Raw genomic sequence first — 55,805 nt, forward strand, 5'->3', positions numbered from 1 at the left:
CGGGGGAGAGCTATCGGTTGAAGGACAAGCGGCGAGCTGGGGCCATCAAGGCACGGGGAGCCAACTGAAGTCCCGAGGTGGGTCAGTTTTCAATCGGCGACAACCACGCAAAGTGGGTCAGATTTCGATCGGCGTTGACAATTGGGACGTCGATTCCGTAGAAGTCACGCTCTGGTCGAGTGGTCAAGGCGACCGATGCCCGAAATCCATTCTTGGCAAGCGTTGCCGCATGCTGGTAAATGACCGAGATGCCGCCTGAAGGAAAAACGAAGGGCTCTGCAACGTACAGGATGCGGCGCTCTGACATGCGATAGGCGTAGGCGGAAGGCTGAGCTTAAAGCGTAGCCAAATCACCTGAATTGAGCGAATCAACGGAGCAGCTCCCCGCTCAGCAGTGCTCGCTGGGCTAGCCTCCGACATGGCATCCGCTCCTGCCGATGATCCCCTAGAGCGCCATCCGAAAGCGCCGGGCCCTCAACTTGCGCCAAGTCTGTGATGCTTCACTCCAAGGCCAAGGCCAAGGCCACATTCCAAAGCAGCACGATGATCTCGGCCCGAGGTTCGCGGTCGAATCGCGGTGATGGCTGCCGGATCGTCAGGCCCTTCGGATCTCGTTTTCGGCAAGGCGCCGGTGAAAGGTTTCGACCGCCGTGCAGAACGCTCCAGCGAAAGTTTCGGGTTTGGCGAACGCCGCGTCACTAAGGCGCTTGCGGAGGCTGCGGCGCAGCTTGCGCAGCTCGGCCGTCGAACTCGTGGCATCCACGGCCTTGGCCACGTAGGCCTCGAGGTCGGGGGCCAGCCAGTCGTCGAGGCCCAGGGCGCCGAGGATCATTGCGCCCTGCCTCGCCCACGTGCCCTCGCCGGCGAGGCTCAGCACGGGCACGCCCATCCAAAGGGCGTCGAGCGTGGACATGCCGCCGTTGAAGGGGAAGGGGTCAAGGGCGACGTCGACGCGGTGGAAGGCCGCGTAGTAGTCGGCGCGGCGCGTGTAGCCCTCCAGCATCAGGCGTTCGGCAGCAATACCCTGTTGGGTGAAGGCCGCGATAATCGCCTCGCGCGGCGCTGCGTGGTCGAACTGGCGGCCCTTCATCAGCAGGCGGCTCTCCGGTGCGGTGCGGAGGATGCGCGCCCAGGTGGCGATGACGCGCGGGTTGAGCTTGGCGATGGTGTTGAAGCAGCCGAAGGTGAAAGGCGCATCGCTCGCGTAAGGCAGGTCGGACACTGCGGGCGCGTCGGTCGGCGCGGTGAAGGGCAGTCGCGGAAAGGGCAGGCGCAGCAGCGATTCCACGTATTCGACTTCGACACCGGGCGGCGTCGAAACAGCGTCGCTGACCACTGCGTCGATGGTGGCGAGGCCTGTGCTGTCGCCGTAGCCAAGCCAGCTCAGTTGCGTCGGTGCCGGCTTGCGCGCGAACAAGCCGAGGCGCTGATGGCCGGTGTGGCCGGAGAGGTCGATCAGCACATCGATGCAGTCCTCGCGCACCCGTCGGGCGGCGGTGGTGTCATCGATCCCGCTGATGTCCACCCACTGGTCCACCTGAGCCTGAAGGCGCCCCGGGACGGGGTCGCCCGGCAGACCCGGTCGGCTGCTGTAGGCAGAGAGCCACCATCCGCGGGCGCGGAGGGCCGGCAAAAGGCCTTCCAGCAGCAATCCCACCGGATGATGGCGCAGGTCGCCGGAGACGAGGCCCACGCGTAGGGGGCCAGCCTCGCGGCCCGGCGCAGGCGCCATGGGCGGATGCGCAGCGGCGAGCGCCTCGCCATATCGCCGGTGCAGGGTGGCCAGCTCGTCGCGCGTCACCTCGGGCAGGTACTGCATGGCCATCAGCAGATTGCTGAAGATCTCGGGAGTGAGACCGGGGCGCTGAAGGCACTCGCGCAGCACGTCGACCGCGGGCGGGGCGAAGCCGAGGTCGAGCAGGGTTGTGCCCAGATTGTTCCGGGCATCAACCCAGTCGGGGTTCGCGCGCAAGGCGGCTTCGAAACAAGCGACTGCATCCTCGAGTCGCCCGACCGCGTAGTAGGCGATGCCGAGGTTGTAGCGCGCCAGCAACTCGTGCTGGGCGGCCTGCTCAAGGAAGGGCAGCGCTTGGTCGGCCCGACCGGTGTCGGTGAGGATGGCGCCGAGCATGCTGGCTGCGCGGAATTCCCCTGGGGTGTCGGCGAGCACCTGGCGGCACAAAGACTCCACGGTGGCCACGTCGCCGCGGCGAAGCGCGTCGAGGGCCTGTGCGAGTCTGGAGGGCAGGGGGCGGGTGGTTCGTTCCATCGGGGACGTCCGTGCGTTTTCGAAGCCCATAGTGTCCAATGCGGGGCCGGCTGAAGGCCACCATTGCGCGCGTGATGACCGATTCGAACCGAGGCGAACCCCTGCCCGCCCTCGATGGCCTGCGCGGCCTGGCCGTGGGCATCGTGCTGTTGTCCCACCTAGCCAACGCCGGCCTGCCGGTCCTGCCCGGCCTCAGCCTCTCCGGCATCGGCAAGAGCGGCGTTTACCTCTTCTTCGTGCTGAGTGCCTTTTTGCTGACGCGACTGCTGCTGCAGTGGCCTGCGGCGAACTGGCGGCGGGGCGCGAGTTGGGCGGATTACGCCTTGCGTCGGGTGTTGAGGATCTGGCCGCTCTACCTCGTGGTGCTGCTGGCCAGCGCGGTGATCAGCGCCACGGCAGTGGTGCCTTGGTGGCCGTACCCGATGGATGCCGTCGCGCTGCTGCGCCACCTCACGTTGCAGGAAGGCACCAGCGTGTTGTGGAGCATCCCGGTGGAGTTCCACTACTACCTCTGCTTGCCTCTGGTCGCATGGGCTTTGGCCGCAGCCCAGCGGGCCGGTGGCCTGCTTCTCGCTTCGGCACTGGCGACGTCGGCCGGCGTGGCGGCGATGATCCTCTGGCCCCCGGCAGCGTCACTCGTGAACGATGTGCGGCTCGGCCCCTACCTAGTGCTGTTCTTCGCCGGAGGGCTGGCCGCCCTGTTCTCGGTGCGTCAGGCGACGTCGACGCCGCGGGCCAAGAGGGCCTTTGGGTGGCTCGGCCTTCTGGCCCTACTGGCCTTCGTGGCCACGGTGCCGGCCGTGGCGGCCGTGATCAGCGGGGGTGCGTTCCAGGCCGATCTCAATCATCGCTGGTTCGCCTTTTTCGCCGTCGCGTGGTCGGCCCTGCTGCTGGCCGTCGTTCATGGGCCGGCGCGGCTGCGGAGGCCGTTCGAATGGCGGCCGTTGCGCTGGCTGGGCTGGGTGAGCTTCAGTGCCTACCTCTGGCACATGCCGGTGCTGGCGGCCGTCACGGGCCCGATGGGGCTGGCGGGCGCGCCGGCGTTGGCGGTGTTCGCCGTGCTGACGGTACTGGTTTCGTGGGCCTCCTGGCGGCTCGTGGAGCGCCCCTTGCAGCGTGTGCGCTGGCCTCGGCAACGGCCAGCCGCGCCCGAGGTCGCCGGCAAGGGCGCCTAGGCCGACTGTTACAATCCGCCACCCTTTCGACCGCGCCTTGCCATGCCCGTCCACCAGAGCGTCCTCGAACTCGTCGGCAAGACGCCCATCGTCAAGGCGCAGAAGCTCGACACCGGCCTCTGCGAGCTCTACCTGAAGCTCGAGTGCATGAACCCCGGCGGCTCGGTCAAGGACCGCATCGGCGTGACGATGATCGAGGCTGCCGAGAAAGCCGGAAAGATCAAGCCCGGCGCCACCCTCGTCGAAGGCACGGCCGGCAACACCGGCATCGGTCTGGCGCTCGCCGCGCAGCAGAAGGGCTACCGCCTTGTGCTGGTGGTGCCCGACAAGATGAGCCGCGAGAAGATCTTCAACCTCAAGGCCATGGGCGCGGAGGTGATCCTGACGCGCTCCGACGTGGCCAAGGGCCACCCTGATTACTATCAGGACCTCGCCGCGAAGATCGCCGCCGACACGCCGGGCGCGTACTTCATCAACCAGTTCGGCAACCCGGACAACCCGCTCACGCACGAGACGGTGACCGGCCCCGAGATCTGGGAACAGATGCAGGATGCCGGCGGGATGGACGCCATTGTCTTCGGCTGCGGCAGCTCCGGCACCATGACCGGCCTCTCGCGCTACTTCGCGAAGACCGCGCCGCACGTCGAGCTGGTGCTGGCCGATCCGGTGGGCTCGATCCTCACCAAGTACATCAACGAGGGCATCCTCGACACCAAGTCGGGCAGCTGGCTGGTGGAAGGCATCGGCGAGGATTTCCTGCCGGACATCTCCGACTTCACCCGCGTCAAGAAGGCCTACGCCGTCTCCGACAAGGACAGCATGCTCGCCGGCCGCGAGCTGCTGGCGAAGGAGGGCGTGCTGGGCGGGTCGTCGTCGGGCACGCTGCTGGCCGCGGCGCTGCGCTACTGCCGCGAGCAGACCACGCCGAAGAAGGTGGTCGTGTTCGTCTGCGACACGGGCAACAAGTACCTGTCGAAGATGTACAACGACTACTGGATGCTTGACCAGGGCTTCCTCGACCGCCCTCAGCACGGCGACCTGCGCGACCTGATCCTGCGCCCCTATGCGGCGCGCGACACCATCGTGGTCAGCCCGAACGACCTGCTCACCGTCGCCTACCAGCGCATGAAGCTGTACGACGTTTCGCAGCTGCCGGTGATCGAGAACGAGCGGATCGTCGGCATCCTCGACGAGAGCGACGTGCTGATGCACGTGCATGCCGACGAGGCGCGCTTCCGCGACCCGGTGTCCACCGCGATGGTCACCAAGTTGGAACTCGTCGACATGCGCTCGCCGATCAACAGCCTGATGGGCGTGTTCGAACGCGGGCACGTCGCCATCGTGATGGACGGGCCGAAGTTCCTCGGCCTGATCACCCGCATCGATTTCCTGAACTACCTGCGCCGCAAGGTGCAGTGAGGCCGCGCGACGCGCGCCCCACGCGAGGACTGCCATGAGTGACATGAATTACGGCTTCGGCACGAAAGCCATCCACGCCGGCCAGAGCCCCGACCCGAGCACGGGCGCGGTGATGGTGCCGATCTACGCCACCTCGACCTACGTGCAGGAAAGCCCCGGCGTGCACCAGGGCTACGAGTACTCGCGCAGCCACAACCCGACGCGCTTCGCCTACGAGCGCTGCGTCGCGGCTCTGGAAGGCGGCAAGAACGGCTACGCCTTCGCGTCGGGCCTCGCGGCCACCTCGACCATCCTCGAGTTGCTCGATTCCGGCAGCCACGTGGTGGCGATGGACGACGTCTATGGCGGCACCTACCGCCTGTTCGAGCGCGTGCGCCGGCGCAGCGCCGGCCTCGATTTCTCGTGGGTCGACCTGTCGGATCTCGACGCTTTCGAGGCGGCGATCCGCCCGAACACGCGGATGGTCTGGATCGAGACGCCGACCAACCCGACGCTGAAGCTGGTCGACATCGCCGCGGTGGCCGAGCGCGCGAAGAAGCGCGGCCTGATCGTCGTCGTGGACAACACCTTCTGTTCGCCGGCGCTGCAGCGCCCGATCGAGCTCGGCGCCGACATCGTCATGCACTCGGCCACGAAGTACATCAACGGCCACAGCGACATCGTCGGCGGCCTCGCCATCGTCGGCGAGCGCACCGACCTCGCCGAACAGATGACCTTCCTTCAGAACGCCGTCGGCGCCGTGCAGGGTCCGTTCGACAGCTTCCTGGCACTCCGCGGCCTCAAGACCCTGCACCTGCGCATGAAGGCGCACTGCGAGAACGCGCAGGCCATCGCGGAGTTCCTCGAGCACCACCCGGCCGTGGAGCGCGTGGCCTACCCGGGCCTGAAGGCGCACCCGCAGTACGCGCTGGCCCAGCGCCAGATGAAGGGTCCGGGCGGCATGGTCAGCGTGTGGCTGAAGGGTGGCTTCGAAGCCGCCAAACGCTTCATGGAGCGCACCGAGCTGTTCGCCTGCGCCGAGAGCCTTGGCGGCGTCGAGAGCCTCGCCAACCATCCGGCGGTGATGACCCACGCGAGCGTGCCGGCCGAGCGCCGCGCGGCGCTGGGCGTGACCGACAACCTGGTGCGGCTGTCGGTCGGCGTGGAAGATCTCGCGGACCTGCGGGCCGAGCTGGAGCGGGCGCTCGGGTGAGCAGGGCCGCGGCCTCGCTGTTGCCCCTCGGGGCGCGGGAGCGCTCCCTGGCGTGGGAGCTCAGCAAGCGCGAGATCGTGGGGCGCTATCGCGGGGCCTCGTTCGGCGTGCTGTGGGCGCTGCTCCAGCCTTTCCTGATGCTGGGGGTGCTGACGCTGGCGTTCGGCGAAGTCCTGGGCTCGCGCTGGCCCGGCGCCGAAGGCACGGCGGGCTTCGCCATCATCCTGTTCGTCGGACTGATGGTGCATGGCGTGCTCGCCGAGTGCCTCGGCAAGGCCTGCACGCTCATCACCGCGAACGCCAGTTACGTCAAGAAGGTGGTTTTCCCGGTCGAGCTGCTGGCCTGGCCGGTGCTGGCCTCGGCGGTGTTCCATTTCCTCGCCAACGCGCTGGTGTTGGCCGGCATGCTGCTGCTCGTGGGGCGCACACCGCCGCCCACCCTGCTGCTGCTGCCCGTCGTGCTGCTGCCCATGGTGCTGCTGTGCCTCGGCCTCGTCTGGGCGCTGGCGTCGTTGAGTGTCTACGTACGTGACGTGCAGTACGTGGTGCCGCCGCTGGTCACCGCGACGATGTTCCTCTCCTCGGTGATCGTCCCGCCCGACGCCGTGCCCGAGGCCTGGCGCTTCGTGTTCGAGGGCAATCCGCTGACACCGGTCGTTGATGCCGCACGCGCCGTGGCTCTCGCCGGCACGATGCCTGACTGGACGGCGTTGGCGGTGCAGGGCGCCGTCGGCCTTGTCGTGGCGATCGCTGGTGCCGGGCTGTTCCTGCGCTTGCGCCGGGGGTTCGCCGATGTCCTCTGAACCGGTGGTCCGCGTCCGCGGGCTGGGCAAGCGCTATGAGCGCTTCGCCAGTCCCTCGCGGCGCCTCCTCGCGTTGCTGGGCGGCCCGCGCCGTTCGCAGGCGCATTGGGCCCTGCGTGGCGTCGAACTCGAGGTGCGGCCCGGCGAGACCGTTGGCCTGCTCGGGCGCAACGGCTCGGGCAAGTCCACCCTCCTGCAGATGGTCTGCGGCACGCTGGAACCCACCGAGGGGAGCGTCGAGGTGCGGGGCCGCGTCGCCGCCCTGCTCGAGCTCGGGGCGGGCTTCAATCCGGAGTTCAGCGGGCGCGAGAACGTCTACCTCAACGCCTCGATGCTTGGCCTCAGCCGCGCCGAGACCGAGCGGCATTTCCAGGCCATCGTCGATTTCGCCGACATCGGCGACTACCTCGACGAGCCGGTGCGCACCTATTCCAGCGGCATGTTCGTTCGGCTCGCGTTCGCGGTGGCCGTTGCGGTGGAACCCGACCTGCTGGTGGTGGACGAAGCGCTGGCCGTCGGCGACGAGGCGTTCCAGCGCAAGTGCTTCGCCCGCATTGAGCAGTTGAAGGCGCGCGGTGCCGCGATCCTGTTCGTCTCGCATGCCACCGCGGCGGTGGTGCAGCTCTGCGATCGGGCCGTACTGCTCGATGCCGGCGAGGTCCTCGCCATCGGCGCGCCCAAGGCCGTCGTCGCCGCGTATCAGAAGGTGCTGTACGGCGCCCCGGAGCGCCGCGCCGCGCTGCTGGCGGAGCTGCGCGCCGGCCAATGGGAGACGGCGCCGGGCAGCGGCGTTGCCGCCCCGGCAAAGAGCGCGCGCTTCGATCCTGGGCTCGTGCCGGAAAGCACCGTGCATTACGAATCGCGCGGCGCCCGCATCGAATCCCCCGAACTGGTCGATGCCGAAGGCCGGCCGGTGAACGTGCTCGCCCCGGGCGAGTGCTACCGCTATCGTTTCCGCGTCCATTTCGACCAGGCCGCGCGCTTTGTGCATTTCGGCATGCTGATCAAGTCCACCAGCGGCGTCGAACTCTGCGGTGTCGATTCCCACCCCCACGGCGAAGGCGTCGATGCCGTGCCTGCAGGCAGCGTCGTCGACGTGGCCTTTCCGTTCCGTGCCTCGCTGCTGCCCGGCACTTACTTCCTCAATGCCGGCTGCGTGGGGTGGCTGGATGGCGAGGGCGAAACCTACCTCCATCGCATCGTCGATGCGCTGGCGTTCCGGATCGAAGCTGCCGGATCGCCCACGCGGCGCTCTGGCTTCTTCGACCTCGCGCTCGAGCCTGCCTGCGAGTACGCCATCGGAGCTGCACCATGAATACGACGGAACGTCCCACGGCCCTCGTGGTCCTTGGCATGCATCGCAGTGGCACATCGGCGGTGGCAGGGGGCCTTGTCGCGCGCGGCGCGAACGCCGGCAACGCCCTCTTGCCCTCGACCTCGGACAACGCGAATGGCTACTTCGAGGACGCGCGCCTGGTTGCGGCGAGCGACGCCCTGTTGGCCTCCGTCGGCTCCGCCTGGGACGAGCCCGGCCCGCTGTCGCGCCCGATCGTGGCTCCAGAAGCGCAGGCGGCGATGGTCGAGGTGTTCTGCGCGCTGCGCGGGCGTTCGACCCCAGCCGTCGTCAAGGACCCGCGCGCCTGCCGCCTGGTGCCGGAATGGTCGCAGGCCATGGCCGAGGCCGGCCTGCGTCCCGCCTACCTGATCGTGCTGCGTGATCCACGCGAGGTCGCGGCGTCCCTGCAGGCCCGCGACGGCATGTCGGCCTACCGCGCAGGCCGGCTTTGGCTTGAACATCTGTTGGAAGCTGAGCTCGCCACCCGCGGGGCGCCCCGCGTCTTCATCGATTTCGAGGACCTGGTGCAGGCGCCGGACGCCACGCTGGACACGGCGCTTGGCGTGCTGGGGCTCGGCGACGTGCTGCGCCCGGATCTCGCGCGCGGCACCGGTGTCGAGGCCCGGCTTCGCCGACAGCGTGCCGAAGGCGGGGAGGGTGAGGGCTTCGCCGAGCGCGTTTACGCGTTCGCCAAAGGCTGCTTGGGCACGGCGGGCGACGGCGCGGTGATCGCAGCGGCATTCGACGCCTTCCGGGTTCGCTGGCTCGAGGATGCGGAGAGCGCGCGCGCCGCGCTGCTCGATGCCCGGGCGCGCGAGGGCCGCGAGCGCGAGGACGCGTTGCGCCTGCTCCGCGAAGTCCGCAATGGACTGGCCTTGGCCGACGCCTGGGGCAAGGCGCCGTCACGGGCGCCGAATCCGCGCGTCTATTGGCGTGCCCTTGATGCGGCGCATTCCGAGGACCGTTCGTGCGCCGCCCGTGCGCAGGCCGACGGCGGCTTTGTCGCAACGGCCGGCGGCCCCGGGATTAGCGTGGATCGCCTGCGCCTCGACCCGGACGACCGCGCGGGCGTGTTCGAGATCACCGCGCTTGTCGTTGCCGGCGTCCCCGTGCCGGACCTGCCGGCGGCCGTCATCGCCTGCAACGGCGTCGTGCGCCCGACCGCTGGCGGACTCCTGCTTGTCGCCATCGACGATGACCCGTGGATCGAGATCGGGCTCGGGTCGACGGCGCCGGCTGGAACCAGCGTGTCCGTCCGATTTGACCTGCATGGCCGCGGACTGCCCGAGTTGCTCTGGTCCTTGGTCGAACAGGAAGCCACTGGTGCGACTCGCCTTCGCGAGCTCGAGGCGCGTGTCGAGGTGCTCGTCGGGGCGGTCGGCGCGCTCAGTGAGGACCTTGCCGAGCGGCGCGCTGCTGATGCTCAGGCGGCGCAAGCAGAGAGGGCCGTCGTCCTGGACGCTCTGGATCGCCTTGCGCAACAGTCCGCGGAAATCCTCGGTTGGACGCGGCGCCGGACGTTCCGGTACTGGTGGCGGCGCTGGCGCGGCGAGGTGGAGACGCCCGAGGGCACGCCGTGATGCCGATGCTGCAGCCGCTGGCCCATTTGAAGGCAGTGGAGGGGCATGACGGTCTGTGGGCGTCCGAAGGCGCCGACCCGCAGTTCCTCGTTGTTCGGAACGGCCACGCCTTCGCCTGTACCGGCGGCTGGTACCGGCTTCGGCTGCGCCTCGTCGCGCGCGAGGGCGCCATTCTGGCGCCCTGCCTTTATCCCGACTACGGCGGCGGAATGACCGAACTGGAGCGCATCCCGCTGGGATCGCCGGATGCCGACGGCTGGATCGACGTGCTGGTGCGCTTCAAGTACGCGGTCCGCGCGCTGCGGCTCGACCCGACCGCGGTCGAGGCGCACTTCGTGGCCACGGGCTTCAGCCTGCGCCGTCGCCATCGCCCCGCGGCTATGGTCGGCATGCTGCGCGACATCGCTCGCTCGCCCCGCGGCGGTCGCCGGATGGCAGTCCGACTCGCCATGGCGACCGTGCGCGACTTGGCAAGGGGCAGGGTGGGCGCCGCTGGCGAGCGCTTGTTGCGAGGTTACTCGGCGCTGCAGGTGGACGGGCGGGACGACTACACGGCCTGGTGCGGGCGCTTCGCTCCACCGTTGAGCAAGAGCGAGGCTGCGCAGCGCTGCGCGCGCCTTTCGGCGAGGCCGGTGATCGCGGTGCTGATGCCGGTTTACAACCCGCCGGAGTGCTGGTTGCGTCGGGCGATCGAGAGCGTGCGCACGCAGTCCTACCCGCACTGGCAGTTGTGCATCGCCGACGACGCGTCGCCGGCGCCACACGTGGCCCGGGTGCTTGCCGAAGTCGCCGCATCGGACCCGCGCATCCGCGTGGTCCGCCGTGCGGAGAACGGCCACATCTCCGAGGCCTCGAACAGTGCGCTCGCCCTCGTCGATGGCGAGTTCGTGGCCCTGCTGGATCACGACGACGAGCTCCACCCGGATGCCCTTCTGCACGTCGCCGAGGCGATCGCCCGCCATCCGTCGGCGGGCGTGCTGTATTCCGACGAAGACAAGATCGACGAGCAGGGCCGCCGCTACGAGCCCTACTTCAAGCCGCGCTTCGATCCCGACCTTCTGCTTGGGCAGAACTGCGTGTCCCACCTCGGCGTCTACCGCACCGAGCTGATGCGCGCGGTCGGTGGTTTCCGCAAGGGCTACGAGGGCTCGCAGGATTGGGACCTCGCTTTGCGCTGCATCGAGCGCTGTGGCGCGGCGAACGTCGTTCACCTGCCCCACGTGCTCTACCACTGGCGTTCGATCGAAGGCTCGACGGCGCTGGCCGTCTCGGAGAAGTCGTACGTGGTCGACGCCGGCCGCCGCGCGGTCGCCGACCACCTCGCGCGCACGGGCATCTCGGCCGAGGTGCAGGTGCTCGCCGGCGGCCACCTGGCGGTGCGCCGACCCCTGCCGTCGCCGGCGCCGCGGGTGAGCCTTGTCATTCCGACCCGCGACCGTGTCGACCTGCTGCGCCAGTGCGTGGACAGCGTGCTGCGGCGTTCGACCTATCCGGACTTCGAGATCCTCGTCGTCGACAACCTCAGCGTCGAGCCTGAGACGCTGGCGTACTTCGAGTCGCTGGCTTCAGAGCCCCGCGTGAAGGTGCTGCGCTACCCGCACCCGTTCAACTACTCGGCGATCAACAACTTCGCCGTGCGCCACGCGACGGGCGAGGTCCTGTGCCTGTTGAACAACGACATCGAAGTGATCACGCCCGGCTGGCTCGAGGAGATGGTGGCGCAGGCGCTGCGGCCCGGCATCGGTGCGGTGGGCGCGATGCTCTACTACCCCGACGACAGCATCCAGCACGCGGGGGTGCTGCTGGGGTTCTCCGGCGTGGCCGGCCACCTTTATGCCGGCTGGCCGCGCGGCACCGGCGGCCATATGGGGCGCGCTCGCCTCGTGCAGCGCCTGAGCGCCGTTACCGCTGCCTGCCTGGTCGTGCGCCGCGTGCTGTGGGACGAGGTGGGCGGGCTCGACGAGCAGCTCGCTGTCGCGTTCAACGACATCGATTTCTGCCCACGACTCGATGTGTCGGGGCACGCAAACCTATGGACACCGCATGCGGAGCTCTACCACCACGAGTCGGCGTCTCGTGGCAAGGAGGACACCCCGGAGAAACAGGCGCGCTTCAAGGCCGAGGTCGACTTCATGCTGCAGCGCTGGGGCGCGCGCCTCGCGGACGACCGCGCTTACAACGTCAACCTATGCCTCACCTCGACGCCCTTCGCGCTCGCGTCGCCCCCACGCACGGCGCCCTGAGTGGGCGGTGGGTCGGGCGCTAGCCCGAACGTCCAGTCCGCGGGCGCCCAAGCCACCGTGGCGCGCCGGTATCATTGGCGTCTCTGGTTCCACAGGCTGATGCCATGACGCCCCCGAATCCGGCGCAGACCCCGCGCCGAAGCAAGCTCTACAGTTCCGCTGCCGAGGCCTTGCAAGGCCTCGTCGCCGACGGCCAGACCCTCGCGGTCGGCGGCTTTGGCCTTTGCGGCATCCCCGAAGCCCTGATCGCCGCGCTGCGCGACTCGGGCGCGAAGAACCTCACCGCGATCTCGAACAACGCCGGCGTCGACGGCTTCGGCCTCGGCCAGCTGCTCGCCACGCGGCAGATCCGCAAGATGATTTCCAGCTACGTGGGCGAGAACAAGGAATTCGAACGCCAGTTCCTCGCCGGCGAACTCGAACTCGAGTTCAACCCGCAGGGCACGCTGGCCGAGCGCTTGCGCGCCGGCGGCGCCGGCATCCCCGCGTTCTACGTGCGCACCGGCTACGGCACGATCGTCGCCGAGGGCAAGGAGACGCGGCAGTTCGGCGAGCACTGGTACGTGATGGAGACGGCGCTGCACGCCGATGTCTCGCTGGTGAAGGCGTGGAAGGCCGATACGGCGGGCAACCTCGTGTTCCGCAAGACCTCGCGCAACTTCAACCCGGCCTGCGCGATGGCCGGCAAGGTCTGCGTGGTGGAAGTGGAAGAGTTCGTCGAGGTCGGCGCGATCGACCCGGACCACGTGCACCTGCCGGGCATCTACGTCGACCGCATCGTGGTCAACGCCACGCCCGAGAAGCGCATCGAGCAGCGCACGACCCGCGAAGGAGTGAAGTGACATGCCCTGGACCCGCGACGAGATGGCGCAGCGCGCCGCCCGGGAACTCACCGACGGCGCCTACGTGAACCTCGGCATCGGCCTGCCGACGCTGGTGGCCAACCACATTCCCGAGGGCATGGACGTGTGGCTGCAGAGCGAGAATGGCCTGCTCGGCATCGGCCCGTTTCCGACGGAAAGCGAAGTCGACGCCGACCTGATCAACGCCGGCAAGCAGACGGTAACGGCGCGCGCCGGCGCCAGCTTCTTCGGCAGCCACGACAGCTTCGCGATGATCCGCGGCGGCCACATCGACCTCGCCATCCTCGGCGCCATGCAGGTCACCGACAAAGGCGATCTCGCCAACTGGATGGTGCCCGGCAAGATGGTGAAGGGCATGGGCGGTGCGATGGACCTTGTCGCTGGCGTCAAGCGTGTGGTCGTGCTGATGGAGCACACAGCCAAGGGCGGCGAGCACAAGATCGTGCCCGCTTGCACGCTGCCGCTGACCGGCGTCGGCGTGGTCAATCGCGTCATCACCGAGCTTGGCGTGTTCGATGTCGGCCCGAGCGGCTGCCGCGTCGTCGAGCTGGCGCCGGGCGTTGGGCACGACGAGGTGCGGGTAAAAACCGGCGTACCCCTGCTGGCCTAGCGGCGCACCGGGCCCGGGCGACCCGTCGCGGTGAGCGGGTAGAATCCGCGGATGGAACGGATTTCTGCCCTTGCGGTCCGCTGGATCGCGCTTGCGCTTTGGGTGCTCGCCGCTGCGATGTCGGCACCTGGCGCGGCCAGGACGAGCCCCAGCAATCCGCCGCTCGCGGTCGACACCCTCGTCCACGATCCCGATCGCGGGGAGCTCCGAGGCGAGGGCTGGTTGGTTCCGGCAAATCCCGCTCGTCAGGCCGCGCGCGTCCAGGTGGATGGCGCCGGTGTTTCGGCACTCGTCGAGCTCGATCCCGTGCGTCGCCCCGATGTCGCACAGGCCATCGGTCGTGCCGATGCGCTCGAGGCGGGCTGGCGATTCCGCATAGCCCTCGAAGTGCCGGGGACCCCGGGCCCGCTGAGCCTGCGTTTCCTCGATGCCGACGGCGCTGTGCTGGCCGAAGTCGCCTCGGTTGCCGTAGCCCGGGTGGCCATCCAGCACGGCGCGCAGCGCCATTGGATCGTCGCATGGGCGATGCTGGTCTTGTTGGCCGCAGGCCTCGTGCTTCGGTATGTGCGACTGCGCCGTCCTGCCGCGCTCGCAACGGGCCGCTTGGATGGCGAAGGCGGACTTTCTACCGCCCTGATCCCGGCGGCGATCGTCCTCGCCTGCGCGGTGGTGGTGGGCGCGATCGCGCCGCCCTTCCAGTCTCCGGACGAGTTCGACCATGTCGAGCGCGCCTATTTCCTGTCCAAGGGGCAGTGGCTGCTGACGACCTCGTCGCGTCAGGTGTCCGGCGGATGGGTCGACGACGGCCTCGTCGACTACATGGGCCATTTCGAATCGCTGCCATTCAAGGCCGAGCAGCGGATCGACCGCGAACGGCTGCTGGCCTCCCAGGAGGTCGCGTGGCAGGGCACGCATCGGTTCGCCGAGGCGCCGGGCACCGGCTATTACCTGCCGCTGGTGTACCTGCCGCAGGCGGTGGCCCTCGCGCTCGGGGAGCGGGCCGGTGCAAGCGTGGATGCCAGCTACCGGTTTGCCCGGCTTGCCTCCGGCGTCGTCGCTGCGCTCCTCTTGTTCGCGGCTTTCCGGCGATGGCGGCCTTCCGCCTTCGCCATGGCCTTGCTGCTGATGCCGATGACCGTGTTCCAGTGGGCGGGCGCGGGCATCGACGCCCTGTCGATCGGCGCGTCTTGCCTCGCCATGTCGCTTTGGCTTGAGAGCGAGCGTTCGGGCACGGCGCCGAGTGCGCGCCGTATCGCCGGGGTCGCCCTGCTGGTGGTTGCCGTGGTGGGATGCCGGATCCACCTCGCCCCGCTGCTCCTGCTGCCGGTGCTGATGCTGCGCCCCTTCCGGCCCCACCGCATCGCCCTCGGCCTGCTGCCTGCCTTGGTGGTCGGCGTCTGGGTAATGATCGCCTTGGCTTCGACCCAGCACCCGCATCTGGCGGAGCTGTCGACCGTGGACAAGCTGCTGATCTATGCGCGCGATCCTGCGAGCATGCTCGAGCGGCTGTGGGCGACCGTCACCACCCCCAACCTGACCGCGTTCTACGGCCGGTCCTTCGTCGGCGTGTTGGGATGGCTCGACACGGCGCTGCCCGCGGCGACCTATGCGGCCTGGGGCATGCTGCTGGGGTCCGCCTTCGCTTGGTCCGTGGCCGTCGCCGACTGGCGCCGCGGCCTCATTGCGCCTGCGGTCGCGCTCGTGATGGCCGCGGCCTCGGCCCTGATGGTGCCACTGATGCTGCTGCTGATGTGGACGCCGATCGATGCACCCGTCATCGACGGCATCCAGGGGCGCTACTTCCTCCTGCCCGCGCTCGTGCTCGCGATGGCGATCCCGACCGGCCGCGACGATCCTGCGCGATCGATCGATTCGGTAGTCGTCCTGCTCTTCTCCTTCGCCACGGCGCTTTACACCCTCCTCGTGACGCTGCCCGTGCTCGTCGCCCGCTACTACGGTTGAATCAGTCCGATGGTCGTTTCCGCATCGCCGCGCGTCGCCGTTGTCATCCCGAGCTACCGGGTCACCCGCCATGTCCTCGGCGTGATCGAGCGCATCGGCCCCGAAGTCGAGCGGATCTACGTGGTCGACGATGCCTGCCCCGACGGCAGTGGCGAACACGTCGCGAAGCACGGCACCGACCCGCGCGTGCGGGTGATCCGCCATACGGAGAACGGTGGCGTCGGCGCCGCGGTCGTCAGCGGCTACCGGGCGGCCATCGAGGAAGGCATGGACATCGTCGTGAAGATCGACGGCGACGGCCAGATGGATCCCGCGCTGCTGCCATCCTTCATCGACCCGATCCTGCGCGGCGAAGCCGACTATGCGAAGGGCAACCGCTTCTGGGATCTGCGGCACATCCGGCGCATGCCCGGAGTGCGGCGCTGGGGCAACCTCGGCTTGAGCTTCATGGCGAAGGCCAGCACCGGCTACTGGGACATCTTCGACCCGACGAACGGCTACACGGCACTAAGCGTCCCAGTCGCGGCGTTGTTGCCCCTGGAGAGCCTGAGCCGGCGCTATTTCTTCGAGACCGACCTGCTGTTCCGACTCGGCACCCTGCGCGCGGCCGTGGTGGACGTGCCGATGGATGCCTTCTACGGCGACGAGACCAGCCACCTCGATGTGCGCCGGGCGGTGTTCGAGTTCGCTGCGAAGCACCTGCGCAACTTCGGCAAGCGGGTGTCCTACAACTATTTCCTCCGTGACCTGTCCATCGCCTCGCTGGAGCTGGTGGCGGCGGTCCTGCTGATCGCCTTCGCGCTCGCCTTCGGCGGTTACCACTGGCTGTTGTCGATCCAGTCCGGGACGCCGGCCACGGTCGGCACGGTGATGCTGCCTGCTCTGGCGATGGTGAGCGGCCTGCAGTTCCTTCTCGCCTTCCTCGCCTACGACATCGGGACCATGCCGCGGCGGGCGCTGCATCCACTGCTGTCCGCCTCGCGCCGACGTCTCGAAGCACGGCGATGAAGGGCACGATCGAGCGCTGCGCGCGCTGGCTCCAGTCGGGCGAAGGCGGGCGTCAGCTCTCGGGGTATGCCCTGGTCGGCGCGCTGCAGTTGCTGATCGATTGGGGCACCTACGTCGGGCTAACCGCGCTCGGCGTGCCGACGTTGGTCGCGAACCCCGGCGCACGCGCGATCGGCGCGATGTTCGGCTACGTCGGCAACGGCGCGTACACCTTCCGCCAAGCGGAGGGGTCGCATCGGCTCGGGCGCGGCAGCTTGGCGCGCTTCGTCCTGCTATGGCTGGTGCTCACCGCGGCGAGCACGGCCGCGCTGGCGGTGATCGACCTGGCCGGTGGCCTACGGTGGGCCTGGGTGCTGAAGCCGGTGGTCGACCTCGGCCTCGCGGGTTTGGCCTTCATCGCCTCGCGGCTATGGGTGTATCGCTGAGACCCCGCTGCCAGCGCCATGCATCCGCGCACATCGCGTCGATTCCTCGAGTGGCTTGCCAGCCGAGGCGCTGCAACGCGAGCGACGGATCCGCCCAGCACTCCGCCGAATCGCCCGGTCGGCGCGCCACGCGCTTGTGCGGAATGGGCCGACCGACCGTGCGGCCGAACGCCTCGATCACCTCCAGCACGGAGAAGCCGTTGCCGGTGCCGAGGTTGACCGTGATCTCGCGGGCCTCGCCATCGCGCAGCGCGCGCAGCGCGGCGACGTGCGCCTGCGCCAGATCGACCACGTGGATGTAGTCGCGCACACCGGTGCCGTCGCGGGTGGGGTAGTCGTCGCCGAAGACACTGATCTCGGCGCGAAGGCCAGCGGCCGTCTGGGCGACGAAGGGCACGAGGTTGTTCGGCACGCCGCGTGGCAGTTCGCCGATCAGCCCGCTTTCATGGGCGCCGGCCGGATTGAAGTAGCGCAGGATCGCCGCACGCAAGAGGCTGCCGGGCGCGGCCAGCAGGTCGCGGATCACGTGCTCCATGACCAGCTTGGTCTGGCCGTAGGGGTTCGTGGCGCCGAGTGGCGCGTCCTCGCGGATCGGGCAGCGCTCCGGGTTGCCGTACACCGTGGCCGAGCTGCTGAACACGAGATGGTGGCAGCCGTGGTCCTGCATGGCCTGCAGCAGGGCCAAGGTGCCGCCGACGTTGTTGCGGTGGTAGCGCAGCGGCTGCTGCACGCTCTCGCCCACGGACTTCAGCGCGGCGAAGTGGATCACCGCGTCGGGCTTCACCGCGGCGAAGCAGGCCTGCAGGGCGGGTTCATCGAGCAGATCGAGCTCGGTGTATGTGATCTCCCGCCCGCACAACGTGGCGAGGCGCTGGAGGATCCAGCGCTCGCTATTGCAGAAGTTGTCGACGACGTGCACGTCGAAGCCGGCCGCAGCCAGTTCGACGACGGTGTGCGAGCCGATATAGCCCGCGCCACCCGTCACCAACACCTTCATGCCTTCGCCCATCAGCCCAGCGCCTTCTCGAGCTCCGGCACGAGGGTGAACAGGTCGCCCACGAGGCCGATGTCGGCGATTTCGAAGATCGGCGCGTCGCCGTCCTTGTTGATCGCGACGATCGTGCCCGCGTCCTTGATGCCCGTCAGGTGCTGGATGGCGCCCGAGATGCCGATAGCGACGTACAGCTCCGGCGCGATGATCTTGCCGGTCTGGCCGACCTGCATGTCGTTCGGCACGTAGCCAGCATCGACCGCAGCGCGCGAGGCGCCGACGCCGGCGCCCATCTTGTCGGCGAGCGAGTAGATGATCGAGAAGGCTTCCGCCGAGCCCAGGGCGCGGCCACCGGAGACGACCTTGGAAGCGCTCTGCAGATCCGGGCGGTCGCTCTTGCCGGCCGCGAGACCCTTGAAGCGCGTGTGCGTCGGCAGGGCGACATCGACCGTCGCGGCTTCGATGGTGGCGCTGCCGCCATTACCGGTCGCTGGCCACGAGGCCGGACGCACGGTGGCGACGACGGTGCGGTCGCTCGGGGCGGTGACCGAGATGATGGCGTTGCCGGCGTAGATTGGGCGCTTGAAGGCGTGCGGGCCATCGACGGCCATCAGGTCGGAAACCTGGGCCACGCCGAGCAGGGCGGCGACGCAGGGCGCGACGTCCTTGCCGAAGGTGGTGGACGGCAGCAGCACGTGCGAGTAGCCGGCGGCCAGCGCCGCGATCTGCGGGGCCAGCACGGCGGCCAGGGCATGCGTGTTTTCCGCGCGGGCGACGGTGATCACTTTCGCCACGCCGGCGATCTGCGCGGCCTCGGCGGCGATGCCGGCCGGCTCGGCGGCCAGCACGGCCACGTGGATGTCGCCGCCGATCTTCGCGGCGGCGGTGACGCAGCGCGCGGTGGCGGGGTTCAACTTGCCGTCGAGGTGCTCGGCGACGATCAGGATCTTGCTCATGGTCATCGGCTCCTTACGCCAGGCCCTTCTGCTTCAGCAGCGCCACCAGTTCGGCGACGTCCTTCACCATCACGCCCTTCGTGCGCTTCGGCGGCGGGGCGAAGTGGGTGGTCTGCAGGAAATCCGCGGCTTCGACGCCGAGGTCGGCGAGTTGCAGGGTTTCGAGCGGCTTGCTCTTGGCCTTCATGATGTCCGGCAGCTTGATGAAGCGCGGCTCGTTCAAGCGCAGGTCGGTGGTGATGACGGCCGGAAGGTCGACTTCGAGGGTCTCGAGGCCGGCGTCCACTTCACGGGTCACGGTGGCGACGTCGCCGGCGACCTCGACCTTCGAGGCGAAGGTGGCCTGCGGGCGGCCCCACAGCGTGGCCAGCATCTGGCCGGTCTGGCTGCTGTCGTCGTCGATGGCCTGCTTGCCGAGGATCACCAGGCCCGGCTGCTCCTTCTCGACCAGCTTGAGCAGGGCGCGGGCGGCCGTCAGCGGCTGCACGGCCGAATCGGTGACGATGTGGATGGCGCGGTTGGCGCCCATGGCGAGGCCATTGCGCAGGTGGGCTTGGGCGTCGGCCGGCGCGATCGTCGCGACGATCACTTCCGTGGCGATGCCCTTCTCGCGCAGGCGCAGGGCTTCTTCGAGCGCGATGTCGTCAAAGGGATTCGGCGAGAGCTTGACGCCCTCGGTGACGACGCCGGAGCCGTCCGGCTTGACCTGGATGCGGACGTTGTAGTCCACCACCCGCTTGTAGGCGACGAGGATCTTCATGGGAGTACTCATGTCGGGCCGGGGCAGGGCGCCGGCCGGTGGGAAGGAAGCCTCCCGATTTTAGCCGGAAACCCCCGTGTTCAGGACCTCAACGGCCGGGAACACCCCCCGGCGCGGTATTCTTTCCGCCTTCGAATCACGTGATGCGCGCATGATCGTCCCGGTCATCCTCAGCGGCGGCAGCGGCACCCGCCTGTGGCCGCTGTCGCGGCAGAACCTGCCCAAGCAGTTCCTCGCCCTCGCGGGCCCGGACACGCTGTTCCAGCAGACGGTGAAGCGGGCCGCCGGCGTGCCCGGCGCCACCGCCCCGCTGGTGGTGGCCAGCGACGACCACCGCTTCCTCGCCGGCGAGCAGCTGCAGGCCATCGGCGTCACGCCGCGGGCCATCGTTCTCGAACCCTTGGCCCGCAACACCGCGCCGGCCATCGCCTTGGCCGCGCTGCAGGTGGCCGAGCGCGACCCGGCCGCGCTGCTGCTGGTGCTGCCGGCCGACCACCGCATCGGCTCACCGGAGCGCTGGGTGGCTGCCGTGCAGAAGGCGCGGGCGCAGGCCGCGGCTGGCGCGCTCGTCACCTTCGGCATCGCGCCGACCGAAGCCCACACCGGCTACGGCTACATCCGCTGCGGCGGGCCGCTCGATGAAGGCGTGTTCGCCGTGGAGCGCTTCGTCGAGAAGCCGGACGCCGCCACCGCGCACGCCTACCTCGCCGATGGGCGCTACGTGTGGAACGCCGGCATCTTCCTGTTCCGCGCCGACCGCTACCTCGAGGAGCTCGCCGAGCACGCGCCGGCCATGCTGGCGGCGGCCCGCGATGCCCTGGCGAACGCCAAGGCCGACCTCGACTTCATCCGCATCGACCGCGATGCCTTCGCCGCCTCGCCGTCGGATTCGATCGACTACGCGGTGATGGAGAAGACCCGCCGTGCCGCCGTGGTGCCGGTGGACTGCGACTGGAACGACATCGGCTCGTGGAGCGCGCTGTGGGCCATCGGCCCGCAGGACGCGCAGGGCAACGTCGTCACCGGCGACGTCGTGGCCCGCGACACCCGCGATTGCCTGCTGCACGCCGTGGGCGACCACCTGATCGCCACCGTCGGCGTGCGCGATCTCGTCATCGTCGATACGCCGGACGCCACCTTGGTCGCGCATCGCGACCGCGTTCAGGACGTCAAGGCGATCGTCGATTCGCTCAAGACCGCCGGCCGCGGCGAGCACGTCAACCACCGGCAGGTGTATCGCCCTTGGGGGCACTACGATAGCGTCGACAAGGGCGAGCATTTCCAGGTCAAGCGGATCGTGGTCAAGCCGGGGGCCTCGCTGAGCCTGCAGAAGCACGCCCATCGCGCCGAGCATTGGATCGTGGTCGACGGCGTGGCCGAGGTGACCTGCGACGAGCGCGTGTTCCGCCTTGAGCGCAACCAGAGCACGTACATTCCGAAAGGTAGCGTGCATCGCTTGCGCAACCCCGGCACCGAGCCGCTGGCGCTGATCGAGGTGCAGAGCGGCGACTACCTCGGCGAGGACGACATCGTGCGCCTCGACGACGTCTACGGCCGGCATGCCTGACGTCCGCGCATGGCGCTGAGCCACCTCGACCGGCTGGAGGCCGAGGCCATCCACGTGCTGCGCGAGGTCGCGGCGCAGTTCCGCAATCCGGTGCTGCTGTACTCGATCGGCAAGGACAGCACGACCCTGCTGCACCTGCTGGTGAAGGCGTTCGCGCCCGCACCGCCTCCGATCCCGCTGCTGCACATCGACAGCACCTTCGAGTTCGCCGAGACCTACCGCTTCCGCGATGCCGTGCCGGCGCGCTACGGCGTCGAACTGCGCGTGCACGTGAACGCCGAGGGCGTGAAGGCCGGCATCGACCCCTTCGTGCACGGCGTCTCGGTGCACACCGACGTGATGCGCACGCAGGGGCTCAAGCAGGCCCTCGCTCTGGGCGGCTACGACTGCGCGATTGGTGGCGCCAGGCGTGACGAGGAGAAATCGCGGGCCAAGGAACGCATCTTCAGCTTCCGCAACGCCGCCCTGCGCTGGGAGCCCAAGGCGCAGCGGCCGGAGTTGTGGAACCAGTACAACGGCCGCGTCCATCCCGGCGAGAGCGTCCGCGCCTTCCCGCTCTCGAACTGGACCGAGATGGACGTCTGGCGCTACATCGAGCGCGAGGGCATCGCGCTGCCGCCGCTGTACTTCGCGAAAGAGCGCGCGGTCGTGGAGCGCGACGGCGCGCTGCTGATGCGCGACGACGAACGCATGCCGCTGCGCGAGGGCGAGCGCGAGGTGCTGCGCAAGGTGCGTTTCCGCACCCTCGGCTGCTGGCCGTTCACTGGCGGTGTCGAATCCGAGGCCGACACGGTGGGGAAGATCATTGCTGAACTGGAAAGCGTGACGACCTCGGAACGGCAGGGGCGGGTGATCGACCATGCACCGGGCGATTCGATGGAGAAGAAGAAGCAGGAGGGCTACTTCTGATGGACCGCCTTCGCTTCATCACTTGCGGCAGCGTCGACGACGGCAAGAGCACGCTGATCGGGCGCCTGCTGCACGACACCCGCCAGGCCAGCGACGACCAGATGGCCGCACTGGCGCGCGACTCGGCGAAGCACGGGACGCAGGGCGAAGCGCTCGATTTCGCGCTGCTGGTCGATGGGCTCGCCGCCGAGCGCGAGCAGGGCATCACTATCGACGTCGCCTACCGCTACTTCAGTTCGGCGAAGCGGCACTTCATCGTCGCCGACTGTCCGGGCCACGAGCAGTACACGCGCAACATGGCGACGGGCGCTTCGACGGCGGACTTGGCCATCGTGCTCGTCGACGCCCGCAAGGGCGTGCTGCCGCAGACGCGCCGCCACAGCTGGATCTGCGCGCTGCTGGGCGTGAAGCAGGTCCTCCTCGCCGTGAACAAGATGGACCTCGTCGGCTGGGACGAGGGGGTGTTCGATGGCATCGTCCGCGAGTACGCCGCGCTGGCCGAGGCCGTGGGCATCGAACGCGTGCATGCGGTTCCGGTATCCGCGCTGACTGGCGACAACCTGACCCGCCGCGGCGACGCGGCCTGGTACGCCGGCCCGACCCTGCTCGAACACCTCGCGGCGGCGCCGGTGCCTGTGCTCGATACACAGGGCGCCGCACGCTTGCCGGTGCAGCTGGTGCTGCGCCCACATCAGGACTTCCGCGGCTACGCCGGCACGCTGGCCCAAGGCTGTCTGTCGAAGGGCGACGCGATCCTCGTGCAACCTTCCGGGCACGAGGCGGTCGTCGCCTCGGTGGCGATTGGTGGCCGCGAGGTCGATTCCGCCGAGGCGGGACAGGCCGTCGTGGTGACGCTCGACCGTGAGCGCGACGTCTCCCGTGGCGACGTCATCAGCGCGCTGTCTGCGCCCTTGCCGGTGAGCGACCAGTTCGTGGCGCACGTGGTGTGGATGGACGAGGCGCCGCTCGTTCCGGGTCGCGGTTACTGGCTGCGCATCGGTACGCGCGAGGTGGCCGCCACGGTCACGGAAATCAGCCACCGCATCGACGTCAACACGCAGGCGCACGAGGCCGCGAAACAGCTCGCGATGAACGATGTCGGCCTGGTGAAGCTGAGCCTTGCCGCACCCATCCCATTGGCGACGTACGAGGAGTCTCGCGCACTGGGCGGCTTCATCCTCGTCGATCGCCTGACGAACGCCACGGCCGGCGCCGGCGTGGTGCGTCACGGCCTGCGCCGGGGTGAGAACGTCCATTGGCAGGCCTTCAGCGTCGACAAGGCCGTTCGTGCCGCGCAGAAGAGCCAGACGCCGCGCTGCGTGTGGTTCACCGGCCTTTCGGGCTCGGGCAAGTCGACGATCGCCAACCTCGTCGAGCGTGGCCTCGTCGCCCAGGGGCACCACACCTACGTGCTCGACGGCGACAACGTGCGCCATGGACTCAATCGCGACCTCGGCTTCACCGAGGCCGACCGCGTCGAGAACCTGCGGCGCGTCGCGGAGGTGGCCAAGCTGATGGTCGACGCCGGCCTCGTCGTGCTGGTCAGCTTCATCGCGCCCTACGCGCGCGAGCGCGAGACGGCGCGCAGCCTGTTCGCGCCGGGCGAGTTCGTCGAGGTCTTCGTCGACACCCCGCTCGACGTCTGCGAGTCGCGCGACGTGAAGGGGCTCTACGCCAAGGCCCGTGCGGGGAAGATCCCGAACTTCACCGGCATCAATGCGCCTTATGAGCGCCCCGAGGCGCCGGACCTGCGGCTCGACACGACGGCGGCTACGCCCGAGGTGCTGGCGCAGCGGGTGATCGACGTGATCGGCGGCTGAGGGCGCGCCGGCTCAGCCGGCGAGGGTCGATTCGATCGCCGCGACGAAGCGCTCGGCCGAGCCGGGCGCATGGTCGAAGAACAGCGAGGGCTCGGTGAGCTCGAGTTCCAGCAGCTGCGGTCCGTCGGCCGAGGGCAGCAGGTCGACGCGCGCATACAGCGGAGCGCCACCGGGAATCGCCGCCAGCGCACGATGCGCCACGTCGATTTCCGCCGATGAAGGCTCGCGCGGCGTGATGGCTTCGGGAGCGAAAAGGGCCGCGGTGGCCGCGCCGTCGCGTTGCAGCAGCGGCCCCTTGCGGATGGCGTGCGAGAAGCGCCCCGCGAAGAACAGCAGCGCGGTCTCGCCAGCGGTATCCACGGCATCGATGTAGGGCTGCACCAGCACGTGGCGGCCGGCGTCGAGCAATCGCTTCGCGTGCGCGACCGCGGCGGCGCGGTTGGGTGCGGTGTAGCGCTGGGTGTCGCGCGAACCTGCGCCGATGCAGGGCTTCACCACGAACTCCGCATGCGTCGGGAACGAGGCGGGATCGTCGCCGGGGGCAAGGAAGTGCGCGGGGATCACCGGCACGCCTTTCGAGGCGAGGTCCGCCAGGTAGCGCTTGTCGGTGTTCCAGCGCACGAGGCCCGGCGGATTCAGCAGCCGCGTGCCCGCCGCGACGCGCTCGCACCAGGCGAGGAATTCGACCGGGCACTCGGTGTAGTTCCACGTCGAGCGCAGCAGCACGAGGTCGAAGCGCGACCACGACACGGTCGGGTCGTCCCAGGCCACGGCTTCGGCCAAGTGGCCGCGCTCGCGAAGCGCGTCGAGCAGCGGCGGCAGGTCGTCGTCGAGCGCGAAGGCGGCGATGGCGGTGGCGAGGGCGATGCGCATGGCGAAGTGGGTCCCGGGCGGCCGATCAGCGAGGCAGTGCCGTCAGCTGGTCGAGCACCTCGTCGAGGCCCTCTCGCCAGTCCGGCAGTTGCACCCCGGCATCGCGCTGCAGCTTGCCGCTGTCGAGCACCGACCACGCGGGACGTGCGGCGGGCGTCGGGTAGGCACTGGAGGCGATGGCTTCGACCGAGGGGGCCTTCGCCAACAGGCCGCGCGAGACGGCGCCGGCGAAGATCGCTTCGGCGTAGGTGTGCCAGCTGGTCTGGCCCTGCGGTGCGAGGTGGTAGAGCCCGCGCGCGCCGGCTTCGAGGGCCTTCAAGGAGGCTTCCGCGATCCAGTGCGCCGGCGTCGGCGCGCCGATCTGGTCCGCCACCACGCGCAAGTGATCACGCTCCGCGCCCACGCGCAGCATCGTGCGGAGGAAGTTCGCGCTGTGCGCGGCGTACACCCAGGCGAGGCGGAAGGTCACGGCGTCGGCGCCGCTCGCGGCCAGGGCCTGCTCGCCCTCGAGCTTGGTGCGCCCATAGACCGACACCGGGCCCGGCGCGTCGTCTTCGCGATAGGGCCGCGTGCCGTCGCCAGCGAAGACGTAGTCGGTCGAGTAGTGAACGACGGTGGCGCCGAGGGCCTTCGCGGCCTCGCCGAGTTCGCCCACGGCCTCCGCGTTGACGCGGCGGGCGAGTTCGACGTCGGATTCCGCGCGGTCGACCGCGGTGTAGGCGGCGGCGTTGAGGACCACGGCCGGCGCGACGTCGCGCACCAGCGCGGCGAGCGCGCCCGGTGCCGACAGGTTGCAGGCGCGGGCCGTGCCGCCGTCGGGCAGGGTGCCGTGCAGCGAACTCATCACCGGCGCGATGCCGCGCGTGGCCAGGGCCTTTCGCAGTTCGGTGCCCAGCTGGCCGTCGGCGCCGATCAACAGGACCGGTCCGCGCGTCAGTGGATTCGACGCGTGCGCGCTCATGCGCCGAACACCGGCAGGCGATCAGTGGAAATGTCCGCGAGAAACGGCGCCTTGGCGTCCTTGTCCGACAGGGAAGGCTCCGCCACCGGCCAATCGATGGCGAGCTGGCCGTCGTTCCAACGCACGCCGGCATCGGCCTCGCGGTCGTAGAGCGCCGTGCACAGGTAGGAGAAGGTGGCGCGCTCGCTCAAGACCACGAAGCCGTGGGCGAAGCCTTCGGGGATCCAGAACTGCTTGCGGTTCTCTGCGCTGAGCACCACGGCGGCGCTGCGGCCGAAGGTGGGCGAGCCGCGGCGGATGTCGACGGCGACATCCCAGACTTCGCCGTCGAGCACCTGAACCAGCTTGCCCTGCGGATTCGGCCACTGGTAATGCAGGCCGCGCAGTACGCCGCGCGTCGAGGTGGAGACGTTGGCCTGCACGAAGTTGGCATGGATGCCGGCCGCGGCGAACTTCGCGGCGTTCCAGTTCTCGAAGAAGGCGCCGCGGGCGTCGCCGAACACGGCGGGCTCGATGATGGTGCAGCCGGGCAGGGCGGTGTCGATGAACTTCATGCGCGGGTCCTCAGGCCACCGGGCCGTGCGTCAGCAGCGAGAGCAGGTACTGGCCGTAGCCGTTCTTGGCCAGCGGCGCGGCGAGGGCTTCGAGCTCCGCCGCGTTGATCCAGCCGTTGGTGTAGGCGATCTCTTCCGGGCAAGCCACGCGCAAGCCCTGGCGCTGCTCGATCGTCTCGATGAAGTTGCCGGCCTGCAGCAGCGACTCGTGCGTGCCGGTGTCGAGCCACGCGTAGCCACGCCCCATCTTCTCGAGATGCAGCGAGCCGTCCTCGAGGTAGCGGCGGTTGAGGTCGGTGATCTCCAGCTCGCCGCGCGGCGAGGGCTTCAGGGCGGCGGCGAATTCCGGCGCGCGACCGTCGTAGAAGTACAGGCCGGTGACGGCGTAGTTCGACTTCGGCTGCGCGGGCTTCTCCTCGAGGCCGACCACGCGGCCTTGCGTGTCGAACTCGGCCACGCCGTAGGCCTTGGCGTCCTTCACCCAGTAGCCGAACACGGTCGCGCCGGAGCCGCGCGCGTCGGCGCGCTTCAGCAGCTCGGTGAAACCGCTGCCGTGGAAGATGTTGTCGCCGAGCACGAGGCAGGACGGCGCGCCGTCGAGGAACTCGCGGCCGAGGATAAACGCCTGCGCCAAGCCATCCGGGCTCGGCTGCGCGACGTACTCGAAGCGCATGCCCCACTGCGACCCGTCCCCCAGCAGGGCCTTGAACATGGCCTGCTCGTGCGGCGTGTTGATGATCAGCACTTCGCGGATGCCAGCGAGCATCAGCACGCTCAGCGGGTAGTAGATCATCGGCTTGTCGTACACCGGCAGCAGCTGCTTGCTGACGCCCTTGGTGATCGGATACAGCCGCGTGCCGGAGCCGCCGGCGAGGATGATGCCCTTGCGTTGCGTCATGGCGCCCTCCTCAGGCCTGCGTGCCGATGCGTTCGAGGCGGTAGCTGCCGTCGAGGATCTTGCCGACCCAGGCTTCGTTGGCGAGATACCAGTCGATGGTGAGAGCGAGGCCCTGCTCGAAGTTCACGGTCGGCGCCCAGCCCAGCTCGCGCTTCAGCTTCGAGGCGTCGATGGCGTAGCGCTTGTCGTGGCCCGGGCGGTCCTTCACGAAGGTGATCTGCACGCGGCGCGACTGGCCGTCGGCGCGCGGACGGCGCGCATCGAGGGCATCGCAAAGGGCGTGCACCACATCGATGTTGCGGCGTTCGGCATCACCGCCGACGTTGTACGTCTCGCCAACACGGCCGCCCGCGAGCACGTCGCGGATCGCGGCGCAGTGGTCGCCCACGAACAGCCAGTCGCGGATGTTGCTGCCGTCGCCGTAGACCGGCAGCGGTTCGCCCTTGACCAGCTTCTGGATCATCAGCGGGATCAGCTTCTCGGGGAACTGGAACGGCCCGTAGTTGTTCGAGCAGTTCGTCGTCAGCACCGGCAACCCGTAGGTGTGGTGGAAGGCGCGGACCAGATGGTCGGAGGAGGCCTTCGAGGCCGAGTAGGGCGAGTTCGGCGCGAACGGGGTGTCTTCGGTGAAGTAGCCCGTGTCGCCGAGCGAACCGTACACCTCGTCGGTCGAGACATGCAGGAAACGGAACGCCGCGGCGCGCTCGGCCGGCAGCGCCTTCCAGTAGTCGCGCGTGGCCTCCAGCAGGGCCAGCGTGCCGACGACATTGGTCTGGATGAAGGCGGCCGGGCCGTCGATCGAGCGGTCGACATGGCTCTCGGCGGCGAAGTTGATGACCGCATCGACGCCGTGTTCGGCGAGCAGGCGCGAAACCAACGCGCGGTCACCGATGTCGCCGTGCACGAACACGTGGTCGGCATCGCCGTCGAGCGCGGCCAGCGTGTCGCGGTTGCCCGCGTAGGTCAGCACATCGAGGTTGATGATCCGCGCGAGGCCGCGCTGGCGCGCCTCGAGCACGAAGTTGCCGCCGATGAAGCCGGCGCCGCCGGTGACCAACCACGTGGGCATGGTGTCGCTCCTTAGAGATTCTGGTAGTTCGGGCCCGCGGCGCCTTCCGGCGTCACCCAGTCGATGATCTGGTAGGGGTCCTTGATGTCGCAGGTCTTGCAGTGCACGCAGTTGGCCGCGTTGATCTGCAGTCGCGAAACGGCCTCGTCCTTGACGATCTCGTAGACGCCGGCTGGGCAGAAGCGCGTGCAGGGGTTGCCGTACTCCTCCGCGCATTTCGTGATGCAGACATTGGTATCGGCCACGCGCAGGTGCACCGGCTGGTCTTCGTCATGCTCGGTGGCGGCGAAGTAGACGCCGGCGAGACGGTCGCGCGGCGCGAGGCTGCGCTCGACGTAGTCGCGCTTCGGTGATTCCTGCTGCGAGAGCTTCGTCAGCGAGCTCCAGTCCGGCGAGACCTTCAGCGTCCACGGCGAGGCGCCGCCGGTGACCGTTTCCCAACCCGAGTTCACGAGGCCGAACAGAAGGCCCTTCTTGAAGCCCGGCTTGAAGTTCCGGACCTTCCTGAGCTCGGCATAGGCGGGCGAGGCACGCAGCGCGGCGTCGAAGCCGTCCGCCACCGGGCCCTTCGCGGCCACGTGGTCGGCCGCGAGCATGCCGCTGCGGATCGCCTGGTGGACGCCCTTGATCTTCGGCACGTTGACGAGGCCCGCATCGCAGCCGATCAGGATCGCGCCCGGCATCTCGGTCTTCGGCAGGCTCTGGTAGCCGCCGGTGACGATGGCGCGCGCGCCGGCCGAAAGAATCGTGCCGCCTTCGAGCAGTGGCTTGACCGACGGGTGGTGCTTCCACTGCTGGAAGGCTTCGTGCGGCTGGTAGTTCGGGTCGCGGTAGTCGAGGCCCGAGACGTAGCCGAGTGCGATGCGGTTCTCCGTCAGGTGGTACAGGAAGCTGCCGCCGTAGGTGCGCGAATCCGCCGGCCAGCCGAGGCTGTGCACGATCTTGCCGGGCGTGACGCGGCCTTCCGGCACCTGCCACAGCTCCTTGATGCCGATCGAGTAGCTCTGCGGGTCGCAGTCCTTGTCCAGCGCGTACTGCTTGATCAGGCGCTTGGCGAGATGGCCGCGCGCGCCCTCGGCGAGCACGGTCAGCTTGGCGCGGATATCGATGCCTTGCGTGTACGTCGGCTTCTGCGAACCGTCCTTCGCCACGCCCATGTCGCCGATCCGAACGCCGACCACGCGCCCGTCTTCGACCAGCGCTTCCGACGCGGCGAAGCCGGGGTAGATCTCGACGCCCAACGCTTCGGCCTGCGGCGCCAGCCACGCGCAGGTGGCGCCCAGCGAGACGATGAAGTTGCCGTGGTTCGCCATCTGCGGCGGCACCACCGGGAATTTGAAACCGCCCGTCTTGGTGAGGAACCAGAACTCGTCGTCGGTCGCCGGCACGCAGATCGGCGGCGGGTTCTCGCGCCAGCCGGGCAGCAGCTCGTCCAGCGGGCCGGGTTCGATCACCGCACCGGACAGCACCTGCGCGCCGATGGTCGAGGCCTTCTCGATCACGCAGACCGTCGTTTCCGGCGACTTCTGCTTCAGGCGGATGGCAAACGACAGGCCGGCGGGGCCGGCACCGACGACGACGACGTCGTACTCCATCACATCGCGTTCGGACATGGATCCTGACTCCGGGAAGCGGGGGCGGGTGGGCCGCCAAGCCCGGCATTGTCGCCGGGGGAGGGGGGGGCTGTCATGGCGGCGGCGCGAAGGCCGGCCGTCACGCGCGCGCGGCGATGCCGGCCCCCACAATCCGGCGATGCGCGCCGGCCCCGACCTGTTTTCCGACGATCCCCGCCCCTCGGAAGGCCCTTGGGAGGGCAGGGTCGATGTTCGGCCAGGGTGGTTGCGGCCGGACGAGGCCGCGGCCTTGGCGGGCCGGCTGGCGGACGAGGTGCCCTGGACGGTCCATCGCATCCGGATGTTCGGGCGCTGGGTGGACTCGCCGCGCCTGAGCTGTTGGATGGGGGATCCGGAGGCCGCCTACCGCTATTCCGGCGCGCTGTTCGAGCCCGAACCCTGGCATCCGGCGATCGCCCGCCTGCTGCCGCGCCTTGAGTCAGACTGCGGGGTGCGCTTCAACAGCGTGCTGTTGAATCGTTACCGCGACGGCCGCGATTCGATGGGCTGGCACAGCGACGACGAGCCGGAGCTTGGGCCGGCGCCGGTGATCGCGTCACTGAGCCTTGGCGTGGAGCGTCGTTTCCTGCTCCGGATGAAGAACGACCACGCTACCAAGGCCGAATTCCGATTGCGTCACGGCGACCTGCTCGTAATGCACGGTGATTGCCAGCGTGTCGCGCAGCACGCGTTGCCGAAGATGGCGGGCGTCGCAGGAGAGCGGATCAACCTGACGTTTCGTTGGGTCAACCCGCGCTGAGTTCGTGCAGCCCGCACTCGCGCTTGAGTCCGAAGAAGCGCGTGGCCGAGGCATCGACGTCCGCCGACAGCGGGCGCGTAGTGTGGACGTCGCCGATCGAGACGTAGCCCTGCTCCCAGAGCGGGTGGTAAGGCAGGGCGTGGATGTTCAGGTAGGCGCCCACGTCGCGATCACTCCAGTCGATGACGGGGTGCAGCTTCCAACGGTTGCCCGCGCGCTCGAGCACGCGGCGATGCTCGCGCGTACCTGACTGCGCGCGGCGCAACCCGGCGATCCACAGAGTCGCGCCGAGGCCGTCGAGCGCGCGCTGCATGGGTGCGACCTTGCGCAGCCGGTTGTAGCGCTCGATGCCGTCGAGGCCCTGCTCCCAGAGCTTGCCGTGGCGGGCTTCGAACCAGCCCGGCGAGTCATCCGCGCGAGCAACGTGCAGGTTCAGCGCGAGGCGGTGCGTGAGCTCATCGGCGAAGCGGTAGGTTTCGGGAAACAGGTAGCCGGTGTCGACGAGCACGACCGGAAGCTCCGGGGCCTGTTGCGTGACGAGATGCAGCACGGCGGCGGACTGCGCGCCGAAGCTGGTCGAGAGCACGGCGCGGCCCGAGGCGTTCGCCAGCGCCCACGCGAGTCGGGCCTCGGCGTCGAGGGATTCGAGCCAGTCGTTCAGCGCATCGAGCGTGGCGTCATCGGCCCAAGCCTCGGCCAGCGTGCCGTCCGCGCTCATTCCAGCACCAAGGGGATCGGGCCGGGCTTCGGCGCGACGACACCGCTGCGCACGAGGAAATCGCCGAAGCGCTCCTCGGCGCGGCGTTCCGCGGCATAGGACGCGATGAGCGGTTCGAGGGCCGCGAGGATCTGCGCCTCGTCGACGTTCTCGCGGTACAGCGCGTTCAGTCGCGCGCCGCGATGATCGGCGCCGAGCATCAGGTTGTAGCGGCCGGGTGCCTTGCCCACCAGCGCGATTTCGCCGAGGAAGGGCCGCGAGCAGCCGTTGGGGCAGCCGCTGATGCGCAGGTGGATGTCGGCCTCGTTCACTCCGTGGCGATCAAGCAGCGCCTGCACGCGCTCGACGAAGGCGGGCAGGTAGCGTTCGGCTTCGGCCATCGCCAGCGCGCAGGTGGGCAGCGCCACGCAGGCCAGTGCGTTCAATGCGAGCGGCTTGGCGCGGCGGAACTGGTCGAGCCCATAGGTCGTCACCAGCGCGTCGACGCTCGCGCGCCCCGCCGGCGAGAGCCCGGCGATGACGAGGTTCTGGTTCGGCGTCAGGCGGAACTCGCCTTCCCCGGCCTCGAGCAGGGCCTGCGCGACCGCACGCAGGCCGGTCTGCCACAGCCCGGCATCGCCGTCCTGCACGCGGCCGGCGGTTATGCGCAGCGTCAGGTGCGCGAGGCCGTCCTCGCCCTCGACCCAGCCGAAGCGGTCGCCGTTGTGGGTGAAGGCCAGGGGCTTCGGCGGCGCGAGGGTGATGCCGCTGCGTTCTTCCACTTCGGATCGGAAAACGTCGAGGCCGACGCGGTCGATGGTGTACTTGAGCCGCGCGTGCTTGCGCACGGTGCGGTTGCCAAGGTCGCGCTGCGCGGTGACCACGGCGGTGGCGACCGGGATCAGCTGATCCGGCGTGATGAAGCCCAGCGGGTCTGCGAGGCGCGGGTAGGTCTCGGCATCGCCGTGCGTGCTCCCCATGCCGCCGCCCACCAGCACGGTGTAGCCGGTGAGCACATCACCGTCGAGATGGGCGACGAAGCCGAGGTCCTGCGCGAACACGTCGACATCGTTGGTCGGCGGGATGGCGAAGCCGATCTTGAACTTGCGCGGCAGGTAGGTGCTGCCATAGATCGGCTCGGCCGCCGGGTCGCCGCCGGCGACGCGCTCCTCGTCCAGCCAGATCTCGTAGTAGGCGCGGGTGTTCGGCAGCAGGTGTTCCGAAAGTGCCGCGGCCTGCGCATACACCGTGGCGTGCGCGGCCGACACCTGCGGGTTTGCGGCGACCGCGACGTTGCGGTTCACGTCGCCGCAGGCGGCGAGGGTGTCGATCAGCGCGGCGTTGATGGCCTTCATCGTGGCCTTCAGTTCGCGCTTGATGACACCGTGGAACTGCACGGCCTGGCGCGTGGTGATGCGCAGGCCGCGCTCGGCGAAATCGCTCGCCACGCCGTCCAGCTTCAGCCACTGCGTGGGCGTCAGCACGCCGCCGGGTGTGCGGGTGCGGATCATGAAGCTGTAGGCGGGTTCGAGCTTGGCGACGCGGCGCTCCTCGCGGAGGTCGCGGTCGTCCTGCTGGTAGCTGCCGTGGTACTTGAGGAGGATCTGGTCGTCGTCGCGCAGCGCGCCGGTGATCGGATCGGCGAGGCTGGCCTCGAGCGTGCCGCGCAGGCCGGCGCTCTGGCGCTTGATGTCTTCGACGGAATGCGTGGCCATCAGTAGACGTCCCGGGCGTAGCGGGCGGTGCGTTCCAGCCCGGTGAAGTAGTCGGCGGCGGCATCACGATCGAGGCCGCCGTGTTGCTGCGCGATCGACATAAGGGTGGCGTGCACGTCCTTGGCCATCCGCGTGGCGTCGCCGCAGACGTACAGATGCGCGCCCTCCTGCAGCCATGCCCACAGCTCGGAACCGCGTTCGGCGAGGCGGTTCTGGACGTACGTCTTGCTGGCGCCGTCGCGCGAGAAGGCGAGGTCGAGGCGATGCAGTTGCCCGGCCTTCAGCGCCTTCTGCCATTCCACCTGATAGAGGAAATCGCTGCGGAAGTGAGGGTTGCCGAAGACCAGCCAATTCCGGCCGCTCGCGCCCGTCGCTGCACGCTGCTGCACGAAGCCGCGGAAGGGCGCCACGCCGGTGCCAGGGCCGATCATGATGACGTCGCGTGAGGCATCGGACGGCAGGCGGAAGCGCTCGTTGCGTTCGATGAAGAGCCGTGCCGTGTCGCCTTCTTTCAGCGTGGCGAGGTAGTGCGAGGCCGCGCCGTAGCGCAGGCCGTCGCGGCCTTCGAAAACTTCGTGGCCGACGGTGAGGTGGAGTTCGTCGCGGACGGCCTCGCGGCTGGAGGCGATCGAGTAGAGCCGCGGGGCCAGCGGGCGCAGCGCGGCGACCAGATCGGTGGCCGACCACGCGGCTGGGTGCTCCGCCAGCAGGTCGAGCAGCGGCGTGGTTTGCAGCAGGGCGGTGGCGGCGCTCGCGTCGGCCAGCGCGGCGGCGAGCTTCGCGCTGTCGCTGCGCTCCGCGTGCGCCTTCAGCAGCGGGCGGTGCAGGCGGGTGAGTTCGCGGCGCTCGCCCAGCCAGCGGCGCAGCGGCAGGGTGTCGGCGCCTTGCGTCACCGCGGTGTCGCCATCGAGGCCGGCGGCGTCGAGGATCGCCTCGACCAGCGCGGGCGCCTGCAGCGGCCACACGCCCGCGGCCTCGCCCGGTGTGTAGTCGAGCGTCGTCGGGTCGATGGCGAACTCGAGGTGGCGCGTGTCGCGGTCGCTGCCGCGGCCGGTGAGGCGGGTGTTGGCCAGCAGCTCGGCGGCCACCGGAGCGTCGCGGGTCGCGGCGGCGCTCGACGGCGTGGCCGATGGGCCGTTTTCGACCAGCGCGGCGCGCAGCCCTAGTGCGACGGGCGCCTCGGACTTCGACGCCGGTCGCAGCGCTTCCAACGCCCGCAGCACGTCGGCGCGCCACGGCACGGCGACGGTGTCGACATCGACATCGGCCTCGCCGAAGGCCGCCGCGCGGGTGCCACCGAGCGCCGCCAGGCGCGCATCGATGACGCGGCCGATTTCGCAGAACTTGGCGTAGCTCGAATCGCCCAGCCCCAGCACGGCGAAACTGAGGCCGTCGAGCTTCGGCGCGCGGCGGCCCACGAGGTGGTCGACGAAGCCGCGGGCGTCGTCCGGCGGATCGCCGTCCCCCTGCGTGCTGATCACGACGACCAGCTGCGTTTCGCGCTTGAGCTCGGCCAGCGGGTAGGCGTCGGCGCGCAGCAGTCGCGCCTTCAGGCCGCGCGTGCCGGCCTCGGCGAGCAGGGCTTCGGCCGCACGCTTCGCATTGCCGGTCTGGCTGCCGTAGACGATGGTCAGCGTGTCGACCTCGGCCACCGCGGGGACCAGCGCTGCAGGAAGGCCGGGCAGGGCGGTGTCGCCGGCCAGCGCGACGTCCGCGCCGCGAGCCAGCGGTCCGGCGAGGCCGGCGAGATAGCCCGACAGCCACCAGAGCGTGGGCGCGTCCGCGCCGTCGGTCAGGCGCTGCAGCAGGGCGCGGCGGTCGGCATCGAGCGGCAACGGGGACGCAGGGGCAGAAGGGGACAACGGAAGCGACATGGGCGCGCCAGTGGGCCAGGGCGAACCCGCAGTCTCGGCGGCGGGTCGGCGACGCCGGAAAGCGAAACGCGGCATACGGTGATAACCGGGACGCATGTCGCCGCGCGGCTATGCTGGGGGCATGACCTCGTCCTCCGTCCCGCGCCGGCTCTGGTCGGACGCCTCGCCCTCCGCGCTGGCCGCGGGCTTCGTCGCCGTGCTGGTGGGCTTCACCAGTTCGGTGGCCATCGTCTTCCAGGCCGCGGCGGCCCTCGGGGCGACACCGGCCCAGCTCGCCTCATGGATGTGGGCGCTGGGGCTCGGCATGGGCCTGTGCAGCCTCGTGCCCTCGTGGTGGCTGCGCAAACCGGTGATGGTGGCCTGGTCGACACCGGGCGCCGCGGTGCTCGCCGCCGGGGCGGCCGCCGGTGGCTTCACTTTGGCCGAGGCCACCGGGGCATTCCTGTTCGCCGGCGCGCTGATGCTGCTGGCCGGGGCCACGGGCGCCTTCGAACGCTTGATGGACCGAATTCCGATGGCCCTCGCGGCGGCCCTGCTGGCGGGCGTGTTGGCGCGATTCGGCCTGCAGGCCTTCGATGCCGCCTCGGCGGAGCCGGTGCTGGTGATCGCCATGCTCGTCGCCTACCTGCTGGGCCGGCGCTGGGCGCCGCGCTACGCCGTGATCCTCGTGCTCGGCGTCGGGCTCGCGCTCTGCGTCGCGCAGGGCCGCCTGCACCTCGAACGCGTGGACGCGGCCTTCGTCGTGCCCGAGTTCGTCGCGCCCGAATGGCGCTGGGCGGCCCTCGTCAGCCTCGGGATTCCCCTGTTCCTCGTCACCATGGCCTCGCAGAACCTTCCCGGCGTGGCGGCCATCCGCGCGGCGGGCTACACGCTGCCGATCTCCCGGCTGATCACGATGACGGGCGCAGCCACGCTGCTGCTGGCCCCGTTCGGCGCCTTCGCCCTGAACCTCTCGGCTATCACCGCGGCCATCGCCATGGGCCGCGAGGCCCACGAGGACCCCGACCGACGCTACGTCGCGGCGATGGCCTGCGGTGCGATCTACGTCGTGATCGGCCTGTTCGGCGGCGCGGTGGCCGGGTTGCTGTTGGCCTTCCCGAAGGCCTTCGTCGCGGCGATCGCCGGCCTCGCCCTGCTGGGGACCATCGGCGGGTCGCTGGCGGCCGCGCTGCACGACGAGTCGCGCCGCGAAGCGGCGCTGATCACCTTCCTCGTCACCTTGAGCGGGGTCACCCTCGGGGGCATCGGGTCGGCGTTCTGGGGCGTGGTGGCCGGGGCGCTGGCCCTGCTCGCGGCGCGGGCCTTCCGCCGCCCGGGCTGAGCGGCGGCCGGGCATCACGTCATGCCGGCGGGGCATTTCCCGCCTTCGGCGGCGGGTTTCGATACTCCGAGGCCTCGGGGCCCCGTCCCCTCCTGCCTCGCCCTGCCGACATGGCCCTGTCCCACCTCGACCGCCTCGAAGCGGAGAGCCTTCATATCCTCCGCGAGGTGGCGGCGCAGTTCCGCAACCCGGTGCTGCTGTACTCCATCGGCAAGGACAGCACGGTGCTCCTGCACCTGTTGAAGAAGGCCTTCTACCCCGCGCGGCCGCCGATCCCGCTGCTGCACATCGACAGCACCTTCGAGTTCCGCCAGACCTACGAGTTTCGCGACCAGGTGCCCGACCGCCTCGACGTCGAGCTGCGCGTGCACATCAACGAGGACGGGCTGAAGGCCGGCATCAACCCCTTCATCCACGGCGCGGCCGTGCACACCGACGTGATGCGCACGCAGGGCCTGCGCCAGGCGCTGGCCCGTGGCGGCTACGACTGCGCGATCGGTGGCGCGCGCCGAGACGAGGAGAAATCGCGCGCTAAGGAGCGCGTCTTCAGCTTCCGCGATACGCACCAGCGCTGGGATCCGAAGGCGCAGCGCCCGGAGTTCTGGGACCTGTACAACGGCCGCATCCACAAGGGCGAGAGCGTTCGCGCCTTCCCGATCTCGAACTGGACCGAGCTGGATGTGTGGCTCTACATCCTGCGCGAGGGCATCGAGTTGCCGCCGCTGTACTTCGCCGAGACGCGCCCGGTGGTCGAGCGCGACGGCACCCTGATCATGGTCGACGACGAGCGCCTGCCGCTGCAGCCCGGCGAGCGCCCGGCGGAAAAGAAGGTGCGTTTCCGCACGCTCGGCTGCTACCCGCTCACGGGTGGCATCGAATCCGAGGCGGATTCCGTCGAAGCCATCGTCGAGGAATTGCTCGTGGCGACGACCTCCGAGCGCCAGGGCCGCGTGATCGACCACGACCCGAACAGCTCGATGGAGCTGAAGAAGCTGGAGGGCTACTTCTGATGGACGGCACGCCCGCCTACCGATTGCCCGACGACGACGGCCTGCCCGGGCGCCGCCCGGACGCGCGCCGCGCGCTGGCCGACCACGAGGCCCTGCCGCAGCTGCGCTTCATCACCTGCGGCAGCGTCGACGACGGCAAGAGCACGCTGATCGGCCGCCTGTTGCACGACAGCGGCAGCCTTGCCGAGGACCAGCTCGCCACGCTCGCCAAGGACAGCGCGCGCGTTGGCACCCAGGGCGGTGCCCTCGATTTCGCCCTGCTAGTCGACGGCCTCGAGGCGGAGCGCGAGCAGGGCATCACCATCGACGTCGCCTACCGCTACTTCTCCAGCCCGCGACGCCGTTTCGTGGTGGCCGATTGCCCCGGCCACGAGCAGTACACGCGGAACATGGCCACCGGCGCGTCCACCGCCGACGCCGCCGTCGTGCTGGTCGACGCGCGCAAGGGCGTTCTGGCGCAGACGCGTCGTCATTCGCGCATCGTCCGACTGCTCGGGATCACCCGCGTGGTGCTGGCGGTGAACAAGATGGACCTGGTCGACTGGGACGAGGCGCGCTTCAAGACCATCGTGGCCGACTACCGCGCGCTGGCGTCGGAGCTCGGTCTTGCCGAGGTCCAGGCCATCCCGCTCTCGGCCCTGCACGGCGACAACGTGCTGGTGCGTTCGGCCCGCACGCCCTGGTTCCAAGGCGCGCCCCTGCTGCCCGCGCTGGAGGCCTTGCCCGCGCGCAGCCCGTCGAGCGAGGGCGGCTTCGTGCTGCCGGTGCAGTGGGTGAACCGCCCGCACCAGGATTTCCGCGGCTTCGTCGGCACGCCGGTGCGCGGCCGCGTGCGCGTGGGCGATGCGGTGCAGGTACTGCCGGCCGGAACCCGCGCCACCGTCGCCCGCGTCATCGGCCCGGGCCGCGAACTCGTCGAAGCGGAGGCCGGACAGCCGGTGACCCTGGTGTTCCACGAGGAGGTCGATGTCTCGCGCGGCGACGTGATCGTCGGCCTCGACCACGCGCCGTCCGCGGTCGATCGCCTGCGCGCCGACCTCGTGTGGCTCGACGCCGCGCCGCTGCGGCCCGGCCAGCGCTATGCGCTGCGCGTGGGCCCGAAGCAGGCCGTGGCCACCGTGGCCGCCATCGAGCACCTGCGCGACATCCACAGCGGCGGCGCGCACGGTGTGGACGCGCTGGCCTTGAACAGCATCGGTCGCGTCGAACTGAGCCTCGACCAGCCGCTGCCGCTTGCGCCGTTCGCCGACGGCGACGCGCTGGGCCGCTTCATCCTCGTTGACCGCGCGACCAATGCCACGGCGGGCGCCGGCCTCGTCATCGAGCCCATCGCGCGCGGCAGCGAGCGCGCCTACGCGCAGGCTTTCAGCGTCGGCCCGGCCGAGCGCGCGAAGGCTAAGCAGCAGCAGGCCCGCTGCGTTTGGCTCACCGGGCTCTCGGGCGCCGGCAAGAGCACGCTCGCCGATGCACTGGAACGCCGCCTGCACGCCGAGGGCCGCCACACCATGCTGCTGGACGGCGACAACGTCCGCGGTGGTCTCTCGAAAGACCTCGGCTTCGCGCCCGAGGATCGCCGCGAGCACGTGCGACGCCTCGGCGAAGTGGCGAAGCTGATGGTCGACGCCGGCCTCGTGGTCATCGTCAGCGCCATCTCGCCCTTCCGCGCCGATCGGGACGCCGTGCGCGCGCGCTTCGCGCCCGGCGAGTTCATCGAGGTCTTCGTCGACGCCTCACCCGAGACATGCGCAGCGCGCGACCCGAAGGGGCTGTACGCCAAGGCGAAGGCGGGTGGCCTGAGCCACGCCATCGGCGTCGGTGGCGACTACGAGGCGCCGGAGCACCCGGAGGTGCATGTCATCACCGACGCAGCCGATGTCGAAGGCCTCGTCGCGAGGGTGCTGGCCGCGCTGTAGGGCGCTCAGCCCTCCGCGAACGCATCCCGCGTGATGTTCTCCGGTGCGCCCTCGGTGCATACGACTTCGTCCTCGATGCGCACGCCGCCGTAGGGCGTCAGCGCGTCGACCTGGTCCCAGTCCACGGCCTTGGCGTGCGGGCCGGCCTTCAGCCTCGCCAGCAGCGTCGGGATGAAGTACAGGCCCGGCTCGATGGTGACGACCATGCCGGGGCCGAGCACCCGCGTGGTGCGCAGGTAGGGGTGGCCGGTGGGGCGCGGGATCTCGTTGCCGTTGGCGTCGTGGCGGCCGGCGACGTCGTGCACCTGCAGGCCGATCGGGTGGCCGAGGCCGTGCGGGAAGAACACGCTGGTGACGCCCTCGCTCACCATCGCGCCGGGGTCCATGTCGACGATGCCGGCGTTGCGCAGCACGCTGCCGAGGCGCAGGTGGCATTCAAGGTGCAGGTCGCGGTAGTCGGCGCCATTGCGCACCATCCCGCACAGCACCTGCTGCTCGTCGTCGACGGCGGCGACGAGGTCGGCGAATTCGCCCTCGTGCGCGGCGTAGGTGCGGGTGATGTCGGAGGCGTAGCCATCGACCTCCGCGCCCGCATCGATGAGGAAACTCAGCGGCTTCGCCGGGCGCTCCGGCGACTGGTACTGGTAGTGCAGCACCGCGGCGTGGGCGTTGAGGCCGATGATGTTGGTGTACGGCAGGTCGAGGTCGCCATGGCCGGTGGCCTCGAGGTAGGCGCGGTGGATTTCCAGCTCCGACGCGCCGGCGCGGAAGGCGTTCTCGGCGGCGCGATGGCCCTTCACCGCGCGGCGCTGGGCGCGGCGCATGCGGTCGAGCTCGTAGGCCGTCTTGTAACCGCGCTGGTAGTGCAACTCGTCGAGCAGCACCTTCGGGTTGTTGGGCACCACGCCCTCAAGCGCGGCATCGGCCTCGCCGACGATGGCCGCGCGGCCGCGCGGCAAGTGCGCGGCGGCCTCGTGCGGCTCGCGGAGGATGCGGATGTCGAAATGCTCCACCCAGAAGCCTTCAGGCGGCGACGGCGGCACGTGCCAGTAATCGTCGGGCTGGTAGTAGGCGAGCACCGGCTTCGAGCCCGGCGTGTAGGCGATCCAGCTGTGCGGATGTTGCTGCAGCGGCACCCAGTGCTTGAAGTGCGGGTTGGGCTTGAACGGGTAGGGCCGGTCGTCGAGGAACTGGTACTTCTCCACGCCCGACGCGATGACGAGATGGTCGAAGCCGGCCTTGGCCAGCGCGGCGTCGCTGCGCTGCTTCTGGGTGGCGAGGTGCTCGGCGTAGAGGCTGGACATGGCGGTCATCGAGGGCGGCGTGGAAGCCCCGATTGTGCCGCAGTGAGCCCGGCGCGTCCGTCAGCGGGCGTCGCAGGCCTCGCCGAGGTCGATGCGGCCGGCCTCCGGCATGTTGCGCTGCCATTCGAATCGACGGGCCATGCCGGCGGTGATCCACGCGCGCCCGTCGGCGTCGACGAGCAGGGCGCAGCCGAGGCCGAGCCCACGCACCGTGCGTTCGAAGCCGTCGGCCCCGGCCACCATCAGGGCGGTGGCCGCGGCGTCGGCGAGCACCGGGTCGGGATGCAGCACGGCGCTCAGGCGGGCGCCGACGGCGGGCCGGCCCGTGCGCGTGTCGAGCAGATGCGGCCAGCGTTCGCCGTCCGGCGATTCCCGATACTTCGCGTAGCGGCCCGAACTCATGAAGGCCTCGCCATCGTGCAAGGCCACGCCGCCGAGCGCGCCGCCCTCGCCGTCGTCGAGGCCGACGCGCCACGACGCGCCGTGGTTGTCGCCGAGAGCCAGTACGTCGCCGCCGAGGTTCATCAGCGCGTGTTCGACGCCGATCGAACGCAGCGCGGCCGCACCTTCCTCCAGCGCCAAGCCTTCGGCCATCGCGTTGAAGTCCAAGCGCAACGCCGGCGCGGTGCTCGTGCAACGCCACTGGGCGTCGCAGTGCAGGTCGTCGAGGGAATCGGGGCGCGCGGCCCACGCCGCCAGCACGGCGTCATCCGGCGACGGCGTGCGGATCGGGTAGGTGCTGGTGTGGAAGCCCCAGGCCGCGACGAGCCGCCCGACGCCCGGATCGAAGGCATGGGCGCTGCGTCGCACGAGCGGACGGCTGCGCGCGATCAGGCCCTGCAATGCCGGCGGGGCCGCGGCTTCGCCCCGCGCAGCGAGCGCGTCGTTGAAGGCCGTGAGGGCGGAGGGTTCCCAAGCGTGCCAGTCGCGCTCGCGCTGCTGCCAGTGCGTGCCGAGCGCGCGCAGGGCTTCGATGCGACGGCCTTCGTCGGTCCTCGCCGGGAGCTGCAGTTCCGCCGTGCTGCCGAACACCGGCCACGCATCGCGCGAAGGCGCAGCGGGCGTGCAGGCGACGAGGCCGATCAGGGCCGCGCCGAACAGCGCGGCACGGTTCAGACGTAGTCGCTGCCGGGCTGGTCGACCCACTGCCGGATGTGCTCCAGCGAGTTCGCGGCGACGTCGATGAAGCGGAAGCCGGCCCACACCTGGCCCGGTACGGCGGCGTCGTCCTGCCAGAGCTCGTGGGCGCCCACTTCGACCTCCAGCGGGCGCCCGCCGGCGACCGGCAGGTCGAAGCGCAGCTGGTACAGCGCGTCCGCGCAGGGCGGGGCGCCGAGGATCAGCAGCACGCCGGATTCCGAGAGGTTGCCGATCTTGCCGACGACCTGCTCGGTCATGTTGTCGATCACGGCGATGTCGTGCGTGGCGCGGCGGCGCTTGGCGCGGCGGTACTCGCTGTGCGGGCCGTTCGTCATGCCACGGCCTCCTTCAGCCGACTGCCACCGAAGCCGGACAGCGTCTTCATCACCGCGCCCCAGGCGCGATCCAGCAGGCTCACTTTCGCCTCTTCCTCCACCAGCCTCGCCTGGCCGTTCGCCATCTGGATGGCGAGGTGTTCGATGCTCTGATCACCGATCTTCTGGCCGCGGTGGTTCACGAACATCGCCGTGCCGCTCACGGGCGAATACCACGAGAGGCGGCGGCGCACGCGGTCGCCCTGCGCGTTGGTGACGAATTCGAACCAGGTGCCGAAGGCCAGCGTCTTGATCTGCGCGACGCGGGCCAGCACCTCGGGCGTGAGCTGTTCGGGCTTCGGCTTCGCCGGCTTCTCGGTGGTGCCGAGGCGGTTCGCCGACTTCATCCGCATCAGCAGCTCGGTGCGGCTGGCGGCGTCGTCGACGGCGGCCTCGGTGGCCGGCGCGATCAGACGCTTGGCGATCGCGTCGGATTCCGCCTCGTGGTAACCGACCTGGCGCAGCGATTCGGCGACTTCCTTCTGGAGTGCAGGGGCCTCGGCTTCCGCGGCGGCGGCGCCGGGCTTCGCCAGATTGACGAGCTTCTTCGCCGTTTCGAGGTGCTGCGTCCACGCCGGCGAGTCTTCGCCGTGGCGGAGGGACGTCAGGGCCATCACGTCGGTCCACGCCTGGTTCAACAGCGTGCGCGTGAAGACCGGCAGCTCGCTGCCCTCGGTGATTTCCTTGACCGCGTCGGCGGCGCGGTCGCGGGCCTGCGCGAGGCGCTCCTTGCCGCGTGCGGCTTCGACGTGGCGGCGCTCGGCCACTTCGGCCTTGCGCGCGATCGTCTGCAGGTGCGAGCTCAGGTCCTTCAGCAGCGACTCGAACAGCGACATGTCGCCGTCGAAGTCGCGCAAGGTGCGGTCGACCAGGCCCTGCATCTTGCCGACCAGCGCGCCGTCAGCGTCGTCGTCGCCGAGCCAGTAGGCGCCGGTTTCAGCCACGGCGTTGAGCATCTGCCGCGCCGGGTGGTGGCTGTCGTTGAAGAAGCGCTTGTCGGAGAGCGCCACGCGCAGCAGCGGCACCTGCAGCTTGGTGAGCAGGGTCGACGCCTGGCTGCTCGGGCGGACGTCCTTGACCAGCTCGTCGAACAGCATGCCGACGAGGTCGAAGGTGTCGTTGTCCTCGTCCGGCAGTACCGGCGATTCACCGGCCGGCGCGCTGCGGCGCAGCTGGGCGAGCAGGTCCTGCTTCAGGTGGGCGACGGTGCGCGGCACGATGCGGCCGCCCATGTTCACCGAGGTCGCGGTGCTCGGTTGCAGCAGGCTGAGAGCGTGCTGCACTTCCTGCGGCGCGGGTTGGTGCACCGGGCCGCTCGGTGCCGCCTGCGCGCCGCCACCCGAGAGCTTCGAGAGCATCGAGCGCCGCGAGGTCAGCAGGTCGCGGATCTGGTCGAACTCGGGCAGCTGCACCGGGGACGCCGAGGGCGCGGCGGGTGCCCAGGCCGCGGCCTCGCCCGGCAGGAGCCAAGGCAGCGGCGCTTCGGCTTCGCCGCCCTCACGCGCCATGGCCGGTTGCTGGCCTGTCGTACGGCCGTAGGCGGGCATCTGGCCAGTGCTGCGGCCATAGGCCGGGGTCTGTGCGGTGGTGCGCGCGTCCGGCGCTTCGACCGGTTTGGGCGCAGCGTCGCCTTCGCTCGGCTTTGCGTCCGCGGGCCTCGCCGCAGCGCGGGCCTGCGGCGCCGCCGGGCTGCGGAACGGCATGTACTGCAGCCCCGGCAGCACGCCGTGTTTGATCAGGTGGTTGTTCAGCGCTTCGAGCAGTCGGCCGTACTCGGCGAGCATCTGGCGCTCGAACAAGCGGTACAGCAGCACCCGGTGCTCGGAGGAGATCTCGAGGTTGGCCGCGGCGACGCGCAGGATCTTGCACAGCGTCTGCGGCCCGACCGGCAGGGCTTCCGCGTCGAAGGCCGGCTTGCCGGCAAGAACGCCGAAGCGCTGGCCGAGCAGGTAGATCGGCAGGCTGTGGCGCATCTCGATGCGGCTGCCGATCTCGGCCAGCGTCGTCGATTCGTCCATCTCCGAGGCTTCGATCAGCGACAGCTCGGCCATGTTGCGCTGCGTGGCGCGCTCGGCCTCGGTAGCGCTCGGTTCGCGGATGGCCGCCAATTGCGCTTCGACGCCCTGCAAGAAGCGGGGCACCAGATCCGGGCGGGTGCGTCGGACCGTGCGCAGGGTTTCCAGCCAGCGCACCTGGATGTTGTTGCTGCGGGCTTGCTCGGCGTTGTTGAACGCCTGCTGCTCGAACTCGTTCAGCGCCCCGGTGAGCTCACGCTCGAACGCATCGGCCGCCAGTTCGTAGAACCCCTGCAGGATCTCCCTCACCTTGCGGGGCAAGCTGCTTTTGGAAAGGCTGGCAGGGGAATTCGAGCTGGAGGCCGCTGGGCCGGGCATGCGCAAGTCCCATTGCGAATAGTCAATGAAACTGAATATAGCAGGCAGGCCGAAGCCTCGCCGCCCCCCGTGGGACGGCGAGGTGAAGGTCGCGAACGGGGTTCAGCGACCGGGGCGCCAGGCCAGCTCGACGAGCAGGCTGCGCTCCGGGGGGGCGAAGCCGCTGGCCAGGGTGTAGCGACGGTCAAGCAGGTTCTCGAGCCGCGCGCGCAACGCCCAGTCCGGCCCGAGGTCGGCCTCGGCCCTCAGGTCGAAGCGCGTGTAGCCTCCAAGCGGGCCGTCGAAGTCCTGCCGTCGCGATGCCGCGGTGGCGTCCAATCCGAAGCGCAGCCAGTCGTTCGCAGGAAGGTCGAGGCTGAGTGCGGCCTTGCGGGGTGCACGGCGCAACAGCGGCGCACCCGTGACGGAGTTCTCGGCGCGCTGCCAGCCGACGTTGCCGCGGATGCCGAGGCGGCCCAGCGTCCAGCGGCCGTCCAGCTCCACGCCATCCAGTCGTGCCTGGTTGATGTTGGTCGCGCCGAAGGTGGGGCCGGCGAAAGCGATCAGGTCGGTCACCCGGCTGCGGTAGGCGGAAAGCTCGAGGCCGCCGTCCGCGCCCTGCCAGCCGAGCCCGAGCTCGGCGCTGCGCGAGCGCTCCGGGTCGAGGTTCGGATTGCCGGCGAAGAAGCCGCCGAAGCCCGGCGAGTACAACTCGTTGGTGTTCGGCGCCCGGAAGCCCTGGCCCCAGCTCGCCCGCAGGCGCCAGCCGTCGCCGAAGGCCAAGCCCCAAGCCGCCTGCGCGGTGGTCGCCTGGCCGAACTGGCTGCTGTCGTCGCGACGCGCGGCGAGGTCCCATTGCTGCGCGCCGATCGTGCCGCGCCAGGCGGTGAACACGCCCGTGTTGCTTCGGCTGCGGTCGTAGACCACCGCGTTCGACGCATTGCGCGAAACGGCGTCTTCGGCCACGCGATTGACACCGAACAGCAGGGCCTGGCCCTCGGCCAAGGACAGGTCATGCAGCCAGTCCGCCGAGCGGCGGCGGCTTTCGAAGCGGCTGCCGAAGCTGGACAGCGTCTTCAGTTCTTCGCGGGCCTCGCCCAGCGCGAGGCTGTGCGACCAGCGCGCGGCCAAGGGGCCGCCCAGCGTCGCGCCGCCGCTCACCGAGTGCGATTCGGTGACGCCGCGATCGAACTCGACGTCGGCCACGGTCGACAGCAGGTTCACCCCGAGGGCCTGCGTGCCGAGCGTGGTGCGGCCGCCGAGGCTCAGGTGCCGGTTGCGGAAGCCGTCGCGGTCCGGGTCGAAGCCGAAGCTGCGCGGCGTGCTGACGTTGTAACCCTCGGTGTCCTGCACGCCGCCGCCGATGCCGAGGCTGCCGCGTTCGCCGGACACCCCCCACTGCGCCGCGGCTTCCCGGCGTTCAAAGCGGCCGGCGCGGAGCTGTGCGCCGCGCTGGCCGGGATCGCGGGTGAAGATCTGGATGACGCCGCCGATGGCGTCGGAACCCCACAGCGCCGCGCGCGGGCCGCGTACGATCTCGATGCGCTCGATGCGGTCGAGCGGCAGGCTGGCGAAGTCGTACTGGCCCTGCTGCACCGAGTTCACGCGCACGCCGTCGATCAGCACCAGCGTGTGGTTGGAATTGCCGCCGCGCAGGAACAGGGTGGAGAGCGATCCCGGACCGCCGGTGCGCGACACGTCGATGCCGGCTTGGCGGGCGAGCAGGTCGATGAGGTCAGGAGCCTGCGACTGCTCGATGGCAGCGCGGTCCAGCACGGTGGTGGAGGCGAGGCCGCGCGCGATCGGCGTCGGCGAGCGCGTGGCGGTGACCACAACGGCGTCGAGCGTTTCGGCAGCGCCCTTCGGTTCGGGCCGCGAGGCCGGTGCGGACAGGGCAAGAGGAGCGGCGAGCGCCAGCGCGAGGCCGGCGGCGAGGGGAGAACGGTTCATGGACATCCTTGGTTTTGCAGCGCACACCCGCGGGCGGCGCGAGCGGGAACGCAAGGACGTCGAACGGCCGCGACGGTGCGGGGCCGCATCCACGCCTCGCCGCCCACCGCAGCGCGCCATGACCGCCCACGCGCCCGGGATCTGGCGCATCGACGGTCTGAAGGCCGGTCTCCGGACTTTCCGCTTGCGATGCGGGACGCATCGCGACCTGCCGCCTTCCCAGGGCGGGCCCCAGTGGCGATCTGGCAGGTTGGCAGCGGATTACCGTTGCGGGGGCAGTGCCGGACTTACACCGGCTTCCCGAACACCTTCAGCGGGGCGGAGTGTAGCGGATACGTGAAGGCCCCGGCTCACTCGTCATCGCGGAACACCCTCAGCCGTCCGCCGCGGGCGCCGGGACGCAGCTCGAATTCGATCGGCCGGCAGCACACCTGGCAATCCTCGATGTAGCGCTGCGCGTCGTCGGCCGATTCGATCTCGACCTCGATCGGTTCGCCGCAGTAGGGGCAGTCGATGGTGCGGGAACGCAGCATGGGAAAAACCTCCAGCGCCGACCATACTGCGCGGCCCGCCCTGCGTTCCGTGAAGCTTCCGATGCCCGCCGATGCCCGCCCGACGACGGATGCGTCGTTCCAGCCGCCTGTGCTGCCGCGGCTCGAACCCGACGGCGAACTCGCGCGCCGCGTGCGCCATGCCCTCGACAGCAAGACCAAGCCACCGGGATCGCTGGGTCGGCTCGAAGCGCTGGCCCTCCAATTCGCGCTGGTGCAGGACCGGCCCGACCCGCGAGTGGCCCATGCGGAAGTGCGCGTGTTCGCTGGCGACCATGGGGTCGTTGCCGAGGGCGTGTCGCCTTACCCGCAGGCGGTCACCGCGCAGATGGTCGCCAACTTCCTCGCCGGCGGTGCCGCCATCAGCGTGCTGGCGCGGCAGTTCGAGGCACGGTTGGCGGTGGTCGATGCCGGTGTGGCTGCGCCGCTGGGCGCGCACCCGATGCTGCTGGCGCGCCGCATCGCCGACGGCACCGCGAATTTCGCGCAGGGCCCGGCGATGAGCGGGGCGCAAGCCGTGGCCGCGCTGTCGGCCGGCGTGGCGATGGGTCGCGAGCTTGCCGCGCAGTCCGTGCTGGTGGTGGGCGAGATGGGCATCGGCAACACCACGAGCTCGGCGGCACTGATGGCGGCGCTGACGGGTCTCGATGCGGCCGAGTGCGTCGGCCGCGGTACGGGCGTCGACGAGGCCGGTCTGGCGCGCAAGGCCGCGGTGGTTCGGAAGGCCCTGGCGGTGAACAGCCTCGAGGGCCGGCCGCCGGAATCCTTCGGCGCTGTATCGCCGGAGGCAGCGCTGCGCGCCCTGGCGGCCGTCGGCGGCTTCGAGATCGCGATGATGGCCGGCGCCATGCTGGGCGCGGCCTCGGTGCGTGCGCTCGTGGTCGTCGATGGCTTCATCGCTACCGCGGCAGCGGCAGTGGCGCTGGCGATGGATGCGGCGCTGAAGCCGTTCCTCGTGTTCGCCCACGTCTCGGCCGAGGCCCCGCATGCGCGCTGGCTGGCCCGAATCGAGGCCGAACCCTTGCTGTCGCTCGGCCTGCGGCTGGGCGAGGGCAGCGGTGCGGTGCTGGCCCTGCCGCTGCTGCGCGCGGCCTGCGCCCTGCTGGCCGAGATGGCCACCTTCGACAGCGCTGGCGTGTCGGATCGCGCGTGAGCATCGCCGCCGACGCACCTGCCTCGATCGGTCCGATCCGCCGCGAGTGGCGGGGCTTCTGGCTGGCGGTGCAGTTCTTCACCCGCCTACCGACGCCGCAGTTCGAGGGCTTCCGCGCGGAATGGCTGAACGACGCGGCGAAGTGGTTTCCCGCCGTGGGGCTGCTGGTGGGTGGCCTCAGCGCCGCGGTGCTGTGGCTCGCGGCCCAGGTCTTCCCCATGCCGATCGCCGCTGGTCTGGCGCTGGCCGCTGGGGCGGTCGTCACCGGCGCCTTCCATGAGGACGGCCTCGCGGACACCTTCGATGCGCTGGGTGGCCACGTCGACCGCGCCAAGGCGCTGGTTATCATGAAGGACTCGCGCCTCGGCAGTTACGGCGCGTTGGCCCTGCTGCTGGTGACCGGCTTGCGTTGGGGGGCGCTCGCGGCCCTGCCGTTGGCGCTCGCGATACCGGCGTTGGTCGCCGCCCACGCTGTGGCGCGCGGCGGCGCGACGGCCCTGATGGCCCGCCTCGACTACGTGCGCGACGAAGACGGCAAGAGCAAGCCGCTGGCGGTGGCCCTGGGGCCCGCGAGCCTGCTCGTGGCGCTGCTGCTGTCGGCGCTGCCGTTGGGCGTCGCCACCGGCCTGGCGCCGGACGCTTGGCCGCTGTGGGCGGCGGGCACGGCGGCGGTCGCACTAGTGCATGAGTGGTGCGCCCGCTGGTACCGACGCCGCTTGGGCGGCTTCACCGGCGACACCCTGGGCTGTGCCGAGCAGCTCGGCGAGGCGGCCTTCCTGCTGGCGGCCGTCGCGGCCCTGCGATTGCTGCCCGGCGGGGCCTGAGTCCGTGTCGATCCGCCGAGTTCCGCCGCTGGTCGCCATCCGCCACACGCCCGTGCAGGGCGGGCAGGGCGTCTGCTATGGACGCAGCGACCTGCCCGTGCATGCGCGCGACGTCAGCGACGCGGCGCGACGCCTGCGCCTCGCCTTGCCGGACTGGCCCATCGCCAGCAGCCCGCTCTCGCGGGCCCGACAGCTCGCCGAAGCCACCGCGCGCGCCTTCCGCATCGAGGTCCAACCCTCGCGCGGCGTGCCGCCCACGCCTTGGCCGACGGCGAAGGCGCGGACGGACGTGCGTGGGATCCGCTTCGACGAGCGCCTCGCCGAGCTGCATTTCGGCCAGTGGGAAGCCCAGCCCTGGCACGCCATCGACCGCGGCGCGCTGGACGCTTGGGCGGCCGATCCCGCGGGCTATCGCATGCCGCACGGTGAGCGTTACCTCGATCTGGAAGCGCGCGTGGCCGCGGCGCTCGCGGAACACCGTGAGCCGATGCTGTGGTTCACCCATGCCGGCGTGATCCGTGCGCTGCACCACCTCATCAGTGGTATCGACCGCGAGGACGCCCTGCGCATGCCGGTGCCCTACGCCACGCCGGTGCGTTTCTGAACCTGAAGGGGCGCGCGCTCAGTCCTTCAGGAACAGGCTGACGAGGTCGTTGTTGAAGTTGCGGCCCTGCGCGGTGAGCGCATAGACCTCGCCGTTGCCTTCGAGCCAACCACGCGCTTCGGCGGTGGCGATCTCGGTGGCGATCGCGCTGCGCGACAGCCCCGTGGCCTGCTCGAACTCGGTGAGCGCGAACGGGGCATGCAGGCGCAGCCGGTTGAGCATGTAGTCGAAGGGGCGCGCCGGCATCAGCACGTCCTCGTCGCCGCCGATGTGCGCGCCTTCCGGCGATCCAAGAGCAAGGGCGGCGAGGTACTCGCGCGGGTTCTTCTTCTTCCAGCGCCGCAGGATGCGGCCGTCGTGGCCGAAGCTGATCTTGCCGTGCGCGCCGGCACCGATGCCGAGGTAGTCGGCATAGGTCCAGTAGTTGAGGTTGTGGCGGCTCTGCCGGCCGGGCTTCGCGTAGGCCGAGATTTCGTAGTGGCCGAATCCGGCTTCCGCGATCCGCTGCTGGCAGGCCTCCTGCATCGCCCACGCGTCGTCTTCATCCGGCAGGCCCTCGGGCGGGCGCGCGGCGAAGACGGTGTTGGGTTCCATCGTCAGGTGGTAATGCGAGAGGTGCGCCGGCTGCAAGGCGATCGCGCGTTCGACGTCCTGCAGCGCCATCGCCATGGTCTGGCCCGGCAGCGCGTACATCAGGTCGATGTTGAGGTTGTCGAGGCCGGCGTCCTGCGCCAGCTTCACCGCGCGCTCCGCTTCCCCGCTGTCGTGGATGCGGCCGAGCGCCTTCAAGCAGCCGTCGTCGAAGCTCTGCACGCCGAAGCTCAGGCGGTTCACGCCGGCGGCGCGGTAGCCCTCGAAGCGGTCGAACTCGGCGGTGCCGGGGTTGCACTCCAGCGTCACCTCGGCGCCGGGCGCAAACCGCAATCGCGCGCTGCACGCGGCGAGGATGTCGTTGATGGCCGAGGCCGGGAACAGGCTGGGCGTGCCACCGCCGAAGAACACGCTGTGCACCGTGCGGCCCCAGACATTCGGCAGGTCGAACTCGAGGTCGCGCACGAGGGCGGCGACGTACTCGGCGACCGGCAGTTCCTGCGGCCGCTGGTGCGAGTTGAAGTCGCAGTACGGGCACTTCCGCACGCACCACGGGATGTGGATGTAGAGCGCGAGCGGCCCCGGCACGAGGGCCGGTGCGGCGTCGTGCGCGCAGTCGGGGGAACAGTGTTCGCCGTGCGCTTGGGGCGTGCCCTGGGGGTTCATGCCTCAGCCCGCCGCCGCGCCGCGCGCGATCCACTCGGCCAATCGCGACTTCAGCACGGCCAGTGCACGACCGCGATGGCTGATCGGGTTCTTCTGGCTCGCGGGCATTTCAGCCGCACCCAGTCCGGTGGCCGGATCGAAGAACACCGGGTCGTAGCCAAAGCCGCCGTCACCGCGCGGCGCGTCGAGGATGATCCCCGGCCACTCGCCCTCGGCGATGAGCGGCTGTGGGTCCTCGGCATGGCGCAGCAGCACGAGGCAGCAATAGAAGCGCGCCGTGCGGCGTTCCGTCGGAACGCCCTGCAGTTCGCCGAGCAGCTTGGCGATGTTGCCCGCCGCGTCGCCGTGCACGCCAGCGTAGTGCGCGCTGATGAGGCCCGGCGCGCCGCCGAGTGCATCGACGATCAGGCCGGAGTCGTCGGCCAGCGCCGGCAGCCCGGAGATCCGCGCCGCGTTGCGCGCCTTGATCAGCGCGTTCTCGACGAAGGTGTGGCCGTCCTCGACCGGATCGGCGATGCCGAGCGCGCCCTGCGGCACCAGCTCGAGCCCGGACTGCGAAAGCAACTCGCCGAGTTCGGCGAGCTTGCCTTTGTTCCCACTGGCGAGGACGACCTTCATGCGTGCCCCCCGAGGGCGGCCGGCTGGATCAGGTCCCAGCGATTGCCGTAGCGATCGATGAAGACCACCACCTTGCCGTAGGGCTCGTCGCGCGGCGTTTCGGCGAAACGCACGCCGCGCGCGCTCATCGCGGCGTGGTCGCGGTCGAAGTCGTCGGTGTGCAGGAAAAAGCCCACGCGGCCGCCCGTCTGGTCGCCGATGCGGGACTTTTGCGCCTCGGTCGCGGCCTTCGCCAGCAGCACGCGGCACTGCGAAGCCGGCGAGGGCGTCACCTCCACCCAGCGCTTGCCGTTGCCGCGGTCCTCGTCGCAGACCAGCGTAAAGCCGAGGTCGTCGACGTAATGGCGGATGGCGGTGTCGTAATCGTCGACGACCAGCGCGAAGAGGGCGAGGTGGCGGTTCATCCGTGCGTCGTCAGCCCGCCAGCGCCGCGCGCTGCGCGGCCACCAGCTCGGCGATGCCCTTCTCGGCCAGCGCCAGCATCGCGTCCATCTCGCTGCGCCGGAACGCATGGCCCTCGGCCGTGCCCTGCACTTCGATGAAGCCGCCGCCGTCGTTCATCACCACGTTCATGTCGGTGTCGCAGTCGCTGTCCTCGGCGTAGTCGAGGTCGAGCACCGGCACGCCGCGGTAGATGCCCACCGACACGGCGGCCACGGCGCCGAAGATCGGGTTGCGCGAGGTCTTCAGCGTCGAGACCGCGTCCACCAGGGCCACGTAGGCGCCGGTGATCGCCGCGGTGCGCGTGCCGCCATCGGCCTGCAGCACGTCGCAGTCGAGCGTGATGGTGCGCTCGCCCAGCGCATTGCGATCCACGCAGGCGCGCAGGCTTCGGCCGATCAGGCGCTGGATCTCCAGCGTCCGGCCGCCCTGCTTGCCTTGGGCGGCCTCGCGGCCCATGCGGGAGTTCGTGGAGCGCGGAAGCATCCCGTACTCGGCCGTCACCCAGCCTTCGCCCTTGCCGCGCAGGAAGCCCGGCACGCGCTCCTCGACGCTGGCCGTGCACAACACTTTGGTGTCGCCGAAGCTCACCAGCACCGAGCCCTCTGCATGCTTGGTGTAGCGGCGTTCGATGCGTACTTCGCGCATCTGGTCGGGTTGGCGGCCACTGGGGCGGGCGATGACGGTCATGGAGCGGGCCGGTGGTGGCGAAAGGGCGCGGAGTTTACCATCCGCCTCCCTGCCGCCCGCCGCGCGAGCCACCCGCATGATCCGCAGCATGACCGCCTTCGCCGCGGTCGAACGCGCCACCGCCGGCGGCACGCTGGCCGCCGAGCTCCGCGCCGTCAACCACCGCTACCTCGAACTGTCGCTGCGCCTGCCCGACGAGTTGCGCACGCTGGAGCCGATGCTGCGTGAGAAGGTCGCCGCGAAGATCTCGCGCGGCAAGCTCGACCTCGGCCTGCGCCTGCGCAGCAGTGGCGACGCCCTGCGCCCGCTGAGCGTGAACGAGGCGCGGCTGCAGCAGCTCACCGAGCTGCACGCGACCTTCGCTGCCCGGTTCAGCACCTTGGAAACCAGCTTCACCGACCTGCTGGCCTTTCCGGGCGTGCTGGCCGACGCCGGCACCGACATGGACGCCCTGCGCGCGGAAGCGGCGGCGCTGGCCGACGCGCTGCTGGCCGATTTCCTCGCCCATCGCGAACGCGAGGGCAAGGCGCTGGCCGGCCTCATCGAGGAGCGCCTGAAGGCCATCGAAGCGATCATCGCCACGGTGCGCGGCGTGCTGCCGGAGCTGCGCAGCGCGATCCGCCAGCGCATCGAGACCCGCTTCGGCGAGCTGAAGGTGGAAGTCGACCCGGCCCGGCTCGAGCAGGAACTGGTGCTGCTGCTGCAGCGCGCCGACGTCGACGAGGAACTCGACCGCCTCGCTACCCACGTGGTCGAGGCCCGCCACGCGATGAAGCGCGGCGAGGCCGTCGGCCGCCGCCTCGATTTCCTGCTGCAGGAGTTCAACCGCGAGGCGAACACGCTGGGCTCCAAGGCCGTCGACGCCCGCTTGACCCAGGCCTCGGTCGAACTGAAGGTGCTGATCGAGCAGATCCGCGAACAAGTGCAGAACATCGAGTGAGGCCGGAGGCCCGCCCCGCATGAGCCATCCCCACGCCCCCGTCGAACGCGGCACCCTGTTCGTCGTCGCCGCGCCCTCGGGCGCCGGCAAGTCGAGCATGGTCAACGCCGTCCTCGCCCGCGAACCCGGCATCGCCCTGTCGATCAGCTACACCTCGCGCGCGCCCCGCCCGGGTGAACGCCATGCCCACCACTACCACTTCGTGGACAAGGCCGAGTTCGAGCGGATGATCGCCGCCGGCGACTTCTTCGAGTACGCGCTGGTGCACGGCGACTACAAGGGCACGGCGCGGCAGTCGGTGGAGCCGCAGCTGGCCACGGGCAAGGACGTGCTGCTCGAGATCGACTGGCAGGGCGCCCGGCAGGTGCGGCAGAAGATCCCGGACGCGGTGAGCGTCTTCATCCTCCCGCCCTCCACCGACACGCTCGAGACCCGCATGCGCAACCGCGGGCAGGACAGCGAGGCCGTGATCGCCCAGCGTCTCGCCGCGGCGCAGGAAGAGATGTCCCATGCGGCCGAGTTCGACTACTGGATCGTCAACGAGCACTTCGACACGGCGGCCAACGAGCTGCGTTCGATCTTCATCGCCCACCGCCTGCGCCGCGAAGCCCAGGCGCGTCGTCACGCCGGCCTGTTCGCCGGGCTGATGGCCGGTTACGAGCCCTGAATCCCCGCAAGTGCCTGATTTTGCTGGTGGGTCGGTTGGCTCGTTCAGGCCCGGGCGGGGGTTTTCCTTGCCCGACGGCGGCTCGGCCGCTATCCTGCCCGGTCTTTGAAGGCAGGCCCGTCGGCCCGCCGCGCCGGAGTACCGCATGGCCCGCATCACCGTTGAAGATTGCCTGGACGTCGTGAACAACCGCTTCGAGCTGGTCGTTCTGGCCTCGAAGCGCGCCCGCCAGCTGGCCAAGGGCGCTGAGCCGACCCTCGACAACAGCGAGCACGAAGACAAGCCGACCGTGCTGGCCCTGCGCGAGATCGCCGCCCGCCAGATCGACGAAGCGCTGATCGAGCAGGTCGAGAAGGCCGAGCGCGAGCGCCGCGAGCGCGAAGCCCTGGAGTGGGCCGCCGCCGAGGTGGTCGACGACGACATGAAGGGCGGCGACGACTGATCCACGTCGTCATCCCGACCATCGCGCGGCCTCCCGCCGCGTGAACCGAGGCCCGCTCCGGCGGGCCTCGTCGTTTCCGCGGTGTTGCCGCCCCCGGGGCCGGCCCTTACATTCAGGGCATGAGTGCCAGCGCTGCGCCCGCACAAGCTGCCCCGACCGCGCCGGACCCCTGTCCGGAGCAGGTCGACGCGCTGGCCGCGAAACTGGCCGACTACCTCCCGCCCGAGCAGATCGCCCGCGTCCGCGCCGCCTATGTCATGGGGGCCCACGCCCACGATGGCCAGGTGCGCAAGAGCGGCGAGGCCTACATCACCCATCCCGTGGCCGTCGCCGGCATCCTCGCCGAGCTGCGCGTCGACTGGGAGACGCTCTGCGCCGCCATCCTCCACGACACGCTCGAAGACACGCCGTTGCCGCGCACCGAGATCGTGCAGGCCTTCGGCGAGCCGGTCGCGGCCCTCGTCGACGCGGTGACGAAGCTCGACAAGATCCGCTTCGCCAGCCGGCAGGAAGCGGCCGCCGAGAGCTTCCGCAAGATGATGCTGGCGATGGCGACGGACCTCCGCGTCATCCTCATCAAGCTGTCCGATCGCCTGCACAACATGCGGACACTCGATTCGATGGCCGACGAGTCGCGCCGCCGCATCGCCCGCGAGACCCTCGAGATCTACGCGCCGATCGCGCAGCGCCTCGGCATGAACAAGTTCAAGGCCGAGCTGCAGGACCTCGGCTTCAAGGCCCTGCACCCGCGCCGCTACGCGGTGATCGCGCGGCGTCTCGCCAGCCAGCCGGTGATGCGTCGCGAAGCGATGACCACGATCGAAGCGAAGATCGCGCAGCGGCTCTCGCTGGAGGGCCTGCCGTTCCGCATCGTCGGCCGCGTGAAGTCGCCGTGGAGCATCTATTCGAAGATGCGCAGCGAGCACAAGACGCTCGAGCAGGTGCTGGATGTCTTCGGCTTCCGCGTCGTCGTGCAGCGGGTGATGCAGTGCTACCACGCGCTTGGCGCGGTGCATGCGCTGTACAAGCCGCTGGAGGCGCGCTTCCGCGATTTCATTGCCATCCCCAAGGCCAACGGTTACCAGAGCCTGCACACCGTGCTCTTCAGCACGCACGGCTCGCCGATCGAGGTCCAGATCCGTACCGAGGAGATGGACATGATCGCCGAGCGCGGCATCGCCGCGCACTGGGCCTACAAGGCGAACACGCAGGCCACCGGCGCCAGCAGCGCGCAGGCGCGGGCGCAGGATTGGATCCGCGGCCTGATGACGAGCGAGCAGTCGGTGACGTCGTCGTCGCTGGAGTTCGTCGAGAACGTCAAGGTCGACCTGT

The 55,805-nt window shown here is 70.0% G+C and carries 50 protein-coding genes and 1 riboswitch (1 of these 51 running past the window's edge); of the genes, 26 read left to right on the forward strand and 24 right to left on the reverse strand.

Features of this window, described 5'->3' with window-relative positions:
• Nucleotides 1-82 precede the first annotated feature (82 nt).
• Complete coding sequence (locus O9280_RS08980; protein WP_298341364.1) at nt 83-307, reverse strand: hypothetical protein; 225 nt, start codon at nt 305-307, stop codon at nt 83-85.
• A gap of 288 nt (nt 308-595) precedes the next feature.
• A complete protein-coding gene (locus tag O9280_RS08985; protein WP_298341367.1) occupies nt 596-2,269 on the reverse strand; it encodes a tetratricopeptide repeat protein in 1,674 nt (557 codons plus the stop codon).
• Between the two features lie 74 nt (nt 2,270-2,343).
• Between O9280_RS08985 and O9280_RS08990 the strand changes: the two genes are divergently transcribed.
• The 12 genes from O9280_RS08990 (at nt 2,344) to O9280_RS09045 (ending at nt 16,885) form a co-directional block, all read left to right on the forward strand.
• On the forward strand, nt 2,344-3,444 hold the full coding sequence (locus O9280_RS08990) for an acyltransferase (protein WP_298341370.1): 1,101 nt from the start codon (nt 2,344-2,346) through the stop codon (nt 3,442-3,444).
• 42 nt (nt 3,445-3,486) lie between these two features.
• Nucleotides 3,487-4,863 carry a pyridoxal-phosphate dependent enzyme gene (locus O9280_RS08995; protein WP_298341373.1) on the forward strand — a complete coding sequence of 459 codons (1,377 nt, stop codon included), beginning with the start codon at nt 3,487-3,489 and terminating at the stop codon, nt 4,861-4,863.
• A gap of 34 nt (nt 4,864-4,897) precedes the next feature.
• Nucleotides 4,898-6,055 carry a cystathionine gamma-synthase gene (locus O9280_RS09000; RefSeq protein WP_298341376.1) on the forward strand — a complete coding sequence of 386 codons (1,158 nt, stop codon included), beginning with the start codon at nt 4,898-4,900 and terminating at the stop codon, nt 6,053-6,055.
• The gene (locus O9280_RS09005) at nt 6,052-6,858 is read left to right on the forward strand and encodes an ABC transporter permease (protein WP_298341379.1); all 807 of its coding nucleotides are present in this window, start codon (nt 6,052-6,054) and stop codon (nt 6,856-6,858) included. The genes O9280_RS09000 and O9280_RS09005 overlap by 4 nt, the downstream gene beginning before the upstream one ends.
• Nucleotides 6,848-8,173, forward strand: a complete 1,326-nt coding sequence (locus O9280_RS09010) for an ABC transporter ATP-binding protein (RefSeq protein WP_298341382.1) — start codon at nt 6,848-6,850, stop codon at nt 8,171-8,173. The genes O9280_RS09005 and O9280_RS09010 overlap by 11 nt, the downstream gene beginning before the upstream one ends.
• Nucleotides 8,170-9,774: a hypothetical protein gene (locus O9280_RS09015; RefSeq protein ID WP_298341384.1), complete on the forward strand. Its 1,605-nt coding sequence runs from the start codon at nt 8,170-8,172 to the stop codon at nt 9,772-9,774. The genes O9280_RS09010 and O9280_RS09015 overlap by 4 nt, the downstream gene beginning before the upstream one ends.
• Nucleotides 9,774-12,017, forward strand: coding sequence for a glycosyltransferase family 2 protein (locus O9280_RS09020; protein ID WP_298341388.1), 2,244 nt, complete (start codon nt 9,774-9,776; stop codon nt 12,015-12,017). The genes O9280_RS09015 and O9280_RS09020 overlap by 1 nt, the downstream gene beginning before the upstream one ends.
• A gap of 104 nt (nt 12,018-12,121) precedes the next feature.
• Nucleotides 12,122-12,859 (forward strand): CoA transferase subunit A, encoded by a 738-nt coding sequence (locus O9280_RS09025; RefSeq protein WP_298341391.1) that lies wholly within the window; start codon nt 12,122-12,124, stop codon nt 12,857-12,859.
• Between the two features lies 1 nt (nt 12,860).
• On the forward strand, nt 12,861-13,490 hold the full coding sequence (locus tag O9280_RS09030) for a CoA transferase subunit B (protein ID WP_298341394.1): 630 nt from the start codon (nt 12,861-12,863) through the stop codon (nt 13,488-13,490).
• A 51-nt stretch (nt 13,491-13,541) separates the two neighbouring features.
• Nucleotides 13,542-15,452: a DUF2142 domain-containing protein gene (locus tag O9280_RS09035; RefSeq protein WP_298341397.1), complete on the forward strand. Its 1,911-nt coding sequence runs from the start codon at nt 13,542-13,544 to the stop codon at nt 15,450-15,452.
• A gap of 9 nt (nt 15,453-15,461) precedes the next feature.
• On the forward strand, nt 15,462-16,460 hold the full coding sequence (locus O9280_RS09040; RefSeq protein ID WP_298341400.1) for a glycosyltransferase family 2 protein: 999 nt from the start codon (nt 15,462-15,464) through the stop codon (nt 16,458-16,460).
• Nucleotides 16,457-16,885 carry a GtrA family protein gene (locus O9280_RS09045; RefSeq protein ID WP_298341404.1) on the forward strand — a complete coding sequence of 143 codons (429 nt, stop codon included), beginning with the start codon at nt 16,457-16,459 and terminating at the stop codon, nt 16,883-16,885. Before O9280_RS09040 ends, O9280_RS09045 begins: the two co-directional genes overlap by 4 nt.
• Here the strand turns inward: O9280_RS09045 and galE are convergent.
• From galE to O9280_RS09060, 3 genes are read right to left on the reverse strand one after another with little or no spacing between them, the layout of a single operon-like run.
• The gene (gene galE, locus O9280_RS09050) at nt 16,854-17,882 is read right to left on the reverse strand and encodes a UDP-glucose 4-epimerase GalE (protein ID WP_343228749.1); all 1,029 of its coding nucleotides are present in this window, start codon (nt 17,880-17,882) and stop codon (nt 16,854-16,856) included. The two genes, O9280_RS09045 and galE, sit on opposite strands and share 32 nt — an antisense overlap.
• An 11-nt stretch (nt 17,883-17,893) precedes the next feature.
• Complete coding sequence (locus O9280_RS09055) at nt 17,894-18,832, reverse strand: electron transfer flavoprotein subunit alpha/FixB family protein (protein ID WP_298341412.1); 939 nt, start codon at nt 18,830-18,832, stop codon at nt 17,894-17,896.
• A 13-nt stretch (nt 18,833-18,845) separates the two neighbouring features.
• Nucleotides 18,846-19,592, reverse strand: coding sequence for an electron transfer flavoprotein subunit beta/FixA family protein (locus O9280_RS09060; protein WP_298341416.1), 747 nt, complete (start codon nt 19,590-19,592; stop codon nt 18,846-18,848).
• Nucleotides 19,593-19,743: 151 nt separating this feature from the next.
• Between O9280_RS09060 and O9280_RS09065 the strand changes: the two genes are divergently transcribed.
• From O9280_RS09065 to cysC (O9280_RS09075), 3 genes are read left to right on the forward strand one after another with little or no spacing between them, the layout of a single operon-like run.
• Complete coding sequence (locus tag O9280_RS09065) at nt 19,744-21,159, forward strand: mannose-1-phosphate guanylyltransferase/mannose-6-phosphate isomerase (protein ID WP_298341419.1); 1,416 nt, start codon at nt 19,744-19,746, stop codon at nt 21,157-21,159.
• 9 nt (nt 21,160-21,168) lie between these two features.
• Entirely contained in the window at nt 21,169-22,068 is a 900-nt protein-coding gene (gene cysD / locus O9280_RS09070) for a sulfate adenylyltransferase subunit CysD (protein ID WP_298341422.1), read from the forward strand.
• On the forward strand, nt 22,068-23,888 hold the full coding sequence (gene cysC, locus O9280_RS09075; protein ID WP_298341425.1) for an adenylyl-sulfate kinase: 1,821 nt from the start codon (nt 22,068-22,070) through the stop codon (nt 23,886-23,888). Before cysD (O9280_RS09070) ends, cysC (O9280_RS09075) begins: the two co-directional genes overlap by 1 nt.
• 12 nt (nt 23,889-23,900) lie before the next feature.
• Here the strand turns inward: cysC (O9280_RS09075) and O9280_RS09080 are convergent, their stop codons facing one another.
• Genes O9280_RS09080 through O9280_RS09105 form a run of 6 tightly spaced genes read right to left on the reverse strand, consistent with a single transcriptional unit; the run spans nt 23,901 to nt 29,856 of the window.
• Nucleotides 23,901-24,761 carry a hypothetical protein gene (locus O9280_RS09080; RefSeq protein ID WP_298341427.1) on the reverse strand — a complete coding sequence of 287 codons (861 nt, stop codon included), beginning with the start codon at nt 24,759-24,761 and terminating at the stop codon, nt 23,901-23,903.
• Nucleotides 24,762-24,786: 25 nt separating this feature from the next.
• Nucleotides 24,787-25,722 (reverse strand): dTDP-4-dehydrorhamnose reductase, encoded by a 936-nt coding sequence (gene rfbD / locus O9280_RS09085; protein WP_298341430.1) that lies wholly within the window; start codon nt 25,720-25,722, stop codon nt 24,787-24,789.
• Nucleotides 25,719-26,276, reverse strand: coding sequence for a dTDP-4-dehydrorhamnose 3,5-epimerase (rfbC, locus tag O9280_RS09090; protein WP_298341433.1), 558 nt, complete (start codon nt 26,274-26,276; stop codon nt 25,719-25,721). The genes rfbD and rfbC overlap by 4 nt, the downstream gene beginning before the upstream one ends.
• Nucleotides 26,277-26,286: 10 nt before the next feature.
• Nucleotides 26,287-27,174, reverse strand: coding sequence for a glucose-1-phosphate thymidylyltransferase RfbA (gene rfbA / locus O9280_RS09095; RefSeq protein ID WP_298341435.1), 888 nt, complete (start codon nt 27,172-27,174; stop codon nt 26,287-26,289).
• A gap of 10 nt (nt 27,175-27,184) precedes the next feature.
• Complete coding sequence (gene rfbB, locus O9280_RS09100; protein WP_298341437.1) at nt 27,185-28,243, reverse strand: dTDP-glucose 4,6-dehydratase; 1,059 nt, start codon at nt 28,241-28,243, stop codon at nt 27,185-27,187.
• An 11-nt stretch (nt 28,244-28,254) separates the two neighbouring features.
• Entirely contained in the window at nt 28,255-29,856 is a 1,602-nt protein-coding gene (locus O9280_RS09105; protein WP_298341440.1) for an electron transfer flavoprotein-ubiquinone oxidoreductase, read from the reverse strand.
• A gap of 139 nt (nt 29,857-29,995) precedes the next feature.
• Between O9280_RS09105 and O9280_RS09110 the strand changes: the two genes are divergently transcribed.
• Nucleotides 29,996-30,616, forward strand: a complete 621-nt coding sequence (locus tag O9280_RS09110) for an alpha-ketoglutarate-dependent dioxygenase AlkB (protein WP_298342471.1) — start codon at nt 29,996-29,998, stop codon at nt 30,614-30,616.
• On the opposite strand, the gene O9280_RS09115 is transcribed toward O9280_RS09110, so the two are convergent.
• The 3 genes from O9280_RS09115 to O9280_RS09125 are packed head-to-tail and all read right to left on the reverse strand — an operon-like array spanning nt 30,603 to nt 34,902.
• Nucleotides 30,603-31,334 carry a phosphoadenylyl-sulfate reductase gene (locus O9280_RS09115; RefSeq protein ID WP_298341443.1) on the reverse strand — a complete coding sequence of 244 codons (732 nt, stop codon included), beginning with the start codon at nt 31,332-31,334 and terminating at the stop codon, nt 30,603-30,605. The genes O9280_RS09110 and O9280_RS09115 overlap by 14 nt on opposite strands.
• Complete coding sequence (cysI, locus tag O9280_RS09120; RefSeq protein ID WP_298341446.1) at nt 31,331-33,028, reverse strand: assimilatory sulfite reductase (NADPH) hemoprotein subunit; 1,698 nt, start codon at nt 33,026-33,028, stop codon at nt 31,331-31,333. Before cysI ends, O9280_RS09115 begins: the two co-directional genes overlap by 4 nt.
• Nucleotides 33,028-34,902 carry an assimilatory sulfite reductase (NADPH) flavoprotein subunit gene (locus O9280_RS09125; RefSeq protein WP_298341449.1) on the reverse strand — a complete coding sequence of 625 codons (1,875 nt, stop codon included), beginning with the start codon at nt 34,900-34,902 and terminating at the stop codon, nt 33,028-33,030. The genes cysI and O9280_RS09125 overlap by 1 nt, the downstream gene beginning before the upstream one ends.
• A gap of 121 nt (nt 34,903-35,023) precedes the next feature.
• Here O9280_RS09125 and O9280_RS09130 point away from each other — a divergent pair, with 121 nt between their 5' ends.
• The 3 genes from O9280_RS09130 to cysC (O9280_RS09140) all read left to right on the forward strand — a co-directional run bounded on the left by O9280_RS09130 (nt 35,024) and on the right by cysC (O9280_RS09140) (nt 39,146).
• Nucleotides 35,024-36,223: a benzoate/H(+) symporter BenE family transporter gene (locus tag O9280_RS09130; RefSeq protein ID WP_298341451.1), complete on the forward strand. Its 1,200-nt coding sequence runs from the start codon at nt 35,024-35,026 to the stop codon at nt 36,221-36,223.
• 110 nt (nt 36,224-36,333) lie between these two features.
• The gene (gene cysD, locus O9280_RS09135; protein ID WP_298341454.1) at nt 36,334-37,233 is read left to right on the forward strand and encodes a sulfate adenylyltransferase subunit CysD; all 900 of its coding nucleotides are present in this window, start codon (nt 36,334-36,336) and stop codon (nt 37,231-37,233) included.
• Complete coding sequence (cysC, locus tag O9280_RS09140; RefSeq protein ID WP_298341457.1) at nt 37,233-39,146, forward strand: adenylyl-sulfate kinase; 1,914 nt, start codon at nt 37,233-37,235, stop codon at nt 39,144-39,146. The genes cysD (O9280_RS09135) and cysC (O9280_RS09140) overlap by 1 nt, the downstream gene beginning before the upstream one ends.
• A gap of 5 nt (nt 39,147-39,151) precedes the next feature.
• Here the strand turns inward: cysC (O9280_RS09140) and pepQ are convergent, their stop codons facing one another.
• The 6 genes from pepQ to O9280_RS09170 form a co-directional block, all read right to left on the reverse strand.
• On the reverse strand, nt 39,152-40,450 hold the full coding sequence (pepQ, locus tag O9280_RS09145) for a Xaa-Pro dipeptidase (RefSeq protein ID WP_343228740.1): 1,299 nt from the start codon (nt 40,448-40,450) through the stop codon (nt 39,152-39,154).
• A gap of 60 nt (nt 40,451-40,510) precedes the next feature.
• Nucleotides 40,511-41,596 carry an FAD:protein FMN transferase gene (locus tag O9280_RS09150; RefSeq protein ID WP_298341462.1) on the reverse strand — a complete coding sequence of 362 codons (1,086 nt, stop codon included), beginning with the start codon at nt 41,594-41,596 and terminating at the stop codon, nt 40,511-40,513.
• Nucleotides 41,563-41,925, reverse strand: coding sequence for a PilZ domain-containing protein (locus tag O9280_RS09155; protein WP_298341464.1), 363 nt, complete (start codon nt 41,923-41,925; stop codon nt 41,563-41,565). Before O9280_RS09155 ends, O9280_RS09150 begins: the two co-directional genes overlap by 34 nt.
• Entirely contained in the window at nt 41,922-44,300 is a 2,379-nt protein-coding gene (locus tag O9280_RS09160) for a DUF1631 domain-containing protein (RefSeq protein ID WP_298341467.1), read from the reverse strand. The genes O9280_RS09155 and O9280_RS09160 overlap by 4 nt, the downstream gene beginning before the upstream one ends.
• Before the next feature lie 159 nt (nt 44,301-44,459).
• Nucleotides 44,460-46,286, reverse strand: coding sequence for a TonB-dependent receptor (locus O9280_RS09165; protein WP_298341470.1), 1,827 nt, complete (start codon nt 46,284-46,286; stop codon nt 44,460-44,462).
• Nucleotides 46,287-46,430: 144 nt separating this feature from the next.
• Nucleotides 46,431-46,613: riboswitch (cobalamin riboswitch) on the reverse strand.
• A gap of 23 nt (nt 46,614-46,636) precedes the next feature.
• A complete protein-coding gene (locus O9280_RS09170; protein WP_298341474.1) occupies nt 46,637-46,819 on the reverse strand; it encodes a CPXCG motif-containing cysteine-rich protein in 183 nt (60 codons plus the stop codon).
• A gap of 61 nt (nt 46,820-46,880) precedes the next feature.
• On the opposite strand from O9280_RS09170, the gene cobT reads away from it, so the two are divergent.
• The 3 genes from cobT to O9280_RS09185 are packed head-to-tail and all read left to right on the forward strand — an operon-like array spanning nt 46,881 to nt 49,418.
• On the forward strand, nt 46,881-47,990 hold the full coding sequence (gene cobT / locus O9280_RS09175) for a nicotinate-nucleotide--dimethylbenzimidazole phosphoribosyltransferase (protein ID WP_298341477.1): 1,110 nt from the start codon (nt 46,881-46,883) through the stop codon (nt 47,988-47,990).
• The gene (gene cobS / locus O9280_RS09180) at nt 47,987-48,814 is read left to right on the forward strand and encodes an adenosylcobinamide-GDP ribazoletransferase (protein WP_298341480.1); all 828 of its coding nucleotides are present in this window, start codon (nt 47,987-47,989) and stop codon (nt 48,812-48,814) included. The genes cobT and cobS overlap by 4 nt, the downstream gene beginning before the upstream one ends.
• Before the next feature lie 4 nt (nt 48,815-48,818).
• Nucleotides 48,819-49,418, forward strand: a complete 600-nt coding sequence (locus O9280_RS09185; protein WP_298341483.1) for a histidine phosphatase family protein — start codon at nt 48,819-48,821, stop codon at nt 49,416-49,418.
• A gap of 18 nt (nt 49,419-49,436) precedes the next feature.
• Here the strand turns inward: O9280_RS09185 and hemW are convergent, their stop codons facing one another.
• The 4 genes from hemW to rph are packed head-to-tail and all read right to left on the reverse strand — an operon-like array spanning nt 49,437 to nt 52,424.
• Nucleotides 49,437-50,675, reverse strand: a complete 1,239-nt coding sequence (hemW, locus tag O9280_RS09190; protein WP_298341486.1) for a radical SAM family heme chaperone HemW — start codon at nt 50,673-50,675, stop codon at nt 49,437-49,439.
• Nucleotides 50,676-50,678: 3 nt separating this feature from the next.
• Nucleotides 50,679-51,293, reverse strand: coding sequence for an RdgB/HAM1 family non-canonical purine NTP pyrophosphatase (rdgB, locus tag O9280_RS09195; protein WP_298341489.1), 615 nt, complete (start codon nt 51,291-51,293; stop codon nt 50,679-50,681).
• Entirely contained in the window at nt 51,290-51,697 is a 408-nt protein-coding gene (locus O9280_RS09200; protein WP_298341492.1) for a VOC family protein, read from the reverse strand. The genes rdgB and O9280_RS09200 overlap by 4 nt, the downstream gene beginning before the upstream one ends.
• A gap of 10 nt (nt 51,698-51,707) precedes the next feature.
• Entirely contained in the window at nt 51,708-52,424 is a 717-nt protein-coding gene (gene rph / locus O9280_RS09205; protein WP_298341495.1) for a ribonuclease PH, read from the reverse strand.
• A 76-nt stretch (nt 52,425-52,500) separates the two neighbouring features.
• Between rph and O9280_RS09210 the strand changes: the two genes are divergently transcribed.
• The 4 genes from O9280_RS09210 to O9280_RS09225 form a co-directional block, all read left to right on the forward strand.
• Complete coding sequence (locus O9280_RS09210) at nt 52,501-53,364, forward strand: YicC/YloC family endoribonuclease (RefSeq protein WP_298341498.1); 864 nt, start codon at nt 52,501-52,503, stop codon at nt 53,362-53,364.
• A 19-nt stretch (nt 53,365-53,383) separates the two neighbouring features.
• The gene (gene gmk / locus O9280_RS09215; protein ID WP_298341502.1) at nt 53,384-54,031 is read left to right on the forward strand and encodes a guanylate kinase; all 648 of its coding nucleotides are present in this window, start codon (nt 53,384-53,386) and stop codon (nt 54,029-54,031) included.
• Between the two features lie 145 nt (nt 54,032-54,176).
• Entirely contained in the window at nt 54,177-54,473 is a 297-nt protein-coding gene (gene rpoZ, locus O9280_RS09220; RefSeq protein ID WP_297865445.1) for a DNA-directed RNA polymerase subunit omega, read from the forward strand.
• Between the two features lie 119 nt (nt 54,474-54,592).
• Nucleotides 54,593-55,805: the 5' portion of a bifunctional (p)ppGpp synthetase/guanosine-3',5'-bis(diphosphate) 3'-pyrophosphohydrolase gene (locus O9280_RS09225; RefSeq protein WP_298341506.1), read on the forward strand. The gene runs 953 nt beyond the window's last position; 1,213 of the gene's 2,166 nt are visible here — the first part of the coding sequence; it begins with the start codon at nt 54,593-54,595; its stop codon lies off the right edge, out of view.

The sequence above is a fragment of the Silanimonas sp. genome (assembly GCF_027531545.1).
GTDB lineage: Bacteria > Pseudomonadota > Gammaproteobacteria > Xanthomonadales > Xanthomonadaceae > Silanimonas.

Excerpts from the sequence above, each read along its gene's own strand:
- O9280_RS09165 (WP_298341470.1), bottom strand. The coding sequence starts at position 46,286 with ATGAACCGTTCTCCCCTCGCCGCCGGCCTCGCGCTGGCGCTCGCCGCT.
- O9280_RS09015 (WP_298341384.1), top strand. The coding sequence starts at position 8,170 with ATGAATACGACGGAACGTCCCACGGCCCTCGTGGTCCTTGGCATGCAT.
- O9280_RS08995 (WP_298341373.1), top strand. The coding sequence starts at position 3,487 with ATGCCCGTCCACCAGAGCGTCCTCGAACTCGTCGGCAAGACGCCCATC.
- rpoZ (WP_297865445.1), top strand. The coding sequence starts at position 54,177 with ATGGCCCGCATCACCGTTGAAGATTGCCTGGACGTCGTGAACAACCGC.
- gmk (WP_298341502.1), top strand. The coding sequence starts at position 53,384 with ATGAGCCATCCCCACGCCCCCGTCGAACGCGGCACCCTGTTCGTCGTC.
- O9280_RS09210 (WP_298341498.1), top strand. The coding sequence starts at position 52,501 with ATGATCCGCAGCATGACCGCCTTCGCCGCGGTCGAACGCGCCACCGCC.
- hemW (WP_298341486.1), bottom strand. The coding sequence starts at position 50,675 with ATGAACCCCCAGGGCACGCCCCAAGCGCACGGCGAACACTGTTCCCCC.
- cysC (WP_298341425.1), top strand. The coding sequence starts at position 22,068 with ATGGACCGCCTTCGCTTCATCACTTGCGGCAGCGTCGACGACGGCAAG.
- cobT (WP_298341477.1), top strand. The coding sequence starts at position 46,881 with ATGCCCGCCGATGCCCGCCCGACGACGGATGCGTCGTTCCAGCCGCCT.
- cysD (WP_298341454.1), top strand. The coding sequence starts at position 36,334 with ATGGCCCTGTCCCACCTCGACCGCCTCGAAGCGGAGAGCCTTCATATC.
- O9280_RS09035 (WP_298341397.1), top strand. The coding sequence starts at position 13,542 with ATGGAACGGATTTCTGCCCTTGCGGTCCGCTGGATCGCGCTTGCGCTT.
- O9280_RS09030 (WP_298341394.1), top strand. The coding sequence starts at position 12,861 with ATGCCCTGGACCCGCGACGAGATGGCGCAGCGCGCCGCCCGGGAACTC.
- O9280_RS09045 (WP_298341404.1), top strand. The coding sequence starts at position 16,457 with ATGAAGGGCACGATCGAGCGCTGCGCGCGCTGGCTCCAGTCGGGCGAA.
- O9280_RS08990 (WP_298341370.1), top strand. The coding sequence starts at position 2,344 with ATGACCGATTCGAACCGAGGCGAACCCCTGCCCGCCCTCGATGGCCTG.
- galE (WP_343228749.1), bottom strand. The coding sequence starts at position 17,882 with ATGAAGGTGTTGGTGACGGGTGGCGCGGGCTATATCGGCTCGCACACC.
- O9280_RS09115 (WP_298341443.1), bottom strand. The coding sequence starts at position 31,334 with ATGAGCGCGGACGGCACGCTGGCCGAGGCTTGGGCCGATGACGCCACG.
- O9280_RS09020 (WP_298341388.1), top strand. The coding sequence starts at position 9,774 with ATGCCGATGCTGCAGCCGCTGGCCCATTTGAAGGCAGTGGAGGGGCAT.
- O9280_RS08980 (WP_298341364.1), bottom strand. The coding sequence starts at position 307 with ATGTCAGAGCGCCGCATCCTGTACGTTGCAGAGCCCTTCGTTTTTCCT.
- pepQ (WP_343228740.1), bottom strand. The coding sequence starts at position 40,450 with ATGTCCAGCCTCTACGCCGAGCACCTCGCCACCCAGAAGCAGCGCAGC.
- O9280_RS09105 (WP_298341440.1), bottom strand. The coding sequence starts at position 29,856 with ATGTCCGAACGCGATGTGATGGAGTACGACGTCGTCGTCGTCGGTGCC.
- O9280_RS09000 (WP_298341376.1), top strand. The coding sequence starts at position 4,898 with ATGAGTGACATGAATTACGGCTTCGGCACGAAAGCCATCCACGCCGGC.
- O9280_RS09080 (WP_298341427.1), bottom strand. The coding sequence starts at position 24,761 with ATGCGCATCGCCCTCGCCACCGCCATCGCCGCCTTCGCGCTCGACGAC.
- cysI (WP_298341446.1), bottom strand. The coding sequence starts at position 33,028 with ATGGCCACGCATTCCGTCGAAGACATCAAGCGCCAGAGCGCCGGCCTG.
- O9280_RS09170 (WP_298341474.1), bottom strand. The coding sequence starts at position 46,819 with ATGCTGCGTTCCCGCACCATCGACTGCCCCTACTGCGGCGAACCGATC.
- rfbC (WP_298341433.1), bottom strand. The coding sequence starts at position 26,276 with ATGAAGTTCATCGACACCGCCCTGCCCGGCTGCACCATCATCGAGCCC.
- O9280_RS09130 (WP_298341451.1), top strand. The coding sequence starts at position 35,024 with ATGACCTCGTCCTCCGTCCCGCGCCGGCTCTGGTCGGACGCCTCGCCC.
- O9280_RS08985 (WP_298341367.1), bottom strand. The coding sequence starts at position 2,269 with ATGGAACGAACCACCCGCCCCCTGCCCTCCAGACTCGCACAGGCCCTC.
- O9280_RS09155 (WP_298341464.1), bottom strand. The coding sequence starts at position 41,925 with ATGACGAACGGCCCGCACAGCGAGTACCGCCGCGCCAAGCGCCGCCGC.
- rfbB (WP_298341437.1), bottom strand. The coding sequence starts at position 28,243 with ATGCCCACGTGGTTGGTCACCGGCGGCGCCGGCTTCATCGGCGGCAAC.
- O9280_RS09110 (WP_298342471.1), top strand. The coding sequence starts at position 29,996 with ATGCGCGCCGGCCCCGACCTGTTTTCCGACGATCCCCGCCCCTCGGAA.
- O9280_RS09060 (WP_298341416.1), bottom strand. The coding sequence starts at position 19,592 with ATGAAGATCCTCGTCGCCTACAAGCGGGTGGTGGACTACAACGTCCGC.
- O9280_RS09200 (WP_298341492.1), bottom strand. The coding sequence starts at position 51,697 with ATGAACCGCCACCTCGCCCTCTTCGCGCTGGTCGTCGACGATTACGAC.
- rph (WP_298341495.1), bottom strand. The coding sequence starts at position 52,424 with ATGACCGTCATCGCCCGCCCCAGTGGCCGCCAACCCGACCAGATGCGC.
- rfbD (WP_298341430.1), bottom strand. The coding sequence starts at position 25,722 with ATGAGCGCGCACGCGTCGAATCCACTGACGCGCGGACCGGTCCTGTTG.
- O9280_RS09010 (WP_298341382.1), top strand. The coding sequence starts at position 6,848 with ATGTCCTCTGAACCGGTGGTCCGCGTCCGCGGGCTGGGCAAGCGCTAT.
- O9280_RS09025 (WP_298341391.1), top strand. The coding sequence starts at position 12,122 with ATGACGCCCCCGAATCCGGCGCAGACCCCGCGCCGAAGCAAGCTCTAC.
- rdgB (WP_298341489.1), bottom strand. The coding sequence starts at position 51,293 with ATGAAGGTCGTCCTCGCCAGTGGGAACAAAGGCAAGCTCGCCGAACTC.
- cysD (WP_298341422.1), top strand. The coding sequence starts at position 21,169 with ATGGCGCTGAGCCACCTCGACCGGCTGGAGGCCGAGGCCATCCACGTG.
- cysC (WP_298341457.1), top strand. The coding sequence starts at position 37,233 with ATGGACGGCACGCCCGCCTACCGATTGCCCGACGACGACGGCCTGCCC.
- rfbA (WP_298341435.1), bottom strand. The coding sequence starts at position 27,174 with ATGACGCAACGCAAGGGCATCATCCTCGCCGGCGGCTCCGGCACGCGG.
- O9280_RS09055 (WP_298341412.1), bottom strand. The coding sequence starts at position 18,832 with ATGAGCAAGATCCTGATCGTCGCCGAGCACCTCGACGGCAAGTTGAAC.
- O9280_RS09065 (WP_298341419.1), top strand. The coding sequence starts at position 19,744 with ATGATCGTCCCGGTCATCCTCAGCGGCGGCAGCGGCACCCGCCTGTGG.
- O9280_RS09125 (WP_298341449.1), bottom strand. The coding sequence starts at position 34,902 with ATGTCGCTTCCGTTGTCCCCTTCTGCCCCTGCGTCCCCGTTGCCGCTC.
- O9280_RS09040 (WP_298341400.1), top strand. The coding sequence starts at position 15,462 with ATGGTCGTTTCCGCATCGCCGCGCGTCGCCGTTGTCATCCCGAGCTAC.